The 57671-nt window shown below is 72.4% G+C and carries 49 protein-coding genes (2 of these 49 only partly in view); 29 read left to right on the top strand and 20 right to left on the bottom strand.

Translation table 11 applies throughout. The annotated features are described in order from the left end of the window. The 3 genes from AB0I32_RS02370 to AB0I32_RS02360 all read right to left on the bottom strand — a co-directional run. Positions 1–1000, bottom strand: the 5' portion of a protein-coding gene (locus AB0I32_RS02370; protein ID WP_357502438.1) for a DUF6596 domain-containing protein. 341 nt of this gene lie to the left of the window's left edge; the window shows 1000 of its 1341 coding nt (coding positions 1–1000); it begins with the start codon at positions 998–1000; its stop codon lies off the left edge, out of view. 11 nt (positions 1001–1011) lie between these two features. Then, positions 1012–1392 (bottom strand): YciI family protein, encoded by a 381-nt coding sequence (locus AB0I32_RS02365; RefSeq protein WP_357502436.1) that lies wholly within the window; start codon positions 1390–1392, stop codon positions 1012–1014. Between the two features lie 104 nt (positions 1393–1496). Then, positions 1497–3974 carry a DNA topoisomerase IV subunit A gene (locus AB0I32_RS02360; RefSeq protein ID WP_357502434.1) on the bottom strand — a complete coding sequence of 826 codons (2478 nt, stop codon included), beginning with the start codon at positions 3972–3974 and terminating at the stop codon, positions 1497–1499. 177 nt (positions 3975–4151) lie between these two features. On the opposite strand from AB0I32_RS02360, the gene AB0I32_RS02355 reads away from it, so the two are divergent. Next, positions 4152–4607 carry a hypothetical protein gene (locus AB0I32_RS02355; protein WP_357502432.1) on the top strand — a complete coding sequence of 152 codons (456 nt, stop codon included), beginning with the start codon at positions 4152–4154 and terminating at the stop codon, positions 4605–4607. Positions 4608–4628: 21 nt separating this feature from the next. Here AB0I32_RS02355 and AB0I32_RS02350 read toward each other — a convergent pair whose 3' ends face one another. After that, positions 4629–7388 (bottom strand): GNAT family N-acetyltransferase, encoded by a 2760-nt coding sequence (locus AB0I32_RS02350; protein ID WP_357502697.1) that lies wholly within the window; start codon positions 7386–7388, stop codon positions 4629–4631. A gap of 99 nt (positions 7389–7487) precedes the next feature. Between AB0I32_RS02350 and AB0I32_RS02345 the strand changes: the two genes are divergently transcribed. The 3 genes from AB0I32_RS02345 to AB0I32_RS02335 are packed head-to-tail and all read left to right on the top strand — an operon-like array spanning position 7488 to position 9928. After that, complete coding sequence (locus AB0I32_RS02345; protein WP_116675824.1) at positions 7488–8072, top strand: DUF5998 family protein; 585 nt, start codon at positions 7488–7490, stop codon at positions 8070–8072. Next, a complete protein-coding gene (locus AB0I32_RS02340; protein WP_357502430.1) occupies positions 8069–9262 on the top strand; it encodes a nucleotide pyrophosphatase/phosphodiesterase family protein in 1194 nt (397 codons plus the stop codon). Before AB0I32_RS02345 ends, AB0I32_RS02340 begins: the two co-directional genes overlap by 4 nt. Positions 9263–9286: 24 nt before the next feature. Further along, the gene (locus AB0I32_RS02335; protein WP_357443055.1) at positions 9287–9928 is read left to right on the top strand and encodes a thymidine kinase; all 642 of its coding nucleotides are present in this window, start codon (positions 9287–9289) and stop codon (positions 9926–9928) included. Between the two features lie 12 nt (positions 9929–9940). On the opposite strand, the gene sepH is transcribed toward AB0I32_RS02335, so the two are convergent. Continuing rightward, the gene (gene sepH, locus AB0I32_RS02330; RefSeq protein WP_357502428.1) at positions 9941–11113 is read right to left on the bottom strand and encodes a septation protein SepH; all 1173 of its coding nucleotides are present in this window, start codon (positions 11111–11113) and stop codon (positions 9941–9943) included. 120 nt (positions 11114–11233) lie between these two features. On the opposite strand from sepH, the gene AB0I32_RS02325 reads away from it, so the two are divergent. Together AB0I32_RS02325 and AB0I32_RS02320 are read left to right on the top strand one after the other, a co-directional pair. Then, positions 11234–12097: an inositol monophosphatase family protein gene (locus AB0I32_RS02325; RefSeq protein ID WP_357502426.1), complete on the top strand. Its 864-nt coding sequence runs from the start codon at positions 11234–11236 to the stop codon at positions 12095–12097. 309 nt (positions 12098–12406) lie between these two features. Next, positions 12407–12706, top strand: a complete 300-nt coding sequence (locus AB0I32_RS02320) for a DUF4193 domain-containing protein (protein ID WP_116675819.1) — start codon at positions 12407–12409, stop codon at positions 12704–12706. Between the two features lie 94 nt (positions 12707–12800). Here the strand turns inward: AB0I32_RS02320 and AB0I32_RS02315 are convergent, their stop codons facing one another. After that, positions 12801–13247 (bottom strand): DUF3093 domain-containing protein, encoded by a 447-nt coding sequence (locus AB0I32_RS02315; RefSeq protein ID WP_357502424.1) that lies wholly within the window; start codon positions 13245–13247, stop codon positions 12801–12803. 121 nt (positions 13248–13368) lie between these two features. Between AB0I32_RS02315 and dut the strand changes: the two genes are divergently transcribed. From dut to AB0I32_RS02295, 4 genes are all read left to right on the top strand, one after another. After that, the gene (gene dut, locus AB0I32_RS02310; RefSeq protein ID WP_357502422.1) at positions 13369–13845 is read left to right on the top strand and encodes a dUTP diphosphatase; all 477 of its coding nucleotides are present in this window, start codon (positions 13369–13371) and stop codon (positions 13843–13845) included. A gap of 140 nt (positions 13846–13985) precedes the next feature. After that, positions 13986–14711: a DUF3710 domain-containing protein gene (locus AB0I32_RS02305; protein WP_357502420.1), complete on the top strand. Its 726-nt coding sequence runs from the start codon at positions 13986–13988 to the stop codon at positions 14709–14711. Between the two features lie 15 nt (positions 14712–14726). After that, positions 14727–15107 (top strand): OB-fold nucleic acid binding domain-containing protein, encoded by a 381-nt coding sequence (locus AB0I32_RS02300; protein ID WP_357443035.1) that lies wholly within the window; start codon positions 14727–14729, stop codon positions 15105–15107. 55 nt (positions 15108–15162) lie between these two features. Next, on the top strand, positions 15163–15927 hold the full coding sequence (locus AB0I32_RS02295; protein WP_357502418.1) for a DUF3159 domain-containing protein: 765 nt from the start codon (positions 15163–15165) through the stop codon (positions 15925–15927). Here the strand turns inward: AB0I32_RS02295 and AB0I32_RS02290 are convergent. Both AB0I32_RS02290 and AB0I32_RS02285 read right to left on the bottom strand, forming a co-directional pair. After that, a complete protein-coding gene (locus AB0I32_RS02290) occupies positions 15924–16589 on the bottom strand; it encodes a TrkA family potassium uptake protein (RefSeq protein WP_357502416.1) in 666 nt (221 codons plus the stop codon). The genes AB0I32_RS02295 and AB0I32_RS02290 overlap by 4 nt on opposite strands. Then, a complete protein-coding gene (locus tag AB0I32_RS02285; RefSeq protein ID WP_357502695.1) occupies positions 16589–17242 on the bottom strand; it encodes a TrkA family potassium uptake protein in 654 nt (217 codons plus the stop codon). Before AB0I32_RS02285 ends, AB0I32_RS02290 begins: the two co-directional genes overlap by 1 nt. 86 nt (positions 17243–17328) lie before the next feature. Here AB0I32_RS02285 and AB0I32_RS02280 point away from each other — a divergent pair, with 86 nt between their 5' ends. The 5 genes from AB0I32_RS02280 to AB0I32_RS02260 all read left to right on the top strand — a co-directional run bounded on the left by AB0I32_RS02280 (position 17329) and on the right by AB0I32_RS02260 (position 25487). Then, positions 17329–19326, top strand: a complete 1998-nt coding sequence (locus tag AB0I32_RS02280; protein WP_357502414.1) for an APC family permease — start codon at positions 17329–17331, stop codon at positions 19324–19326. Positions 19327–19344: 18 nt separating this feature from the next. Beyond that, complete coding sequence (locus AB0I32_RS02275) at positions 19345–20730, top strand: TRAM domain-containing protein (RefSeq protein WP_357502412.1); 1386 nt, start codon at positions 19345–19347, stop codon at positions 20728–20730. A 23-nt stretch (positions 20731–20753) separates the two neighbouring features. Continuing rightward, on the top strand, positions 20754–21521 hold the full coding sequence (locus tag AB0I32_RS02270) for an SGNH/GDSL hydrolase family protein (protein WP_357502410.1): 768 nt from the start codon (positions 20754–20756) through the stop codon (positions 21519–21521). A 142-nt stretch (positions 21522–21663) separates the two neighbouring features. Beyond that, on the top strand, positions 21664–24426 hold the full coding sequence (acnA, locus tag AB0I32_RS02265) for an aconitate hydratase AcnA (RefSeq protein ID WP_357502408.1): 2763 nt from the start codon (positions 21664–21666) through the stop codon (positions 24424–24426). Between the two features lie 170 nt (positions 24427–24596). Next, the gene (locus AB0I32_RS02260) at positions 24597–25487 is read left to right on the top strand and encodes an arginase family protein (protein WP_357502406.1); all 891 of its coding nucleotides are present in this window, start codon (positions 24597–24599) and stop codon (positions 25485–25487) included. 107 nt (positions 25488–25594) lie between these two features. Here AB0I32_RS02260 and AB0I32_RS02255 read toward each other — a convergent pair whose 3' ends face one another. The 5 genes from AB0I32_RS02255 to AB0I32_RS02235 all read right to left on the bottom strand — a co-directional run bounded on the left by AB0I32_RS02255 (position 25595) and on the right by AB0I32_RS02235 (position 34607). After that, positions 25595–27496 carry a copper-binding protein gene (locus AB0I32_RS02255; RefSeq protein ID WP_357502404.1) on the bottom strand — a complete coding sequence of 634 codons (1902 nt, stop codon included), beginning with the start codon at positions 27494–27496 and terminating at the stop codon, positions 25595–25597. A 29-nt stretch (positions 27497–27525) separates the two neighbouring features. Then, a complete protein-coding gene (locus AB0I32_RS02250) occupies positions 27526–31515 on the bottom strand; it encodes a ThuA domain-containing protein (RefSeq protein WP_357502402.1) in 3990 nt (1329 codons plus the stop codon). A 33-nt stretch (positions 31516–31548) separates the two neighbouring features. After that, positions 31549–32658, bottom strand: a complete 1110-nt coding sequence (locus AB0I32_RS02245) for a multicopper oxidase domain-containing protein (protein ID WP_357502400.1) — start codon at positions 32656–32658, stop codon at positions 31549–31551. A 339-nt stretch (positions 32659–32997) separates the two neighbouring features. Further along, a complete protein-coding gene (locus AB0I32_RS02240) occupies positions 32998–33615 on the bottom strand; it encodes a hypothetical protein (protein WP_357502398.1) in 618 nt (205 codons plus the stop codon). A 59-nt stretch (positions 33616–33674) separates the two neighbouring features. Further along, on the bottom strand, positions 33675–34607 hold the full coding sequence (locus AB0I32_RS02235) for an alpha/beta hydrolase (protein WP_357502396.1): 933 nt from the start codon (positions 34605–34607) through the stop codon (positions 33675–33677). Between the two features lie 102 nt (positions 34608–34709). Here AB0I32_RS02235 and AB0I32_RS02230 point away from each other — a divergent pair, with 102 nt between their 5' ends. The 5 genes from AB0I32_RS02230 (at position 34710) to AB0I32_RS02210 (ending at position 38660) form a co-directional block, all read left to right on the top strand. Then, positions 34710–35342, top strand: a complete 633-nt coding sequence (locus AB0I32_RS02230; protein WP_357502394.1) for a TetR/AcrR family transcriptional regulator — start codon at positions 34710–34712, stop codon at positions 35340–35342. A gap of 79 nt (positions 35343–35421) precedes the next feature. Further along, a complete protein-coding gene (locus AB0I32_RS02225; protein WP_357502391.1) occupies positions 35422–36210 on the top strand; it encodes an alpha/beta hydrolase in 789 nt (262 codons plus the stop codon). A gap of 88 nt (positions 36211–36298) precedes the next feature. Continuing rightward, entirely contained in the window at positions 36299–36985 is a 687-nt protein-coding gene (locus tag AB0I32_RS02220) for a CoA pyrophosphatase (protein WP_357502389.1), read from the top strand. Then, entirely contained in the window at positions 36982–37731 is a 750-nt protein-coding gene (locus AB0I32_RS02215) for a nucleotidyltransferase domain-containing protein (RefSeq protein WP_357502387.1), read from the top strand. Before AB0I32_RS02220 ends, AB0I32_RS02215 begins: the two co-directional genes overlap by 4 nt. Continuing rightward, entirely contained in the window at positions 37728–38660 is a 933-nt protein-coding gene (locus AB0I32_RS02210; RefSeq protein ID WP_357502385.1) for a threonine/serine dehydratase, read from the top strand. The genes AB0I32_RS02215 and AB0I32_RS02210 overlap by 4 nt, the downstream gene beginning before the upstream one ends. 16 nt (positions 38661–38676) lie before the next feature. Here the strand turns inward: AB0I32_RS02210 and AB0I32_RS02205 are convergent, their stop codons facing one another. Both AB0I32_RS02205 and AB0I32_RS02200 read right to left on the bottom strand, forming a co-directional pair. Continuing rightward, entirely contained in the window at positions 38677–39384 is a 708-nt protein-coding gene (locus AB0I32_RS02205; RefSeq protein ID WP_357502383.1) for a DUF4241 domain-containing protein, read from the bottom strand. 40 nt (positions 39385–39424) lie between these two features. Continuing rightward, positions 39425–40315: an aminoglycoside phosphotransferase family protein gene (locus AB0I32_RS02200; protein ID WP_357502381.1), complete on the bottom strand. Its 891-nt coding sequence runs from the start codon at positions 40313–40315 to the stop codon at positions 39425–39427. Between the two features lie 107 nt (positions 40316–40422). Between AB0I32_RS02200 and AB0I32_RS02195 the strand changes: the two genes are divergently transcribed. Together AB0I32_RS02195 and AB0I32_RS02190 are read left to right on the top strand one after the other, a co-directional pair. Beyond that, a complete protein-coding gene (locus tag AB0I32_RS02195; RefSeq protein ID WP_357502379.1) occupies positions 40423–40851 on the top strand; it encodes a DUF1801 domain-containing protein in 429 nt (142 codons plus the stop codon). A gap of 89 nt (positions 40852–40940) precedes the next feature. After that, positions 40941–42989, top strand: a complete 2049-nt coding sequence (locus AB0I32_RS02190) for an AAA family ATPase (RefSeq protein WP_357502377.1) — start codon at positions 40941–40943, stop codon at positions 42987–42989. 13 nt (positions 42990–43002) lie between these two features. Here the strand turns inward: AB0I32_RS02190 and AB0I32_RS02185 are convergent, their stop codons facing one another. After that, a complete protein-coding gene (locus AB0I32_RS02185; RefSeq protein WP_357502375.1) occupies positions 43003–44454 on the bottom strand; it encodes a GuaB1 family IMP dehydrogenase-related protein in 1452 nt (483 codons plus the stop codon). 184 nt (positions 44455–44638) lie between these two features. Between AB0I32_RS02185 and dxs the strand changes: the two genes are divergently transcribed. Beyond that, positions 44639–46519, top strand: coding sequence for a 1-deoxy-D-xylulose-5-phosphate synthase (gene dxs / locus AB0I32_RS02180; RefSeq protein WP_357502372.1), 1881 nt, complete (start codon positions 44639–44641; stop codon positions 46517–46519). A gap of 37 nt (positions 46520–46556) precedes the next feature. Continuing rightward, on the top strand, positions 46557–47654 hold the full coding sequence (locus AB0I32_RS02175) for a glutamate--cysteine ligase (RefSeq protein WP_357502370.1): 1098 nt from the start codon (positions 46557–46559) through the stop codon (positions 47652–47654). 56 nt (positions 47655–47710) lie between these two features. On the opposite strand, the gene AB0I32_RS02170 is transcribed toward AB0I32_RS02175, so the two are convergent. Next, entirely contained in the window at positions 47711–48079 is a 369-nt protein-coding gene (locus tag AB0I32_RS02170; RefSeq protein ID WP_357502368.1) for a helix-turn-helix transcriptional regulator, read from the bottom strand. Between the two features lie 364 nt (positions 48080–48443). On the opposite strand from AB0I32_RS02170, the gene AB0I32_RS02165 reads away from it, so the two are divergent. After that, the gene (locus AB0I32_RS02165; RefSeq protein WP_357502366.1) at positions 48444–49109 is read left to right on the top strand and encodes a GNAT family protein; all 666 of its coding nucleotides are present in this window, start codon (positions 48444–48446) and stop codon (positions 49107–49109) included. Between the two features lie 36 nt (positions 49110–49145). Here AB0I32_RS02165 and AB0I32_RS02160 read toward each other — a convergent pair whose 3' ends face one another. Next, complete coding sequence (locus AB0I32_RS02160; RefSeq protein WP_357502364.1) at positions 49146–49802, bottom strand: MSMEG_1061 family FMN-dependent PPOX-type flavoprotein; 657 nt, start codon at positions 49800–49802, stop codon at positions 49146–49148. Between the two features lie 97 nt (positions 49803–49899). On the opposite strand from AB0I32_RS02160, the gene AB0I32_RS02155 reads away from it, so the two are divergent. From AB0I32_RS02155 to AB0I32_RS02140, 4 genes are all read left to right on the top strand, one after another. Then, positions 49900–52101, top strand: coding sequence for a DEAD/DEAH box helicase (locus tag AB0I32_RS02155; RefSeq protein ID WP_357502362.1), 2202 nt, complete (start codon positions 49900–49902; stop codon positions 52099–52101). Between the two features lie 71 nt (positions 52102–52172). Next, entirely contained in the window at positions 52173–54695 is a 2523-nt protein-coding gene (locus AB0I32_RS02150) for a tetratricopeptide repeat protein (protein WP_357502693.1), read from the top strand. A 34-nt stretch (positions 54696–54729) separates the two neighbouring features. Continuing rightward, positions 54730–55473, top strand: a complete 744-nt coding sequence (locus AB0I32_RS02145; RefSeq protein ID WP_357502360.1) for a metallophosphoesterase family protein — start codon at positions 54730–54732, stop codon at positions 55471–55473. Between the two features lie 312 nt (positions 55474–55785). Next, positions 55786–56016 carry an excisionase family DNA-binding protein gene (locus AB0I32_RS02140; protein ID WP_357502358.1) on the top strand — a complete coding sequence of 77 codons (231 nt, stop codon included), beginning with the start codon at positions 55786–55788 and terminating at the stop codon, positions 56014–56016. 136 nt (positions 56017–56152) lie between these two features. Here the strand turns inward: AB0I32_RS02140 and AB0I32_RS02135 are convergent, their stop codons facing one another. Both AB0I32_RS02135 and AB0I32_RS02130 read right to left on the bottom strand, forming a co-directional pair. Next, positions 56153–56785, bottom strand: a complete 633-nt coding sequence (locus AB0I32_RS02135) for a metallophosphoesterase (protein WP_357502356.1) — start codon at positions 56783–56785, stop codon at positions 56153–56155. A gap of 86 nt (positions 56786–56871) precedes the next feature. Next, positions 56872–57671: the 3' portion of a hypothetical protein gene (locus AB0I32_RS02130; protein WP_357502354.1), read on the bottom strand. It continues 751 nt past the right edge of the window; only the last 800 of its 1551 coding nucleotides appear in the window; its start codon lies off the right edge, out of view; it ends in the stop codon at positions 56872–56874.

The raw sequence follows: 57671 nt of genomic DNA, 5'->3' as shown, positions 1-57671 counted from the left end.
GCGCGACCCGGGTCGCCGGCGACGGCCAGACCCGGAGCAACGCGTCGTAGAGCTGAGCCAGCCGGACCCAGTCGGTGTCCGCCGCAGTACGAGCCGCGGCGTGCACCCCCGAGATCGCGGCCTCCAGCGCGAAGCGGCCCGGATGCCGAGGACCCGCTCCGCCGGTGGCGATCGCCGCCGTGGCGTCGTCCAGGCCCGCCGAAAGGAGCCGCTGGTCCCACGCCGAGCGGTCCACCTCGTCGAGGGGGAGTGCGACGCCGTCGCGCACGCGGCCCGGGCGCCGGGCCAGGCCGAGGCGGCACACGGCGCGCAGACCGAGCACCTCTGGATCGTCCGGGTACTCCGCGACGAGCGCCTCGACGAGCGTCAGCGCGTCGCGGGCCGGGTCCTGCGTGGCGTCGGCGGGCTCGATCCCGTCCCGTTGCCCGACGGTGAACAGGCCTGCCACGCACGCGAGCACGACGGGCAGCCGCGCGGTTCGTGCGGCGCCGTCGGGCACTGCGAACTCGCCGCGGGCCCTGGCCAGCGCCGACTTGGCGCGGGTGAGCCGTGCGGCCGCTGTCGCCTCCGCGATGCCGAGGTGGGCAGCGATCTGCCGGACGGTGAGGCCGCAGACCACCCGCATCGCCAGGACGAGCTGGGCGCCGGAGGGGAGCGCGTCGTCGCACGCGACGAAGAGCAGCGCGAGCCGGTCGTCGAGGTCGCCGCCGGGCGCGCCCGGGCCGGTCGGCACGTCCACTGCGGCCACCTCCGGGCGAGCGATCTGGGGCTGGAGCCGCGTGAACACCGCCTGGTGCCGGACCGCGTCGAGCCACGTCCGGCGCCCGACCTGGACGCACCAGGCGACCAGGTCGTCGATGGCGCCGTCGGGCTGGGCCGCGGCCCGCGCGAACGCCTCAGCGGCGTACTCCTCACCGGAGTCCAGGCTGCGCGTCGTCACGGCGAGCGACCGCACCACCTGAGGCCAGGCGGTGCGGAACGCCGCGGGGTCGATCGGCACTGAGCGGTGCCCTAGGAACCGAAGTTCATGACCTTGCGCCACTCGATCACGTTGCCGGTGGGCACGAGGGCCGCGATCTTGCGCGCCGTGGCCTCGTCGCACTCGAACTGGTAGAAGCCGGTGATGACCTCGTTGGTGTCGGTGAACGGTGCGTCGGTGTAGACGGGCTCGGCCCCGTCCTTGCCGGGCGCGACCCACCCGCCGTACCTGGCGTTCTGCAGTGCGGCGGCGCTGACCATCTTGACGCCGAGCTCTTCGACGGCCTGCATGAAGCGCCCGTGCGCCGCCATGTCCGGGTCCTCGGAGGGGTCTCGCCCCTTCAGGTTCTCCGGAAGGTAGGCGTCCGAGTCCCAGTCGTTCTCGCGGATCAGGAAAACCCAGCTGTCAGTCATGTCGAGCTCCTCGTTACTGGAATGTTGACACGCCTTGGACGGGCGAGCGACGCCAGAATCGACAACCTCGACAGAACTGGTCCGACGGAACCAGTACCGCCGGGTCAGCCGATCACCGAGATCGGCACCGCGATCGGGGTCCCGGACCCGTCTCGCCGCTCGTCCACCTCGGGCAGCTCGACCGGCTGCCCGCCGGCCCCGAGCGCCCGCGGGGGAGTGGCGCCCACCCAGGCAAGGATGAGTCCGTCCTCGCCCTTGAGCAGGCGCTGCGACCGCACACCGCCCGTGGCGCGCCCCTTGCCCGGGTACACCGAGAACGGCGTCACCTTGCCGGCGCCGGCCTCGATCCCCGGCAGTGCGTCGCCCGCTCCGGCGATGGTCACCACCGTGGCGTCGACCCCGGCCGGGACCGCGCCGAAGAACACCACCTTCCGGTCCGCGGCCAGCTTGATCCCCGCCATGCCGCCCGCTGCTCGACCCTGCGGCCGTACCGACGAGGCGGGGAAGTGCAGCAGCGACGAGTCGTCGGCCACGAAGACCAGCTCGTCGTCGTCGGACACGACAGCGGCGCCCACCACGGTGTCGCCGTCCTTGAGCGCGATCACCGGCCACTCGTCGCCCTTCGCCGGGGCGTCCGACGGCGCTATCCGCTTGACGATGCCCTGCGCCGTGCCGACGGCGATGGTCGGCGCGTCCGGGCCGAGCGCGGTCACGGCCCGCACGGTCTCGCCGGGCTGCAGCTCCACGAGCTCGCTGACCGGGATACCGCCGGACAGCGACGGCGCGCCGTCGGTCGGCGGCAGCGAGGGCAGGTCGAGCACGGAGATGCGCAGCATGCGGCCGGCCGAGGTCACCAGACCGACCTGACCGCGGGTCGTCGCGGCGGTGTCACCCCGCAGGGCGTCGTGCGCCGCACGGTTGCCCTCGCGCGACACCGGGACGTCGTCCGGGAGGCGGGCCAGCAGGCCCGTCGCGGACAGCACCACGCGGGTCGGGAGGTCCTTGATCTGCAGGTCGATGGGTTCGACGCTCTTCTTGCGCCCGTTCGCCGGGGCCTCGGCCACCGAGCCGACGGACCCGCCGGCGGAGTCGAGCAGCACGGTGCGGCGCGGCGTGCCGTACGTCTTGGCCACCTCGCTCATCTCGGTGCTGACGACGCGGCGCAGGAGCTTCTCGTCGCCGAGGATCTGCTCCAGCTCGGCGATCTCGCGGCGCAGCTCCTCGGCCTCCTTCTCCAGCTCGATGCGGGAGAACTTGGTGAGGCGGCGCAGCTGCAGGTCCAGGATGTACGACGCCTGGGGCTCGGACAGGTCGAAGACCTCGCGCAGGCGGTCGCGGGCGATGCCGGCGTCGTCGGACGACCGGATCACCTGGATGACCTCGTCGATGTCGACGATCGCGACGAGCAGGCCGTCCACCAGGTGCAGCCGCTCGAGGCGCTTGTCCAGGCGGTACTGCGACCGGCGCCGGACCACCGAGATGCGGTGGTCCACCCAGACCCGCAGCATCTCGACCAGGCCGAGCGTGCGCGGCTGGCCGTCGACGAGGGCCACGTTGTTGATGCCGAACGAGTCCTCGAGCGGCGTGACGCGGTACAGCTGCTCCAGCACGGCGTCGGGGTCGAAACCGGTCTTGACCTCGATGACCAGGCGCAGCCCGTGCGTGCGGTCCGTGAGGTCCTGCACGTTGGTGACGCCCTGGATGCGCTTGGCCTTGACGCCGTCGGCGATCTTCTCGACGACCTTCTCCGGACCCACCAGGTAGGGCAGCTCCGTGATGACGATGCCCTTGCGGCGCGGGGTCACGCTCTCGATCCGCGCGGTGGCCCGGGTGCGGAAGCTGCCGCGGCCGGTGCGGTACGCGTCGCGCACACCCTCCAGGCCGACGATCTTGCCGCCGGTGGGCAGGTCCGGACCCGGGACGAACCGCTGCAGGTCCTCGAGCGTGGCCTCTGGGTTCTTGATCAGGTGCTGCGCCGCGGCGACGACCTCGACGAGGTTGTGCGGAGCCATGTTCGTCGCCATGCCGACCGCGATGCCGGACGCGCCGTTGACCAGCAGGTTCGGGATCGCGGAGGGCAGCACCTCCGGCTGGGTGAGCTTGTTGTCGTAGTTCGGCACGAAGTCCACGACGTTCTCGTCGAGCCCCGTGGTCATCGCCATCGACGACGCCGCCAGGCGCGCCTCCGTGTACCGGGGCGCCGCGGGACCGTCGTCGAGCGAGCCGAAGTTGCCGTGCCCGTCCACGAGCGGGAGCCGCAGCGAGAAGCTCTGCGCGAGCCGCACGAGGGCGTCGTAGATCGGGGCGTCACCGTGCGGGTGGAGCTTTCCCATCACCTCGCCCACCACGCGCGACGACTTCACGTGCGCGCGGTCGGGGCGCAGCCCCATGTCCGACATCATGTAGAGGATGCGGCGCTGGACCGGCTTGAGGCCGTCGCGCGCGTCAGGGAGGGCCCGCGAGTAGATGACGGAGTACGCGTACTCGAGGAACGAGGCCTCCATCTCCGAGGCGACGTCGATGTCCACGACCTTCTCGTGGATCTCGCTCTCGTCGAGCGGCTGCGACGGCTTGCGCGCCATGGTTCGTGGGGCTCCTGGAATCTGGGGGTGGATCGAACGAGCAAACGGTACCCCGCGCCGCCGACACTCCGGCCGCTCACACACCGGCGAGCGCTCCGACGAACACGGTGCCGACGTCCAGCCAGGTCATGCGCTGAGCATGTGCACATTCCTCACTTCACCTGGCACTATTCAGCCATGCCCGAAATGCCGCTGCTCAGCAGGTCGACCACCCTGCCGGGCTGGCTGGTCCGCGTCGGGCTCGCCTACGGCGTCGCCGGGCTCAGTGTGGTGCCCGTCATGGTGCTGGGCGCCCTGGTGACCTGGTGGATGCAGTCCTGGACGTGCGCGGAGCAGGAGTGGGGCTGCCTCGAGGAGGGCATCACCATGTGGGCGGGCCTCGCGGTGGTCGCCGCGGTGCTGCACGTGGTCATCTCGATGCGGGTGGGGCTCGGCGTGGTGCACGGCCTGGTGGTCGTCGCGGTGGCCGCGGTGTCGGCGAACATCGCCCCCGCGCCCGGCGCATGGCTGATGCTCGCGACGGGACCGGCGGTCGCCGCGATCCTTACCGCCTCCGGCCCGAACCGCAGGCAGCGCCTGGTGCTCGTCGGCTTCGCCGTGATGCTGCTCGTGGGTATGGTCCTGATCCGCTGACCCCTGATCCGCCGGCCCCGGCTAGCCCGGCAGCGCTCGCCGCGGCGCGTCCGTCCGGCGCTCCGCCGGCCGCAGCCGGATCGTCGCGTGCAGCACCGCCGCCCCGCGCTCAGCCACCGCGACGGGGTAGAGCTCCAGGGAGGCGAGCTCCGGCAGGTCCTCCGCCATGACGGAGACCCGCGCCAGCACGTCCTCGAGCGCCGCGACGTCGGCGGCGGGCGCACCCTGGTAGCCGAAGAGCCGGGGGGCCGCGCGGACGCCGCGCACCATGCGCGCCACGTCGACGTCGGTCAGGGGCGGCACGCCGTGCGTGACGTCGTCCAGCAGGTCGACGGCGTCGCCCGCCAGCCCGAAGGACACCACCGGGCCGAACAGCTCGTCCTCGACCGAGCGCACCACGCACGCCACGCCGGTGGGCGCCATCGCCTGCACCTCCAGCACCGGGTCGGGCGCCGGGAGCAGGGACGCCGCCGCCGCGAGCATCCGCTCGGCGTCCTCCCGCAGGTCCTCGGCGTCGGCGATGTCGAGGCGCACGCCGCCCAGGTCCGCGCGGTGCCGCAGCGCGGGCGCCGCGATCTTGAGCGCCACCGGCCAGCCCAGCTCCTCGGCGGCGGCCACCGCTTCGTCCGCCGTGCGCACGCTCCGGGAGCCCCACAGGGTCAGGCCGTAGCAGGCCAGCAGCTCGGTGGCGGTCGCCTGGTCCAGCTCGGCGCCGTCGGGCTCCTGGACCAGCAGGGACTCGACGAGCGTGCGGGCCTGGGCCCGCGCGGCGCCGTCGGACATACCCTCCCGCAGCGCGGGCCGCACCGGCGTCCCGTGGTCCTGGGTGCGCCACTGCGCGTAGCGCACCACCGCGCCGAGGGCCCAGACGGCGTCCTCGGGCGTCGAGAACGCGGGGATGCGGACGTCGCCGGACGCGAGCTCGTCGGGCATGCCGTGCAGGCCCAGCGCGCTGACGACGGTGGTGCGGCCCGTGCGGGCCGCTGCCTCCGCCACCGCACGCGCTATCGCGTCGGTACGCGGCAGCACCACGGGTACGGACACGACGACGACGGCGTCGCACGCACCGGGGGCGTACAGGGCGTCGACGGCGGCGGCGATCTCGTCGTCGGGCGCCCCGGCCGACAGCGGGTCCGGCGGCCCGACGACGGTGAGGCCCGCCGCGGCGACGGCATCGGTCACGAGCGCCGCCAGCGACGGCGAGCTCGCGAGGACCCCTACCCGGCCGCCGGTCGGGAGGGGCTGGTGCGCCAGCACCTGGGCGACGTCCATGAGCTGGTGCGTGTTCTCCGCACGGATCACGCCGGACTGCCGCAGCACCTCGTCGAGCATCCGCCGCGGCGCGCGCGTGGCGCGCACGGTGTGCCCGGGCGGCACGACACTCCCGTGGCGGCCCGCCACGACCACGATCACGGGCTTGACCTGCGCGAGGCGCCTGGCGATCCGCGAGAACTTGCGGGGGTTGCCGAGCGTCTCGAGGTACAGGCAGGCGACGTCGGTGTGCGGGTCGTCCTGCCAGTACTGCATGACGTCGTTGCCCGAGACGTCGGCCCGGTGCCCCGCCGAGACGAGCGTGGAGAGCCCGAGGCCGCGGCGTTTGACCGTCTCGGCGGCCGTGACGGCGACGGGCGAGCTCTGGCTGAACAGGCCCACGCGGCCGGGCTTGGGGGCCGTGAGCGCGAGGCTCGCGCGCAGGCTCGCGCCTGGCACGTTCGTGAGCAGGCCGTAGCTCGCCGGGCCGACCACCCGCATGCCCTCGGTGTGCGCGGTGCGCAGCAGCTCGCGGCGGCGGGCCACGCCCTCGGGCCCCACCTCGGCCCACCCCGCCGACAGGACGACGACGCCGCGCGCCCCCGTGCCGCGCAGGCGCCGGACCGTGTCGATCACCTCGTCCGGGGGTGCGGCGACGACCGCGAGGTCGATCTGGCCGTTCTCGTCGGATCCGTTCCCGCCCAGCCCGCCCCTGCCGAGGTCCGCCCAGGTCACGTCGTCGCCCAGCACCAGGAGCTCGGTGTCGCCGGGGCCGGCGGCGTGCGCCTCGCGGACGCGCGCGGCGAGCAGCTCGTCCACCGTGCCGCCCTCCGCCGGGCCGACCAGGAGCACGCGCCGGGCCGAGAGCAGGCCCTGCATGGAGCGCGCCTCGGTGCGGTGCTCGCGGTCCGCCATGACCTCGCGGGACCGGTCGGTCGGGTCGAGGTCCACCGAGACGGTGACGACGCCGTCGTCCAGGTGCTGCTCGACGGCGTAGCCCGCCTCCCGGAACACGCCGAGCATCGCCCGGTTCTGGGGCAGCACCTCGGCGATGAACCGGTGCACGCCCCGCTCGCGCGCGGCGGCGGCGATGTGCTCCAGCAGCACGGACCCGAGCCCCTGGCCCTGGAGCGCGTCGGCGATGTTGAACGCGACCTCGGCGGTGCGGCGGCCGGGCCGGTCGTCAATCACGTCGTAGCGCGCGACGCCGACGATGTCCTCGGCCTGTCCTTCGCCGTCCGCGCCGTCGGTCTCCTGCGCCGAACCCGGGCGGACGGCGACCAACGCCGTCCTGCTCACGTGGTCCACGGTGACGAGCTGGGTGAGCATGCGGTCGGGGATGCGCTGCAGCGCGGCGAAGAACCGGAGGTAGGTCGAACGCTCCGACTGCGCCATCTGGAAGCGCTGGAGCGCGTCGGAGTCCTCGGGACGGATGGGCCGCACGTGCGTGGTGGAGCCGTCGCGCAGCACCACGTCGGCCTCCCACTCGACCGGGTACTCCGTCGAGTAGGGCAGGCGCACCGTGCCCACTCGTCGGTCGGCCCGTTCTGGCTGGTCCACGGGACCAAGGCTAACGACCGGCGCAGCGCGTGTGGACCTGACCGCGACCCGGATGGGATGATGCCAACCGTGCCCCATGCCCCTACCGATGCCCGTGACGACCTGACCGCCCATCTGCACCGGGCCGGCTACTACCCGGAGCTCGTCGCGGACGTGCTCGACGTGGCGCTGGCCGACGAGGAGGTCGTGGCCCACCTCGTGCAGGCGGAGACCACCTTCGACTCGGAGGTGCGCAGGCACCTCACCGTCCTGGTGCTGACGCCGACCCGCCTGGTCACCGCGCACGTGGACGACCACGCGGGGGAGGACCCGGAGCGGCCCGGCTCGGCGTCGGCCACCACGGAGGTCGTGCCGGTGCGCGAGATCCGCTCGGTGGCGCTCACGCACGTGATCGCGGACCCGGAGCGGTACCCGAAGCGTGCTTCGACGCGTGAGGTCACCCTCGCGATCGGCTGGGGCGCCGTGTCCCGTGTCGACCTCGAGCCCGCCACGTGCGTTGACCCGAACTGCACCGCCGACCACGGCCTGACCGGCCAGGTCACGCCCGACGACGTCGTGGTCCGCGTGTCCAGCGAGGCCGAGGGTGACGCCGCGGTCCGTGCCGCCGTCGGCTTCGCGCGCGCCCTGTCCCGGGCGACGTCCGCGCCGAAGTGACCGTACTGAACCTCCCCGACGGCCTGGTCGCGCCGTCCTACGACACCACGAGCCTCGCAGCGGTCATGCCTGCCGTCGCGGGCGCCCTGGGCCACGACCTCACGACCGCCACCGGCCTCACCTCGGCCGGCTGCCGCACTGCCCTCGGCCTGCCCGACGCCGACCGCGTGGTCGTCGTCCTGGTCGACGGGCTCGGCATCCGCAATCTCGCCGAACGTGGCGGGCACGCGCCGTTCCTGCGCGGCCTCCTGCGCGAGCGGGACGAGCCCGCGGCGACGCTCACGTCGAGCTTCCCGTCCACGACGGCGGCGGGCCTGAGCACCTTCGGCACGGGCACCGCCCCTGGCCGCACCGGCATGCTCGGCTACACGCAGCGCAACCCGGCGACGGGCCGGCTGGCGTCCCTGGTGCAGTGGAGGGAGCTGGGCGACCCCGCTGACCTGCAGCGCGAGCCCACCGTCTTCGAGACGCTCGCCGCTGCCGGCACGCGGGTCACGGCGCCCGGCCCGGGCAGGTTCGCCGGGTCCGGCATGACGCAGGCCGCGCTGCGTGGCCCGGCGTACGTCGCCGCCGAGACCTTCGAGCAGCGGGTCGACGCAACGGTCACCGCGCTCCGGCAGCCCGGCGAGGCGCAGCGCCTCGTCTACCTGTACCAGGGCGACGTCGACAAGACGGGACACGGCCACGGCTGGGACTCGTGGCAATGGGGCGACGCACTGGAGTCCACGGACCGCGAGCTGAGCCGGCTGATGCGCAGCGTCCCGCGTGGCACCCTCGTGGTGGTCACCGCCGACCACGGCCAGATCAAGGCCGACTTGAGCACCCAGTGGGACGTCGCCTCCGACCCGGCGCTGAAGCCAGGCGTCGCGCTGGTCGGGGGAGAGCCGCGTGCCCTGCACGTCTACGCCGACCAGGGCACCGACCCGGCCGACGTCGCGCGGCGGTGGGCCGAGCGGCTGGGCGAGCACGCGGTCGTCCTGCTGCGGGACGACGCGGTAGCGGGCGGCTGGTTCGGTCCGGTCGCCGAGCACGTGCACCCGGCGATCGGGGACGTGGTGGTCGCCATGACCGGCGCAGCCACCGTCGTCGACTCGCGTGTGCACTCCGCGAACGCGCGCGCCCTGCCCGGCGTGCACGGCTCGCTGACGCCGCACGAGATGCTCGTCCCCCTGCTCACCGCCGTCGCGTGAGCCGAGACCTGAGGTAAGAACACAGTGGCAGAGCTCGTCTTCTTCTCCGGGACCATGGACTCCGGGAAGTCCACCCTCGCCCTCCAGACGGACCACAACTATCGAGCCCGCGGGCGCGAGGGGCTGATCTTCAGCCGTGGCGACCGGGCGGGGGAGGCCAGGGTCTCCAGCCGCCTGGGCCTGGAGGTCGCTGCCCACGAGGTGACCGACGACACCGACTTCTGGGTGGAGATCAGCGGCCGGCGCGCCGGCGGTGAGGCGGTCGACTACCTCGTGTGCGACGAGGCGCAGTTCTACTCGCCCGAGCAGGTGGAGCAGCTCGCCCGCCTCGTCGACGAGATGGAGATCGACATCTTCGCGTTCGGCATCACCACCGACTTCCGCACCCGGCTGTTCCCCGGCTCCGCCCGCCTCATCGAGCTCGCCGACCGGATCGACGTGCTCCAGGTGCAGTCGCTGTGCTGGTGCGGCGCCCGCGCCACGCACAACGCGCGCACGGTCGACGGCGCGATGGTCACGGAGGGCGAACAGGTGGTGATCGGCGACGTCGGCCCGTTCGAGTCCGCCGACGTCGCCTACGAGGTGCTGTGCCGCCGCCACCACATGCGCCGCATGACGGCGCTCACCGCGCGACGGCGGTCGGCCGACGAGTCGCTCTGGGGCTGAGCGCCCGGACCGTCAGACCTCCGGACGCGACCCGAACACGATCTCGTCCCAGCTCGGCACCTGCGCACGCGACTTGCGCCCGCGCTTCGCCGCCGGGCGTTTGGACTGCGCGGCCTCTGCCGGCGGTTTCTCCGGGACCTGCTCCGGCTCGGCCTGTGGCGCGGGTTCCTCGGCGGGCGCGGGGCCGGACGCCGGACCGGCGTCCGCCTCTTGCACCGGGCCGGGCCTCGGCGCCTCGATCTCCCACTGGCTGGGCCCCTCCCACTCCAGGTCCGCGGGGGAGTCGGGCACCTTGACCGCTGGCATGCGTGCGCGGGTCCCGCTGCGCCGCGCACCGATGTCCACGACGGCGGCCGAGGGCTCCGGGTCCGGCTCGGGCTCCTCGGCCGGCGGCCCGTCGGGGCCGGCAGGGCCGGCAGGGCCGTCGATGTCGAGCTCCATCATGTCCGGCAGGTCGTTGTCCGGGGTCTGCCTGCGGGCAGGCCGCTGCCCCCGCCGCTCCGACAGGTTGTCGAGCAGCAGGTCGGTGTCGTCCTGCTCGGGTGGCGCCGACCGGGACGACGGGCCGTGGTTGCTCCGGTGCAGGGCCGACACCCCGGCGATGGCCGGTCCGCCGTCGTCCTCCGGGAGACCGAGCCAGCGCGCCTCGTCGTCGAGCGCCGTGACGAAGCCGCCGCGCGGCTCCAGCGACCAGCGGGCCAGGCGGGGGCGGTCGCCGGCCTCGAACTCGACCTGCACGATCCACGGGTGGGTGCCCTCGCGGGTAGCGGTCCACCGGGCGTCGGCGGGCCGTACGCCGCGCGAGCGGAGCCGGTCGTCGGCGATCTCGCCCAGGGTGGTGGTGCCGTCGTCGTCCGTCCGGACGGACTTGGCCCGGACGCGCGCGATCGAGTGCTCCCGCTCGGAGAGGACGGCGTACTCGAAACGCCGCACGTGCTCGATCGGTAGACCCGAGGCCTCGGCGAGCTTCTCGCACGTCTCGCCCGCGCGCAGGCGCTCCTGGATCTCCCGGGGACGGAGCGCCGACGCCTCCTGGGCGCGGATCGACTCGGTACGCGGGCGGTCCCCGCGGATCGCGGCACGCAGGGCATCGGTGATGGGCAGGGTGCTCTGGGCGCCGTCGCGCGCAGCAAGGACGAGTCGTTCACCGTCCTCGTGCAGCCGTACCAGCTCCAGCTCGTCCATGCCAGTCCTCCCGGGGTAGTCCTGTGGGCCGAGCCTGCCACCGCGGGGCCGCCCAGCGGCGCAGGCGCGTCGGTGCGCCGCCGGATAGTCGGCCGCTGGTGCGTGCGGCAGGATGGGTGCGTGATCTCACCCGCACTGCCCGAGCTGCCCGACGGCGTCACCGTCACCGCCCTCCGCGACCTCGCCGTCCGCCTCGCGACAGCCGCCGGTGCCCTGGTCCGTGAGGGTAGACCTGAACGCGTGGTGGTCGCGGCCACCAAGTCGAGCGACGTCGACCCGGTGACCGTCATGGACCGCGCCTCGGAGGACCTGCTGCGCGAGATGATCGCCGCCGAGCGGCCCGACGACGCGATCCTGGGCGAGGAGGGCGACGACGTGGCGGGCACGAGCGGCCTCACGTGGGTGCTCGACCCGATCGACGGCACGGTGAACTACCTCTACGGGGTGGCGTCCTGGGCCGTGTCGGTGGCCGTGGTGGCCGGCCCGCCGGAACCCGCCTCGTGGACGGTCCTGGCCGGCTGCGTGCACAGCGTGGCCGACGGCCGCACCTGGTCGGCGGGGCTCGGCGAGGGCGCGACCCGCGACGGCGAGCCGATCCGCGTGGGCACGCCGACGGAGCTCGGCACCTCCCTGGTCGGCACGGGTTTCGGGTACGACGCCGCCCGCCGCGCCCAGCAGGCGCAGGTGCTGGCTCAGGTGCTGCCGAAGATCCGGGACATCCGACGGCTCGGCTCGGCCGCCATCGACCTCTGCCTCCTGGCGGACGGCTCGCTCGACCTGTACTACGAGCGCGGGCTCAACCCGTGGGACATGGCGGCAGGGGCAGTGGTGGCCACCGAGGCGGGCGCTGTCGTGACGGGACTGCGCGGCGGTCCGGCCACCACCGCCATGACGGTGGCGGGGCCGGCAGAGCTCGTCGCACAGCTGGCCGAGATCCTCGAGGCGGCGGACGCGGACGAGGCGAGCCTGCCCGAGATCGGGTGATCCTTTTTCTGACACGCCATTGCGGGAGATGTCACCGCTGAACCGGCTCCAAAGGCAAATATCGGTACATCGACGCAGGTCAGAGCATACGTGACCTGGGTTACACCGGCAGATGTAGCGCGCCTGACAGAAATGGTGCACAATCCGTGGGCCGACTCGGGAACAAAACCGGGGCCGTGTGCATTATCAGCGCGTACACCCGCAACGGACGCCGTTCGACGGCGCTTGCGGTGACCCGGCCGGGGCGGCGTCGAACCCCCGGATGACCCGAAACCTTCCGGCGCGACCACTACCGACGGAGAACACCACATGGCAACTGACTACGACGCCCCACGTAAGACCGATGAGGATGTCGAGCAGGATTCGATCCAGGAGCTGCAGGCTCGTCGCTCCGACAAGTCCTCGGGCGTTGTGGACGAGGACGAGACCGAGGCTGCCGAGGGCTTTGAGCTCCCGGGGGCCGACCTGTCCGGCGAAGAGCTCGCCGTTCGCGTGCTGCCGCGACAGGCGGACGAGTTCACGTGCTCCAGCTGCTTCCTCGTGCACCACCGCAGTCAGCTGGCCTACGAGAAGGCCGGCCAGATGATCTGCACGGAGTGCGCCGCCTGATTCCACCAGGCGTTCGGCACTGACGACACGACCGGGCTGTCATGCAAGTGCGTGGCAGCCTTCGTCGTGTCCGGGGTCAGGCGGTTCCCCGGGCTCAGAAGGCTCGCAGCGCCTCGACCAGCAGCTGCGGCCGACGCGTGGAGATGAGCCAGTAGGGGGTGGGGTCCGCGGGGTCGTCCAGTGCGACCCGCACGCCGGTCCGGGCCCACGCGCGCAGGCAGACGTACGCACGAGCGTCGAGGCCGGGGCCCAGCTCGTGCCGCATCGCGGCGACGTCGAGGGCCTCGGCGGGGCCGAGCAGAGCGACGGGGATCCGGGCGCTGCCGGCCCGCAGGACGCCGTCGGACACCTCGACGACGGGCGCCGTGGCCGCCAGGGCGGTCGCGGATCCCAGGCACACCAGCAGCCCGACGACGATCGCCGCCGTCGCGTTCACCGGCCACAGCGCTATCGCCGCGATGGCGCCCAGACCGACCGTGCCGAGCCAGCCGCCGGGACCGGGCAGAAGACGCTCGTGGAAGGTGAGGGTGGTCGCCGTCATGAGGACATCATCCCAGCCCCGAGCACTGCCCGAGCACTGCCGCAGCGCTGCCCGAGCGCTGCCGGTGCACCAGTTGGCCCCTCTTGCGGCGGTGCGCGCCGAGGTGGCGTACTCTTCCGGCGTGCCCACCCCTGTGCCCAGCGACGACGGCAGCACCGTAGACGTGCTCATCCGCCTGCTCGACGACGTTCCCGTCCCCTCCTACGCGCACCCCGGCGACGCCGGCGCCGACCTGGTGACCACCATCGACGTCGAGATCCCGCCGCAGGGCCGGGTGCTGGTGCCCACGGGCGTCTCGATCGCCTTGCCGGACGGCTACGCGGCGTTCGTGCACCCCCGGTCGGGACTGGCCACGAAGCACGGTGTCACCATCGTGAACGCCCCCGGGACCGTCGACGCGGGCTACCGCGGCGAGATCAAGGTGACGCTGCTCAACACCGACGTCACCGAGGCCGTGAAGCTGGTGCGGGGCGACCGCGTCGCGCAGCTCGTGATCCAGAAGGTCGAGCGGGCGCGTTTCCTGCCCGCCGAGACACTGCCCGGCTCGCACCGGGGCGAGGGTGGCTTCGGCTCCAGCGGCGGTTTCGCGGGGCGCTGAACGCCGGCTCCCGAGCCGCCCCGACTTCCGTACCGGTACCGCCCCGGACGGGTCTAGTCTGTAAGTAACGAGCGGATAACGCTGGTGTGCGCCGCAACTGTGTGCGCACGCAGGACGACGAACTACGAAGGAGCGTGGCTGTGGGTCTGTTCAGCCGACGAGGCACGGCGAATGAGCCCGCACCGGTCGAGTGGGCGTCGGTGGAGGCCGAGCAGCAGAAGCGGCCGCACGGACCCTTCGACCGGTCGCAGGTGGGGGAGATGGGTCCCCGCGTCGACCTCGGCGCCATCTGGCTGCCGGTGATGCCGGGTCTCGAGCTTCGCATGGAGATCGACAAGAAGACGCAGAAGGTCACGGGGGTGACGGCCGCGCTGGAGGGGTCGAACCTTCAGATCCAGGCTTTCGCCGCGCCGCGCACCGAGGGCATCTGGGACGAGATCCGGCACGAGATCGCGCAGTCCGTGAGCGGGCAGGGCGGGATCGTCGACGACGTGCCCGGCGTGTTCGGCCGCGAGCTGCTGGTCCGGATGCCCGTGAAGGGTCCGGACGGTCAGGCCGGGCAGCGGCCCGCACGGTTCATCGGGGTGGACGGCCCGCGCTGGTTCATCCGCGGTGTGCTCGCTGGCAAGGCGGCCCTGGACGCCGAGGCGGCCAAGGCCCTCGAGTCGGTGTTCGCGAACATCGTCGTGGTGCGCGACCAGAGCCCGCGACCGCCTCGTGACCTGCTGCCCCTGGCGCTGCCGAAGTCGGCGCGCAAGGATGGTGCGGAGCAGGCAGCGCCCGCTGCCGGGCCCGAGGGTGCGGTACCGCAGATGTCTGACTTCGACCCCCTGCGCCGCGGCCCCGAGATCACGCAGATCGGTTGACGAGGTGAACCACTGATGTCGCTGCGCTCGAGCCTCGCGTCCCGCATAGCGGAGTCGCTGGCCTCCAACGAGCAGGTCCGCGACACCGAGGAGCGTGCGGACGCCTCCCGGAACGTGGGCTGCGCGGCGGTCGCCTCCGTGCCGGTCAGGTCCCGCGGCAAGGTGGCCGGTGTCCTGCGCTCGGTCGTCCTGCGCCCGCGGGAGGGTGTGCCCACCGTGGAGGCCGAGCTGTTCGACGGTTCCGGCGCGCTGGACCTCGTCTGGCTCGGCCGGCGGACCATCGACGGCATCGAGCCGGGCCGGCGGATCCGCGTCGAGGGCATGGTGTGCGACGTCGACGGGCGGCGCACCATGTTCAACCCGCGCTACGAGCTGCGGCCCCGGCCCGGCGAATGAGGCGACGCGTGGCCGGGTGGATCCGCACCCGTCAGAGCACGGCAGAATGAGCCCCATGAGCGAACCCGCACGTCCCGACGTGCCCCAGCAGTCCGAGCAGCAGCACGAGCAGCAGCCCGACCAGGCACCCGCGCGCGGCATGCGCGCCCTCACCGGCGAGGAGTTCTCCGCCGCCCAGGCGATCGGCGGTGTGCGCGGCCTGGTCGAGGCGGTGCTGCCCGGCCTGGTGTTCGTGGTCGCGTTCGTGATCTTCACGCCCAACCTGGTGATCCCGCTCGTCGCGTCGGTCGTGGCCGCCCTCGTGCTCGTGGTGGCGCGGCTGGTGCAGCGCACACCCGTCACGCAGGCACTGGGTGGACTGCTCGGTATCGCCGTCGGTGTGGTGTGGGCCTGGACGTCCGGCGAGGCGGAGAACTACTACGCCGGTGGCCTGCTGGTCAACGCCGCGTACCTCGTGGTGCTGCTCGGCAGCATCCTGATCCGCCGCCCCGCCGTCGGCTACGTGGTGGAGGCGCTGCGCGCAGGCCTGACGCCGGAGCGGGTCAAGGCCGGGGCGGAGGCAGGCACCTCGCCGTTCGCCGCCCTGACGGCGTGGCGCGCCGACCCGGCCAAGATGCGCACCTACGCGATCGCCACCTGGCTGTGGGTAGGCCTGTTCGGTCTGCGCCTGGCCGTCAAGACGCCGCTGTACTTCGCGGGCGACATCGCATGGCTCGGCACGTTCCACCTGCTGCTCGGCGTGCCCCTGTGGGCGCTGGTGCTGTACCTGACCTGGTACGTCGTGCGTGGCACCCCGCGTACGCCGGTCGTGCAGGACTAGCCCTTCGGTACCAGCAGCTCCTGGAGGGCGTCCGTGTCGGCCTCCGCGCCGGCGACCAGCAGCAGCTCGTCGCCGGCCTCCAGGGTGTCGTCCTGGCTCGGCACCAGCGGCCGGCCGTCACGCACGATGGTCGCGAGCGTGACGTCGGCCGGCCACACCACGCGGCCCAGCCGGGTCCCCGCGACGCGGGAGTCGGCGGGCAGCGTCAGCTCGAGCAGGTCGGCGCGCGACTGGCGGAAGCTGAAGATGCGCACCAGGTCGCCCACGGCGACCGCCTCCTCGACCATGGCGGTCATGATGCGCGGGGTCGACACCGCGACGTCCACGCCCCACGACTGGTCGAACATCCACTCGTTCTTCGGGTTGTTCACGCGTGCGACGGTGCGCGGCACGCCGAACTCCGTCTTGCCCAGCAACGAGAAGACGAGGTTGACCTTGTCGTCGCCGGTGGCACCCACGACGACGTCGGCCTGCTCCATCTCCGAGGCCTCGAGCGCCGGGAGCTCGCACGCGTCCGCGAGCACCCACTCCGCCTCCGGCACCTGGGAGACCCGCATGGCCGAGGCGTTCTTGTCGATGAGGGTCACCTCGTGGTCGTGGCTCAGCAGCTCACGGGCGATCGACCGGCCCACGGACCCGGCCCCTGCGATGACTACGCGCATCAGTCCTCCTCGGCGGGCGGGGCGGCGGTCAGGATCCGCTCGACGTTGGCCGAGCTGTCCGCCGTCATGAGCAGGTGCAGCACGTCGTTCTCCTGGAGCACGACGTCGGGGGTGGGCAGCACCGCCGACGTGTACCGGGTCACGAACGCGACGCGCGCGCCCGTCGCTGCCTCGACGTGGAGCACGGGCTTGCCGACCCAGCGCCGGTGGTAGTCGATCTGCGCCAGCCGGACGGTGCCCGACGGGTCGAGGTACTCGTCGGTCGAGCCCATCGGGAGCATCCGGCGCAGCACCTGCTCCGCGGTCCAGCGCACGGTGGCGACGGTCGGGATGCCCAGGCGCTGGTAGATCTCCGCGCGGTGCGGGTCGTAGATACGGGCCACCACGTTGTCGACGCCGTAGGTCTCGCGCACCACCCGGGCGGACAGGATGTTCGAGTTGTCGCCGTCGGACACGGCGGCGAACGCGTACGTGTCCTCGATCCCCGCCTGGACGAGCGTGTCCCGGTCGAAGCCCACGCCGGTCACCTTCTTGCCCGAGAAGTCCGCGGGCAGACGCCGGAACGCGTCGGGGTTCTGATCGATGACGGCCACGGAGTGCCCGCGGCCCTCGATCTCCTGGGCGAGGCTGGAACCCACACGGCCGCAGCCCATGATCACGAAGTGCACGAACGGAACGCTACCGCGCCGCCCGGCCTTTGGTGCGCCACCGGCTACCGGCAGGCATAGAGTCTTCCAACGTGTCGGACATCGTCGATGCGGCCAAACGACTACTGGTCGGCCGCCCCATGCGCAGCGAGAGCCTCGGGCACACGCTGCTGCCCAAGAGGATCGCCCTCCCGGTGTTCGCCTCGGACGCCCTCTCGTCGGTCGCGTACGCGCCCGACGAGATCCTCCTGACCCTCTCCCTGGCCGGTATCGCCGCAGTCGCGTTCTCGCCATGGGTGGGTCTCGTGGTGGTCTTCGTGCTGCTCATCGTCGTCGCGTCCTACCGGCAGAACGTCCGCGCGTACCCGTCCGGCGGCGGCGACTACGAGGTCGCCACCGTCAACCTGGGCCCGACGGCGGGCGTCGGCGTGGCGTCGGCGCTGCTCGTCGACTACGTGCTCACCGTCGCGGTGTCCATCTCGTCGGCGGCCCAGTACGCGTCCGCGGCGATCCCCGGCCTGCGCGGCCACGAGGCGATCGCGGCGGTGATCGCCGTCGTGCTGCTCACGCTGATCAACCTGCGCGGGGTCAAGGAGTCGGGCACCGCGTTCGCGATCCCCGTCTACTGCTACATGGCGATCATCGGGGCGCTGGTCGTCACCGGCGCGTTCCGCTTCTTCGCCGGGGACCTGCCGAAGGCCCAGAGCGCCGAGTTCGAGCTCACCGGCGAGGCCGCGTTCGACCAGGGCCTCGTCGGCGTCGCCGGCGCGTTCCTCCTGGCCCGCGCGTTCGCGTCCGGCTGCGCCGCCCTGACCGGCGTCGAGGCCATCAGCAACGGCGTGCCGTCGTTCCGCAAGCCGAAGTCGCGCAACGCAGCGACCACGCTGCTGCTGCTCGGCAGCATCTCCTCGACGATGATCATCTCGATCCTGCTGCTCGCCCAGGCGACCGGGGTCAAGTTCGCGGAGGACCCGCACGAGCAGCTCACGCTGAACGGCGAGGCGGTCTCGTCCCACTACGTGCAGATCCCCGTGATCGGGCAGCTCGCCGAGGCAGTGTTCTCCGGCTTCTCGCCGGCCTTCTACGCGGTCTCCGCCGTCACGGGCCTGATCCTCGTGCTCGCGGCGAACACCGCCTTCAACGGGTTCCCGGTGCTCGGCTCGATCCTGGCGCGCGACGGCTACCTGCCGCGCCAGCTGCACACCCGCGGCGACCGCCTCGCCTTCTCCAACGGCATCGTGGCGCTCGCGGTCGCGGCGATCATCCTGATCGTCGTCTTCGACGCCGAGTCGACGCGCCTCATCCAGCTCTACATCGTCGGCGTGTTCGTGTCGTTCACGCTGTCCCAGCTCGGCATGCTGCGGCACTGGACGCGGGAGCTGCGCACCGAGCCCAACCCCGTGGTGCGCAGCCGGATGAAGCGCTCACGGCTGGTCAACGGCGTGGGTTTCGGGCTCACCGGAACGGTGCTGGTCATCGTGCTGGTGACCAAGTTCACCCATGGTGCCTGGATCACGCTCCTGGCGATGGGCATCCTGTTCGTCCTCATGCGCGGGATCCGCAAGCACTACGACCGCGTGCGCGACGAGCTCGCGCTCGACGACGTCTCGGCCGCCCGCGCGCTGCCCAGCCGGGTGCACGCGGTGGTGCTGGTCTCCAAGGTGCACAAGCCGACCATGCGGGCGCTGGCGTACGCGCGTGCCGCGCGGCCCAACGTGATCGAGGCGGTCACCGTCGGCGTCGACCGGGAGGACATCGACGGGCTCGTCGCCGAGTGGGAGGCCCTCGACCTGCCGGTTCCGCTGCGGATCCTCGACTCGCCGTACCGCGAGATCACCAGGCCCGTGCTCAAGTACGTGCGGTCCGTGCGCCGCGAGTCGCCGCGCGACCTCGTGATCGTCTACATCCCCGAGTACGTGGTGGGCCACTGGTGGGAGCAGCTGCTGCACAACCAGTCGGCGCTGCGGCTCAAGGGCAGCCTGCTGTTCACGCCGGGCGTGGTCGTGGCGTCGGTGCCGTGGCAGCTCGCCTCGTCGCGCGGCCACACCGGCCTCGAGGACGACACCTTCCTGAACGGCAGGCGGATGTAACCAGGGGATACTGGGGGCATGCCCCGCAACCCCGACCGTCGTTCCGCGCCCGCCAACCCCGATTCGGGCGGACGCCCGCGTCGTCGTCCGCAGCGCTCCCCGCGGCCGGACCGCGGCCGCCGCGTGAGCGACGTCCCCGCACCCGAGGTGGGGACAGAGGTCGAGCTGGAGGTCGGACCCGTCGCGCACGGCGGCCACTGCGTGGCCCGCCTGGACGGTCGCGTCGTCTTCGTGCGGCACACCCTGCCCGGCGAGCGGGTCCGCGCCCGCGTCACCGAGGGCGGCCCGAGCTTCTGGCGCGCCGACGCCGTCGAGGTGCTGCAGGCGTCCCCCGACCGGGTCGAGCCCGCCTGGCCCGCCGCGGGTCCCGACGGCGTGGGCGGTGGCGAGCTCTCGCACGTCTCGCTCCCCGCGCAGCGTCGCTGGAAGACCGACGTGCTCGTCGAGCAGCTGCAGCGCCTGGCCCGCATCGACCCGGAGTGGCTGGCCCGCGAGGTCACCGTCGAGGGCGCGCCCGGCGACGACGAGCGCCGCGGCCTGCACTACCGCACCCGGATCGACCTGGTCGCCGACGCCGACGGGCACGCTGGCATGCGCAAGCACCGCTCGCACGACGTCGTGGCACTCAAGAAGATGCCGCTCGGCACCGCGGAGATCGCCGCGTTCGCGATCGCCGAGGACGTGTTCACGCGCACCTGGCCACGAGGTGCGCAGCTGACCCTGGTAGCGCCGTCCGAGGGTGAGCCGGCGCTGCTGGTCGACGGCGAGCCGTGGCGCCGGGGCAAGCCCGACACCCGGCCCAACGCCCGCCGCTCCGTGAGCGAGTTCGTGGCCGGGCCGTGGGGCACGCACCGCTTCCGCGTGGCGGCCGGCGGGTTCTGGCAGGTGCACCGCGAGGCGCCGTCCGTGCTGACGCGGGCCGTGCTGGACGCGTCCGGCGCGACGGCGGGCGAGCTCGCCGGGGCCACCGTCCTCGACCTGTACTCCGGTGCCGGGCTGTTCACGCTGCCGCTCGCGGAAGCCGTCGGGCCGAAGGGCCGGGTCGTTGCCGTCGAGGGCGACGAGCAGGCGTCGAAGGACGCCCGCCGCAACGCGCACGCGTACGAGCAGGTCTCGCTCGAGGTGGGCGCCGTCGAGCAGGTGCTCGGGTCGGACACCGTTCCCACGGCCGACGTCGTGGTGCTGGACCCGCCGCGGTCGGGCGCCGGACGAGCGGTGGTCGACGCGATCGCCGCCCGCGCCCCGCGCCGCATCGTGTACGTGGCGTGCGACCCGGCGGCGCTCGCGCGTGACGTCGGCTATCTCGCCGCGCACGGCTACACGCTCTCGGGGGTGCGCGGGTTCGACCTCTTCCCGCACACGCATCACGTGGAGGCTGTGGCGGTGCTGGACCGGCAGGCCTGACCGACGCGCATAGGATGCGCCTCGTGAAGAGGTGGCTGGTGGGTGGCGGGATCGTCGCGGTCGTGGTGGTGGCGTGCGTGGTGGCCGTCGCCGTGAGCACGGGCGCAGGAGGCCGGGCGGGGGAGCCCGTGGCCGGCGGCGCGGCGGTGACGCTGTCCCCGACGCCGTCGCCCACGCCGTCCGCGGACGGGGCCGGCCGCCCGGCCGGGCGGACCGCCGACCGGAAGGACGAGGAGACGCCGCCCGTCGCGCTGTTCGTGGGCGACTCGTACACGGTGGGCCAGCGGTCGTCGGCGCCGGAGAAGCGGTGGAGCACCATCGTCGCCGACGACATGGGCTGGACGGAGCGCAACGTCGCCGACGGCGGGACCGGGTTCGTGAGCCGCCATCCGGACCAGGGCCGGCTGTCCTACGTGGAGCAGCTGCGGTCGGTGCACCCCCGGGGCGTGGACATCGTGGTGATCGCAGGAGGGCAGAACGACTTCCCCGAGCTGAGCGAGACGCCCGCCGAGGTCTTCAGCGCCGTCGCGAGCACCTACGAGGTGGCCGCGCGCCGGTTCCCGGACGCGGAGATCATCGCCGTCGGGCCCTCCACACCGTGGGACATCGGGCTGGAGGCGCGTGCGCTCGACAGCGCGGTCCGCGCGGCCGCGGACCGGCACGGTGCGACCTACGTCTCGCTGCTCGACCCCGACGTGGTGCGGGACCAGTACGTCGACGCCGACGGGACGCACGTCAACGACGAGGGCTACGCCGCGATCGCGCGCCGGGTGGTCTCGCAGATATCTTGACGTCAAGATATATGCGTTATGCTGGCCTGAGCAGCCCGGCCTAGGCTGGGTGAAGCCCCCTGGAACCCATGCGAAGGCTCCTTCGCGCGATGACCGCGCCTGTGAGAGCCGACGCACCGTCAGCCCCGCAGAAGGAGCCACAGTGAGCACCGTGGACACGTTCGGATCGAAGGGAACGCTGGAGGTCTCCGGCAAGTCCTACGAGATCTTCCGGCTCAACGCGGTCGAGGGGGTCGAGCGCCTCCCGTACTCCCTGAAGATCCTCGCCGAGAACCTCCTGCGCACCGAGGACGGCGCGAACATCACCGCCGACCACGTGCGCGCCCTCGCGTCCTGGGACCCCGACGCACAGCCCGACACCGAGATCCAGTTCACGCCGGCGCGCGTGATCATGCAGGACTTCACCGGTGTGCCCTGCGTCGTCGACCTCGCCACCATGCGCGAGGCCGTCGCCTCGCTCGGTGGCGACGCCACCAAGGTCAACCCGCTGGCCCCCGCCGAGATGGTCATCGACCACTCCGTGCAGATCGACGTCGCCGGCCGCGCGGACGCATTCGCGCGCAACGTCGAGTTCGAGTACCAGCGCAACCACGAGCGCTACCAGTTCCTGCGCTGGGGCCAGACGGCGTTCGACGACTTCAAGGTCGTCCCGCCGGGCACCGGCATCGTGCACCAGGTCAACATCGAGTACCTGGCCCGCACGGTCATGACGCGTGAGGTCGACGGCGCGCTGCGCGCCTACCCCGACACCTGCGTCGGCACCGACTCGCACACCACGATGGTCAACGGCCTCGGCGTGCTGGGCTGGGGCGTCGGCGGCATCGAGGCCGAGGCTGCGATGCTCGGCCAGCCCGTCTCGATGCTCATCCCGCGCGTCGTCGGCTTCAAGCTGAGCGGCTCGATCCCGGCGGCCGTGACGGCCACCGACGTCGTGCTCACGATCACGCAGATGCTGCGCCAGCACGGCGTCGTCGGCAAGTTCGTCGAGTTCTACGGCGAGGGCGTGGCCCAGGTGCCGCTCGCGAACCGCGCCACCATCGGCAACATGTCGCCGGAGTTCGGCTCGACGGCCGCGATCTTCCCGATCGACTCCGTCACGGTCGACTACCTGCGCCTGACCGGCCGCACCGAGGAGTCGCTCGCGCTCGTCGAGGCGTACGCCAAGGAGCAGGGCCTGTGGCTCGACGCCGACACCCCGGAGCCGGTGTTCTCCGAGTACCTGGAGCTCGACCTGTCGACGGTCGTTCCGTCGATCGCCGGGCCCAAGCGCCCGCAGGACCGCATCGAGCTGACGAACGCGAAGCAGCAGTTCCTCCGCGACCTCCCGACGTACGCGCCGGAGCTCGGTGCGAGCGTCGACGAGGCGGTCGAGGAGTCCTTCCCGGCCTCTGACTCGCCTGCGTACCCGGCGAACGGCCGCAAGCACGTGCACGTCACGAACACCGAGGGCAAGGAGTTCGAGCTGTTCCACGGCGCCGTCGCGATCGCGTCGATCACGTCGTGCACCAACACCTCGAACCCGTCGGTCATGATCGCCGCCGCGCTGCTCGCCAAGAACGCCGTCGAGAAGGGCCTCGTGTCCAAGCCGTGGGTCAAGACGTCCATGGCGCCCGGCTCGCAGGTCGTGACCAACTACTACGAGAAGGCCGGCCTGTGGCCGTACCTCGAGAAGCTGGGCTTCCACCTGGTCGGCTACGGCTGCGCCACCTGCATCGGCAACTCGGGCCCGCTCGACGAGAAGGTCTCCGAGGCCGTCAACGAGCACGACCTGTCGGTCGTCTCGGTGCTCTCGGGCAACCGTAACTTCGAGGGCCGCATCAACCCGGACGTCAAGATGAACTACCTGGCGTCCCCGCCGCTGGTCATCGCCTACGCCCTGGCCGGCACCATGGAGTTCGACTTCGAGCACGACCCGCTGGGTCGCGACGAGGACGGCAAGCCGGTGTTCCTCCGGGACCTGTGGCCCTCGCCGGACGAGGTCGAGAAGACCATCGCGTCGTCCATCGACCGCAAGATGTTCGAGTCCGACTACGCCGACGTGTTCAAGGGCGACGAGCGCTGGGCCGCCCTGGAGACCCCCGAGGGCGACACGTTCGCCTGGGACCCCGAGTCGACGTACGTGCGCAAGCCCCCGTACTTCGAGGGCATGGGCATGACGCCGGAACCCGTCACCGACTTCCGCGGAGCCCGCGTGCTCGCCAAGCTCGGCGACTCGGTCACGACCGACCACATCAGCCCGGCCGGCTCCATCAAGCCGGACAGCCCGGCGGGCAAGTACCTCGCCGAGCACGGTGTGGGCCGTCGCGACTTCAACTCCTACGGCTCGCGCCGCGGTAACCACGAGGTCATGATCCGCGGCACGTTCGCGAACATCCGCCTGCGCAACCAGCTCCTGGCCTCGGAGAACAACGGCGCAGGCGTGGAGGGTGGCTTCACCTTCAACTTCGTGAAGAACGCGCAGGACACGATCTACGACGCCGCGCAGGACTACGCCGCTGCCGGCACCCCGCTCGTGGTGCTCGGCGGCAAGGAGTACGGCTCGGGCTCGTCGCGTGACTGGGCCGCCAAGGGCACCGCGCTCCTGGGCGTCAAGGCGGTCATCACCGAGAGCTTCGAGCGGATCCACCGCTCGAACCTCATCGGCATGGGCGTGCTGCCGCTGCAGTTCCCGGCCGGCCAGAACGCCGAGTGGCTGGGCCTGGACGGCACGGAGACCTTCGACGTCACCGGCGTCACGGCGCTGAACGAGGGCGTCACGCCCGAGACGGTCAAGGTCACCGCGACCAAGGCCGACGGTGCCACGGTCGAGTTCGACGCCGTCGTCCGCATCGACACCCCGGGCGAGGCGGACTACTACCGCAACGGCGGCATCCTGCAGTACGTGCTGCGCCAGCTCGTCGCCTGAGCCGGAGCGGAACCGCAGGCTCCGTCGATACCTGCGGAGCGTGATCTGACAGGGCGGTCTCGACGGGCTCGATCACCGATCGGTGATCGAGCCCGTCGTTCTCGGTGGTCGAGCCTGTCGAGATCTCTTGTTACCTGGAACCACGCGCCAGCCACGGGCAGACTGGACGGATGGACTCCGCAGGGACCTGGGCAGTTGTCGGCGTGCCGTCCAGTGCCGCAGCGCACTCCCGCGGCCTCGAGAAGGCGCCCACCGCGCTGCGCGCGGCGGGCCTGCTCGACGCGTTGCGTGGTGCAGGCGTCGGCGTCCGGGACGACGGCGACCTGCCCACCGCCACGTGGCGCGCGCACCGCGGTCCGGGCGAGCCGAACGACGCCGAGCGGGTCACCGCCGGACTGCGTGACGTCCGCGAACGGGTAGGGGCCGTGCTGGACCGTGGAGAACGCCCGCTCGTGCTGGGCGGAGAGTGCACGGTGACCATCGGCGTCGTCGCCGCCGTCGCGGAACGCCACCCCGAGGTGGCGCTCGTGTACGTGGACGGGGGACAAGATCTCCAGCTTCCTCCCGACCATCCTGACGAACCCATCCTCGACTCGATGGGTGTCGCGCACCTGCTGGACCTGCCCGGCACCTGGGAACCGCTCGCCGCGCTCGGGCACCGGCGCCCGCTGCTGGACGGGGAGCGGCTCATCTTCTTCGGGTACTCCGACGGCGAGGAGGACACCCACGGCCACGTCCCCGCGGCGGTGCGTATCCCGGTCGACGAGGTGCTCGCGGATCCGGAGGGGGCCGCGCGCCGCGCCCTGGCGGCCGTCGGAGACTCTCCGTTCGTGCTGCACTTCGACGCCGACGTCCTCGACTACCTGACGCTTCCAGCGGCGGACATCCCGACGTATGGACGCGGGCTCGACCCGGCGACACTTGGCCGCGCGCTACGGGCGCTCGGCGCGGGTCCGGGTCTCCGGGCGCTGGTCTGCGCCGAGGTGAACCCGGATCACGCGGACGAGCCGGCCCTGCGCGGTGTGGTGACCCTGTTGACGGGTGCGCTCGCATCGGTGTGAGGTCTTGACAAGCTGGACCAGCGGTACCAAGACGAGAGGCTCGACCACCGATCGGTGGTCGAGCCTCTCGTCTTGCTGGTCGAGCTTGTCGTCTCGCTGGTCGAGACCTACCGGCCGACGTCGGACTGCCTGGCGGCGGTCACCAGCCTGGCGCCCTGCTTCGTGGTGATGACGCCGTCGTTGCTGAGCCGTCCCGTGATCTGACGGACGTGGCTCACGAAGGCGCTGTGGCTCACCCACGCGCCGTCGGCGTCGATGAGGTCGGCGATCGTGCACCCGTTACCGGTGTCGACGTTGGCCACCTTGCTGTCGACGTCCCCCATGATCACCGTGGGGCGCTCGTCGGAGACCGGGCACGCGTCGATCCCCTCACGGGCGATCGAGAACCTGAGCGTCCCCGTCCGGGTGACGTTCCCGGCGTTGTCGGTCGCCCGGTACCCGAGCTCGTGCGCTCCGCCCGCCGTGACCACTATCGGCCCTGTGTACTCCCGGAAGATGAAGTCGTCGAGCGCGTACTCGATGAACGCCACCCCGGACTCGCCGTCCCGGGCGTTGATGGTGATGGTCGCCGAGTTGATGTAGGCACCATCGTCGTCCTGCTCCCCGTCGACCTGCGCCGACGCGATCGGCTGGGTCGTGTCCGGCGGGTCCGCGCCGCCGACGACCACCAGGTCGACCTTGCCGGGCTGCGAGACGTTCCCGGAGTTGTCGGTCGCCCGGTAGGACAGCGTGTGCGGGCCCGTCACGTCGACGACCACGGGGGCCGTGTAGGCCTTGTAGCCGGCGCCGTCCAGGTTGTACTCCACGCTCTTGACGCCCGTTCCGGCGTCCTCGGCCAGGAGACTCACCGTCGCGGAACCGACGTAGGCGCCGTCGGCGTCCTGCTCGCCCGTGACCTCCGCGGTGACGGACGGCGGGGTGGTGTCCTCCTGGGAGGGTTCCACGACGGTGAACGTCGCAGAACCGGGCGCGGAGACGTTGCCGGCGTTGTCCGTGGCCCGGTAGGTCACGGTGTGCTCACCGACCGTGTCGACGACCACGGGGTCGGTGTAGGGCGCGTACCCGGCGCCGTCGAGCGCGTACTCGACGCTCGCCACGCCGGAACCGGCGTCCACCGCCGTGAGGTTCACGGTGGCGGTGCCGACATAGGCGCCGTTGTCGTCGAGCTCGCCCGTCACCTCGGGGGTGACCGTGGGCGCCGTCGTGTCCTCGCCGTCGGAGGGCACCACCGTCACGTGCTGCATCTCGGGTTCCGAGACGTTGCCGGCGTTGTCGGTGGCGCGGTACTCGAGCATGTACATGCCCGGCTCGTCGAGCACGACGGGCTCGCCGTACGGGACGTACGCGCCGCCGTCGAGCGAGTACTCGACGGAGGCGACGCCGGAGCCCGCGTCCTCGGCCGTGAGGCTCACGGTGGCCGAGCCGATGTAGGCGCCGTCGGCGTCCTGCTGGCCGGCGACGTCGGCGGTCACCACCGGTGCGGTGGTGTCCTCGCCCGGGTCCTTGGTGACCACGAGCTCGCCCACCATCGTGCTGTGCCCGGGGATGGCGCAGAAGTACCGGTACTTGCCCGGGGTCAGGACGACCTCGGCCTCGTAGCGGCCGCCGTTGGCGTCGAACGGGTTGGCCAGGATGTCCAGCGTGACGTCGTGGTTGTACCCGGGGGTGCTGGTGTCGAACGTCAGCGTGTGCGACATGCCGATGTTGTTGCCGGTCGCCGCGCTGTTCTCGAAGACGATGGTCGCCGCCCCGGCGGTCGCCGTGGCGGGCGCCGAGGCGTACTTCGAGACGCTGGCGTCAGCGGTCCAGGTCAGCACCTGGTCCGCTGCTTGGTCCACCGCCTGGTCTGCTGCCTGGTTGGTCGCCTCCGCGGCCGCCGGGGTGGCGGACCGTGCGGGCGAGAGCTCGCCGCGGTACTCCGCGGCGGTGGCCGCCGGGGCCAGCGGCAGCACCACGAGGGCGCTGACCGCGGCCCCGGCGAGGAGCCGGGACAGTCTGTGTCGGAACATGGGGACGCCTCTCTCTTCGACGGGGGCGGTCACAGGTCGCGCACCCGGATGTTGCGGAACTCCATCGCGTCGGCGTCGCTGTGGTTCTGCAGGCCGATGAAGCCGCTGAGGAACTGCCGCAGGTCGGTCGGCGGGTCGCCGGCACGCGAGGACTTCTTGCCCGGCGAGTTCTCGAACTCGTTGATGACCTGGCCGTTACGGATGATCGTGTACTGCTGGCCGACCACCTGGATCTCGTACTCGTTCCACTCGCCCTTCGGGGTGACCCCCGCCTGGGGCAGGCCGTTCGAGTCGAAGTTGTACACCGACCCCGTCTTCTGGGGCTCGCCCGTCGGCCCGTCGTAGAGCTGGATCTCGTGGCCGCAGTAGATGGCCACCCAGGCCTCGGCGTCGGTCAGCTGACCGCACTCGGGACGCTCGTCCCGCGGCACGCGCGGGTCGGGGAACCGGGTGAAGACACCGCTGTTGGCGTAGCCGGTGCCCGGCGCGACGTCCTTGAACTCCAGCTTGAGGGAGAAGTCCTCGAGCTCCTCGCCCGGGTGCCAGAGCATGCCCAGCCCGCCCTGGGCCCGGATGGACCCGTCGTCGCGGAGGTCGAAGTTGCCGCCCGGTGCCTGGCGCCAGTCGGCGAGCGTCTCCGCCGTACCGTCGAAGAGCCACCGGTACCCGGAGTGGGCGTCCGTCCCGATGCCTGACGCCTTCGCGGCCTGGACCAGCTTCGTCTGCGCCGCCTTCGTGATGACCTTGTCCGCCACGAGCTGGTTGGTCACCGCGGTCACATGGTTCACGAACCGGCCGTTGGTGTCCCACTCGCGCTCGTCGTTGATCAGGTCGTTGATGGTGCAGCCGCCCAGGTCGACGCTCGGGACGCTGGTCTTGGTGGCGCCGATCCAGACGTTCTTGCGGTCGTCCGGGATGGTGCACGTCGTCTCGACAGGGACGTCGAGGGTCGTCTTGTCACCGTCGGCGTAGGTCACCGTGAGCGTCGCGTCGTAGCTGCCGACCCTCTTGTAGGTGTGCCGCGGGTTCGCCTCGGTCGAGGTGCTCCCGTCCCCGAAGTCCCAGGCGTAGGAGACGCCGCCCGAGTCACCGCCCGTGAACGCGACGGTGAGCGGGCTGCTCTGCACGCTGGCCCCGGAACCGGCCGGTACCGGCGTCGGCGCACCGCCCGTGTAGGAGATCCGGGTCAGCTTCTGCCGGTCGGTGAGCGAGAAGAAGCCGCCGCCGTAGTCGAGCAGGTACAGCGCCCCGTCCGGGCCGAACTTGGCGTCCATCCACTGGTCGACGTCGTCGTTGCCGTTGCCGCCCTGGATGATCTGGCGCAGGTCCTCGGCGAAGACAGGGGGAGCCGCCTCGTCCACCGTGTCCGGGTTCACCGTGACGGCGATCCGGTTGTTCGAGTTGGACTGGTCACCGATGAACCACTTGTTGTCCCAGTACGCGGGCCAGGCGACGCCGCTGGTGGTGTCCACCTCGGACCGGTGGTAGGTCGGGCCGTTCATGATGGCCTGACCGCCGCCCCGCAGGTACGGCTGGGTGTAGGTCGCCTCGGCGTCCACGTACGACGGGATGCCGTTCTCGCCCTCGGGGAAGACCGGGCCGCCGCCGCTCGGCGAGTACCAGATCATGTTGTCGCGCACCGGCGGCAGGTCCACCAGGCCGGTGTTGCGCGGCGAGGTGTTCTTCGGGTTGTCGCAGTCGTACCAGCCGGTCAGGACCGTCGCGTCCTCGTTGCTGCGGTCCCGGTAGGGCTGCCCGTTACCCATGCAGTAGGGCCAGCCCTGGTTGCCCGCCGAGGTGATGATCGTGGCCGTCTCGTACTTCGCCGGCCCGAGCTCCGGGTCCGGCAGTCCCGCGTCCGGCCCCACCCACGCCGCCGTCAGCCAGTCGTTCTCCTTGTCGTAGGCCAGGCGCGAGATGTTGCGGACACCCATCACGTAGATCTCCGGGCGCGTCTTGTCGCCCGGGTCGTCCGCCTCGGGGAACAGGTTCCCCTCGGGAATCGTGAACGTGCCGTCGGGCTCCGGGTGGATCCGCAGGATCTTGCCGTTCAGGTCATTCGTGTTGCCGGCCGTGCGCCGCGCGTCCTGGAACGAGATGCCCGCGTACTCCTGGGTCCAGTTGTTGCCCGAGTAGCCACCGGAACCGCCCGAGGAGTTGGCGTCGCCGGAACCGATGTACAGGTTGCCGTCGTTGTCGAAGTCCATGCCGCCGCCCGCGTGGCAGCAGCTGTGGATCTGCGTCTCCCACTCCAGCAGGTCCTTGCGCGTGGACTGGTCGATGGTGTTCGCCTCGGCGTCGTACGTGAAGCGCGAGACCGTGCGCAGGCCGACGCGGCGCTCGCGGTCGATCGACTCGTGCGGCATCCAGTAGAGGTAGATCCACTGGTTCTCGGCGAAGTTCGGGTCGAGGGTCAGCCCCAGCAGACCCTCCTCGTTCTTGACGAGCTCGCTGCCGCTGCCGCGGTTACCCATGACGTCGAGGGTGGTCAGGAGCTTGGTGGTCCCCGAGTCCGGGTCCCAGCGGTGGACCGTGCCACAGCCGAGCCCCACCTTCGGGTCGTCCCACGACGCCACCGGACCGGACGGGCAGGCGGCCTTGCCGATGTAGAAGACGCCGCCGTCGGGCGCCACGGTCAGGCCGTGGGGCTCGCCGATCTGGTCGAGCTTGCCCGCCGCGTTCTTCACCGTCAGGCGCTCGGCCTCGTAGTTCGCTGCGATGGTCGCCTGGCAGTCGCCGCGCACCATGCCCGTCGACCAGAGCAGGCCGCCCAGCAGGTGGTCGCGGAACTCGGCCTCCGCGTAGGTCTCGGCGGTACCGCCCATGCCGGTGTAGAACGACCGGCCGCCGTCGTAGTCACGGCACCACGAGATCGGGTGGAACGGGCCGTTCGCGCTCTCGCCCGGCTCGTAGTCCCACTCCTGCACCTGGGCGATCGTGTGCACCTCGCCGATCGGGTTCGGTGCCCAGTTCAGCCAGCGGTCCGAACGGGTCCAGTTCAGCGGCAGCCCGTCGTTGGCCGGGTGCGCCCGGTCGACGACGTTGACCGTCGCCTCCTGCACCGGGACCTCGGGGGTGGGCTCCTCCTCGCCCGTGCCGTCGAAGAGCTGGATCTCGGCGAGCTGGGTCAGGTCGTCGCCCGCGTTCGCCGTGATGTCGAGCCGGTAGTGCTGGTAGGCCGTCTCGTTCTCGAACCGGTAGTCCATCGGGGTGAACCGGTCGGGGAACTCCTGGTCCGACTGCGTGTCCAGGTCGGTCCACGTCTCACCGTCCGTGGAGCCCTGAAGCGTCCAGTTCTTCGGGTCGCGGCCGGCGAAGTCGTTCGCCGAGGTCAGCGCGTACCGCGTGGCGACGACGGCCTCCTCCATCTCGAGGTCGATGGTCGCCGTCGGCTCGAAGGCGAGCCACTTGGTGTTCGAGTCGCCGTCGATCAGGTTCTCGGCGTCCTCGTTCGGCGGGTTCTCGGCGTTCGCGCTGACGCTCGCGACGGCCAGCGGGTCCGGCAGGTTGCCGGCCGGCCGGGTGCCGATCAGGCCCGTGAACCACTGCGAGCGGTCCTGCGCGCGTGCGGCGTCGCGGATGCCGAGGAAGCCTCCGCCGTCCTGCACGTAGGCCTTGAGCGCGTCCTCCTGCGCGGTGCTGAGCTCGACGCCCTCGGCAGACAGGAAGACGACGCCGCGGAACGCCGCGAGGTTCTGCGCGGTGAAGGCCCTCGGGTCGCTCGCCGTGCGCACGGTGAACCCGTGCTCGGCGCCCAGCTCCTTGATGGTCCTGGTCGCGGCCGCGACGGGGTCGGCCTGCTTGTCCGGTGCGCCGTGGAACACGAGCACGTTGATGTCTGCCGCGTCCTCGGCGAGCGCCACCGGGGCGGCGTCGGCCGTCGTGGTCCGCTGGGCCTGGGCGGGGACCGTCGCCAGCCCCATGACGAGGGCGGCGCCGGCTGCGGCGGCGAGTGCGCCGCGTACCGACCTGCGCGGGGCTGCCGCCCCGAGGATCCTGCGTCTTCCTGTCCGTTCCATCACTGCTCCTTCGCGCGTGATCGATGTGTGCGGTCAGTGGCCGGAGTGGGCCGTGCCTGTCTCTGCGCCTGACTGGGTGGTGCCGGCTGTTGTGCTCGACTGGGTGGCACCGCTGGTCAGGTGGCCGCCGTGCTCGTGGAACCGGTCGATGGCGTCCTGCGCGCCGGCAGGCATGGAGCCGTCCGCGTTGCGGACCAGGAAGATCCCGGCCATGCCGCCGTCCGAGTGGAACTGGACGTGGCAGTGGTACATCCATGCGCCCGCGCCGACCTTCTGACCGGCCTTGACCTGGAACCCGAACGAGTCGCCGGGATTGAGGTCGCGGGTGTCGATCACTTGGCTGGGGTCGTCGGGCCCGGTCAGGTAGCCGGTCCGGTTGTTCGCCCAGCGGTGGGCGTGCAGGTGGAAGGTGTGGAGCTGGTCCCCGTGCCCGATCGCGACGAACTCGACGGTCTCGCCGAGGTTCGCCTCGAACATCGGGGTGTTCGGGGCCGACTTGTTGTTGATGGTCATGTCGTTGAACACGACCGTGTAGGTGCGGTCGGGCACGATGTCGCCCCTGCGCCGCACGATGAGCCCGCCGTACAGGCCTGCGCGCAGGCCCGCGGTGCCGTGCTCACCGCCCAGCGCATGGTCGTGGTAGTGCCAGTAGCCGGCGCTGCCGGGCAGCCAGTGGCCGTCGTCCAGCTGGGTCTGCACGTGGCTGCCCCAGGTGTACGTGCGGGTCTCGCCGGGCTCGTTGAAGGAGTCGTTGAACGGGCTGCCGTCCGACGCGGTCTTGTAGTCGACGCCGTGCGGGTGGATGGACAGGCGCTTGTCGGTGTTGTTGACCAGCTCGATCTGGAGGGTGTCGCCCTCCCACATCTCCAGCAGGGGGCCGGGGATGGTGGCCTTGCCGGGTGTGAGCCCGTAGCCGTAGAGGCCGCCGGGCAGGGGCTCCGCGTAGACGGTGATGTGCCGGGTGGTGCCCAGCGGACGGATGATCCCGGACCCCGCCGCTGCGGCGGTGTCCGCACCGAGCGCCAGCGCAGCGGTCGGCGCCATCAGCCCGGCGAGCGTGCCGGTCAGGACCGAGCGCCGGGATACGGCGCTCTGCGTTGATCGGCTCTGCGGGGATCGGGTTTCAGCGTTGTTCTCAGGCATGCGTCTCCGTTCGACACCGCCGGGCATGCGGATGCGGACCCGGCGAGACAGGGATCAGGAGGTATAGGGGCTCAGGCGTGCGAGGCCGTCGGCGGCGACGCCGTGGGTGACAGCGTTGTCACGAAGGTGGACCACATCGTCGTTCCCTCCAAGGACGTTGGCTCGTGACCGTCAGCGGCGGCGGTCACGCCCTCATGACCCATGCGGCCACCTGCCCGGAAGGCATGGGATGGCTCGCATGCGTGTTGTGCGCCACAAGGTGGCTTTGTGAACCTATGGCGACTTATGCCGAGTGTCAAGCAAAAGTTGAAAGAACAGCGTCAGACTTATGTGCGGAGGCTACGGGGGTGGCAGCAGCACCCACACGGCGGTCACCACCAGGATCGTCCCGGTGAGCAGGCCGGTCAGGGGATGGGCGAGCGCTGCCGTCGAACGGTGGCCCCGTGGCCTGGTGACGGTGCGCAGGACCCAGCCGAGCGGCCAGGCCGCCAGGGCGGCGAGGATCCCGGCTGCGGCCCCCAGGTACAGGAAGGGCACGTCGAGGGTGTTGGCGACGATCGCCACCTGGATCGCCGTGGACAGCGCGACGACCGTCGGGATCAGGTGGAGCCGCGGCTTGCCCGCGGTGACGCCGGCCTTGTCCTTGTCCTTGGCGGCCGCCACCGCCCGCCGGTACCTGCTCGCGATGAGCCCGGTGCACAGCCGGGTCAGGACGCCGTGGGCCAGGAGCGCCGCGACGTAGATGGCCACGACCCGCCCCGTCACCACCGTGCCGTCGGGCCAGGCGCGCACGGCGGCGACGACGGCGATCACCACGACGCCGCAGGCGACCGCGACACCTGCGATGGGGAGGAGCCGTGTCCAGGGTCCGGAGTGCCGGACGGTCCAGGCGAACCACAGCGCCGCCAGGGCGCCGGCCGCGGACGCCGCCAGGGCATGGTCGCTCGCGTACTGCATGGTGATCCCCTTCGCAGAACCGGTGCGGACCGGGCATCAGCGTAGGGTGTTTTCCCAGGTCAGGGAAGTATTTGTGCATTCGGATGAGGTTGTGCTCCCCGGTGGGCGGACACCGGGGCCGCCAGGTGGTCGAGGATCCTGGACCGGACCACCGGGTCGCCGAGGATCTTGTTGTGGCCCAGCCCCGTGGTCGTGAACAGCTCGCTCGACGAGGCGTGGGCCTCGTGGAGCTGCTCGGACAGGACGTGGGGATTCATGCGGTCCCCGGCGTCGTGTATCCAGAGCGCGGGGACCGACGCCGGCACGGTGCGCGCCAGCAGGTCGAAGCGTTCGTAGACGTCGGGGTGGCCGGGCAGCCCGTAGCGCTGGACGGCGGTCGCGAAGCGGTCCCGCAGGGCCCAGGGGAGTCCCGACACCCGCACGAACCAGTCGGTGGCGGAGCGGACCGACGTGAGGGCGGAGATGCCGGTGAACCGCTCGGCCCGGACGCCCTCGTGCAGGGCGATCCCGGCCGCGAGCACGCCGAGCGAGTGCCCGACCACTGCCGCCCAGGGTGCGTTCTCGGCGTCCGACAGCCGGCGGATGATGTCGAGGTCGTCGAGCCCGGTGCGCCCGCGCCCGCCGGAGTCGCCGTGGGCGGGGGCGTCGTAGGTGACGACGCGGAGCCCGGCGGCGGTGAGGTCCTCGACGATCCGGCCGAACGCGGAGGCGCGGGAGCGCCAGCCGTGGACGAGCAGGACGCCGGGCGCATCCGGCTCACCCCAGGTGTAGGTGGCGACCTGGGCGGTCCGTCGCGCGCCGCCGCGGAACGTGGGGCGGTGTGCGAGCGCGCCGCGGCGGGCGGAGTCGTGGACCGGCCGGTCGGCGAGCCGGACCGGTACCGGCGGGCCGGGCCGCCAGTAGGTGACCGAGCCGAGCGCCAGAGCGAGCGGCGGCGCGGTGCGGCCGAGGACGCGGAACGTGGCGCGGGTGACGCGCTGGGTCTGGGGCACGGAAGACCTCCGGTGGCTGTCTGGGACTGTCCAGGCCTGGCTGAACAATCTGTACGATCGTTCGCACACTATCGGATGTGCGAACGGTCGTACACTCTCTTTATGGATGTCTCGACCGACCTGCGCCGTGCCCGGGGCGACCGCACACGCCGCGCCGTGCTGGACCACGCGGTGCAGGAGGCGTCCGTGAGCGGGCTCGACGCGCTGTCCTTCGGTACGCTCGCCACCTCCGCGCCCGTGAACAAGAGCGCCATCGCCGGGCTGTTCGGGTCCAAGGAGAAGCTCCAGCTGGCCGCCGTGGAGCGGGCCATGGAGATCTACCGCGACCACGTGGTCGTCCCGGCGCGCTCTGCTCCGCGGGGCCTGCCGCGGCTGTGGGCGCTGGTGCTGGCCTGGACCGAGTACTCCCGCACGCGGGTGTTCCGCGGAGGATGCTTCTTCCGCACGGTCGAGGTGGAGTTCGACATGCGCGAGGGCGCCGTGCGGGACGCGGTGGCTGCGGCGCAGCGGTCCTGGGAGTCGTACGTCGGGCACCAGGTGCGGACGGCGGCCGACGCCGGTGAGCTGTCCCCGGGGACCGACCCCGACCAGGTCGAGTTCGAGATCAACGCGCTGCTGAACGCCGCCAACGACCGCTCGCTCCTGTACGGCGACGACGCCGTGTACGGGCGCGCCGAAGCGGCGGTCCGGGCGCTCCTGGTGGCGCACGGGGCGGACCCGGCGGCACTGCGCTGACCTTGCGCGCTGACCTGCGGTCATCGAGCGACAGCCCAATGTTTCAAGCCGGTATACATGTGCTCGTTACCCTCTGTTCATGGTGATGCGGAACGAGGGTCCTGACGACGCGTCCGTACCACCTGCGGCCGTCCCGCTCGCCATCACCCGCTGGGGCGCCGGACCCGGGAGGGCGCTCCTGCTGCACGGCACGGTGTCGGCCGGCGCCACCTGGTGGCAGCTCGCGGAGACCCTCGCGGCGGACGGCTACGAGGTGGTCGCCCCCGACCTGCGGGGCCACGGGACGAGCCCTCGCGCCGACTCGTACCTGCTCGCCGACCACGTCGCCGACGTGCTTGCCCTCGGCACCGGCTGGGACCTCGTGGTGGGACACGGCCTCGGGGGCCTGCTCGGCGCGCTGGCCGCCGACGCCGACTCCGACCGCAAGCTCACGCGCCGCCTGGTGCTGCTCGACCCCGCCCTCGACATCCCGGACGACCGGTTCGAGGCCGGCGCGGCGGCGGAGATCGCCGAGGCCGCCCACCCGCGCTCGCCCCGGGCGGTGCAGGCGGCGCACCCGGCCTGGGACCGGCGCGACGTCACGGCGGTCGCGGACGCCGCGAAGGCCGCCGACGCCACGGCGGTGGCGCGCACCCTGCGGGACAACACGCCGTGGCGGTACACCGGCGTCATCAGCCGCCTGGTGGTCCCCACGCTCGTGCTGAGCGCCGACCCCGCGCACGGCGCCCTGTTCCCGCCACCCACCGGCGTCGAGCTCATGATCCGCAACCCGAGCGTGCGGGTGCGGATGGTGGTGGGCGCCGGGCACGCGGTGCACCGCGACCGGTTCGCTGCCGTGTCGGCCGCTGTCCGGTCGTTCCTCTGGTGAACGTTCCTGTGGTGAGTGTTCCTGGTGCACTCCGCTGGGGTCCTCGCTCCGGTGCGGGAGCGTCCGGAACCGGAGTTAAGGTCGGGCAGTGAGCTCCTCCGCATCCGCACGCAAGCAGCTGGTCGCGCTCGCCGAACAGGGCTTCGACGGGCCGTGGCGGCACGCGCGCGGTGACTTCACGAGTGACGCCCGCCCCGCATCGGTCCTCGTGCTGTTCGGCGTCCTGGACGACCTGGCCACCGACCGCGACGACCACGATCTCGCGGTGCCCGCCGACCTCGACGTGCTGCTGCTCGCACGGGCCGCGACGCTGCGCAGCCACGCCGGCCAGGTCGCCTTCCCGGGCGGCCGCGCCGACGACGGGGAGGACGCCGTGGCCGCCGCCCTGCGCGAGGCCGTCGAGGAGACCGGGCTGGACCCGGCAGGCGTCGAGGTGCTCGGCACGTTCGACGAGCTGCCCATGCCGGTCAGCAACCACGTCGTCACCCCGGTGCTCGGCTGGTGGGCCCGGCCCACGCCCGTCGGCGTCGTCGACGCCGCCGAGTCCGCGCACGTCTTCCGCGCGCCCGTCGCCGACCTCCTCGACCCCGCCAACCGGTTCACGGTGGTCGCCCGCCGTGGCAACCAGACCTGGCGCGGCCCTGGCTTCCACGTGCACGACGGCGACCTCACCCACCTCGTGTGGGGGTTCACCGCAGGGATCCTGGACGCCATGTTCGACCAGCTCGGCTGGACCGAGGACTGGGACCGCACCAAGGAGCTCGGGATCTCGTGAGGTTCACCACCCGTACCCGCGAGGCCGTGCGTGACGCCCTCGTGGAGACCGCCCGGGCGGACGACGCCGTGGCGGCCGCCGCGCTCGTCGGCTCCGGTGCCACGGGGCGCGAGGACGAGTGGTCGGACATCGACCTGGTCCTGCGGGTCGCCGCCGACGGCGACCCGGCCGACGTCGCGGCCCGGTGGACCGACACCCTGTACGCGGCCCACGGGGCCGTCCACCACCTCGACGTCGTGGCCGACGGCGTGCTCTACCGCGTGTTCCTGCTCGCCGGGTCGCTGCAGGTGGACGTGTCCTTCTGGCCGTACGAGCGGTTCCGCGAGACGGTTCCGGGATTCCGCCTGCTGTTCGGCGAGACCAACCCGCCCGCGCACCTGCCGCCGCCCGACCCGGAACGCCTGATCGGCCTGGCATGGCTGCACGCGCTGCACGCCCGGTCCGCCATCGCCCGGGGCCGCCCCTGGCAGGCGGTGACCATGCTCGACGGCGTCCGCGAACAGCTCGTCTCGCTCGCCTGCCTGCGGAACGGGCTCAGCCCGCACCAGGGCCGCGGCGTGGACGGCTTGCCCGCCGCCGAGCTGGGCGTGCTCGCCGGTGTCCGTGCGGCCGGGACCGGTACCGGCGAGCTGCGGACGACCCACGAGGCGGCGGTCCGCGCGATCCACGCCGAGGCGGCGCGGCACGACCCCGCTCTGGCCGACCGGCTGGCCGGAGCGTTCGAAGACCTGAGGAGCACCCGATGACCGACGTGACCCGCGACGCGATCCGCGCCGCCGAGGCCCTGATCCGCCCGCACGTGCGGCACACCCCCGTGCTGGACGTCGACCTGGCGGACTTCGGCCGCCCCGCGCACCCCGTGTCGCTCAAGCTCGAGTGCCTGCAGCACTCCGGCTCGTTCAAGGCGCGCGGCGCGTTCACGAGCCTGCTCACCCGCGACGTGCCCGACGCCGGCGTGGTCGCCGCCTCGGGCGGCAACCACGGAGCGGCAGTCGCCTACGCGGCCGCCCGGCTCGGGATCCCCGCCACGATCTTCGTGCCGAGCGTGACCTCGCCGGCCAAGGCCGACCGCATCCGCGGCTACGGCGCGAAGCTCGTCGTGGGCGGCGACCGGTATGCCGACGCGCTCGCCGCGAGCGAGGAGTTCGTCGCCGGTACCGGCGCCATGACGGTGCACGCCTACGACCAGCCCGAGACGCTCATCGGACAGGGCACGCTCGGGCTGGAGATCGCCCAGGACCTGCCCGACGTCGACACGCTGCTCGTCGCGGTGGGCGGCGGCGGGCTCATCGGCGGCATCTCCGCCTGGTTCCGCGGCGACGTGAAGGTCGTCGCGGTCGAGCCCGAGGGCTCGCCGACGCTGCACCGCGCGCTCGCCGCCGGCGAGCCGGTCGACGCGCCCACCGAGGGCATCGCCGCCGACTCGCTGGCACCCCGGCAGGTGGGCCGGCTCATGTTCCCGCTGTCCCAGCAGTTCGTCGCCGAGTCGGTGCTGGTCACCGACGACGCCATCGCATCGGCCCAGCACTCCCTCTGGGACACCGCCCGCGTCGTGGCCGAGCCGGGCGGTGCGGCGGCGCTCGCCGCCGTGCTGTCCGGGAGCTACGTGCCGGAGCCGGGGGAGCGGGTCGCGGTGCTGGTGTGCGGGGCCAACACGACGGCCGTGCGGTTCTGACCCGCGGCCGCACGGTTCACGCGCCGACGGCGACCGTGGTCTCCTCCGCGTCCTCGTCGTCCTCGTCGTCCTCCGGCCCGGCGACCAGGAGGTCGATGTGCAGACCGAGCAGCGCCCCGTCGGCGCCGTGGGTGCTGACCACCGGGTAGAAGCCGTCGCCCCAGCCGGAGTGGCTGAGCACTATGTTCTCGCCGGCCGTGGCCAGCGGCAGGGTGATGTTGGCGCAGCCGTTCCGGTAGTGGTCCGGGTCGTCCTGGAGCGCGAACCAGGAACTTTCGGTGCCGTTGTCGAAGAGGTCCTCGTACCAGTCCTCCTCCCGGGGCGGCATGCAGGCGGTGGCCGCCCCGGCGTCCGTGAAGGCGACAGTGCCCGCGTCGACGCCGACGCCGTAGAACTCGTCACCGGTCGGCGGCTCGGCGCCCTCCGGCGAGACGAGCCGCACCTCCGCGACGGGGGCGGCGTCGGAGACCACCAGGGACAGGTAGGCCTCCCGCGGGTGGCTGCCGTCCCGGGCCTCCGAGACGTCGGCGACGGTGACCCGCACCGGGTAGGTGCCCGGCGGCACGGTGGCCACCAGGCCGTCGCCCAGGGCGACGTACGGGTCGGAAGCCTCGACCCGCCCCGACGGCACGTGCAGCACGCCGAGGTCGTGCACCGTCTGGGGGTGGGGCGTGCCGTCGGGGGTGCCGGGCAGGAGGGCGAAGAAGGGCCTGAAGTAGGACATGCGAGGAACGTAGCCGGAGCCACTGACAACCAGGCGTCGCTCAGCCGAACAGCTGCTCGATCGCGTGCTCCCCGACGCCGACCATGATCGGGTGCGTGTCCGGGTAGGAGAAGCAGATGGCCGTGTACAGCAGGGCCCAGCCCCGGGCGCGGCGCCACATCCCGGAGTCCCAGCCGCGGCCACCTCGAGCCTGGGCATCGATCACGCGGCGGAAGCGGTCCCGGCCCTCGGCGTCGAAGGTCAGCCACATCGCGCCGAGGTCCGACGCCGGGTCGCCGCTGGTCACGTCGCCGAAGTCGATCACGGCGGAGAGCCGGTCGCCGTCGGCCACCAGGTTGGCCGGGTGCGGGTCGCCGTGCAGCCACACCGGGTCGCCGTCGTAGCCGGGGGCGTCGGCGGCGTCGGCCCACAGGTCGTTCGCCCGGTCCTGGAACCGCTCGGGGAGCAGCGTCACGCGGTCCTCGAAGGTCGCCGTCCGCTCGGCCACGGGGATCCCGCGGAACCTGTTCCCCGGGGCGTCCTCGGGCGCCGGCTGGTGCAGCGCGACGAACACCCGCGCCAGGTGCTCGGCCCACGGCGTGCGTTCCGCCGCCGGGACGGTGGCCGCGGGGACGCCGTCGGCCCACCGCACGATGCCCCAGGGCCACGGGTAGCCGAGCGCTGCGCTGGGCGCGCCGGTGCGGACCGGGACGGGGACCGGCACGGGCAGCCGCGGGGCGAGCAGCGGGAGCACCCGGTGCTCGTTGCGCATGAGCTGCGCCCCGAGCTCGCGCCGGGGGAGGCGCAGCGCGAGGTCGTCACCCAGGCGGACCATCACGTTGTCCCAGCCGTTCGCCACGAGCTCCAGCGGCAGGCCGGCGAGGTCGGGGTGCTGCTCCTGGAGGAGCTCTCGGCTGAGGTCGACTGTGACGTCGAGGTCGGCGGCGACCACGGCGGCTCCTTTGTCTGGTCTCGTGCGGGGCGGGGGGCGCGGTGGGGGCCCGGCCGGCGCGGTGCCGAGCGAGCGGTCAACGGTACCGGTATGCCCATACTGGAACCATGGCGACCACCTGGACCGACGAAGACCCCGCCGCTTACGTCGACGCCGTGCCCTCCGCCGTCCGGCGGCGCGACGCGCGGACCCTGTGGGAACTCATGGAGCGCGTCACGGGTGCGCCGCCACGCATGTTCGGCACCTCGATCCTCGGGTTCGGCGAGTACCGGTACGAGTACCCGAGCGGCCGCTCCGGGCATGCGCCCGCCGCGGGGTTCGCGCCCCGCAAGGCGGCCACCACGGTGTACCTGGCGGACGGCGTCGGCGCCCACGAGGAGCTGCTGGCCGGGCTGGGCCCGCACACCACCGGCGTCGGCTGCCTCTATCTGAAGGACCTCGAACAGGTCGATCTCACGGTGCTCGAGGAGATCGTGCGCCGTTCCTGGGCGACCGTCACCGACGGCACGTTCGGGCAGCGGGCAGCGGAGTCCTGAGCCGCGGGGCGCGCCCGAGTGCGGTGCAACCCTGGGAACGTTCTGCGAACGGTCCGCGTTGACCCCCAGGCCAACACGAAGGAGACCCGGTGCAGCAACGCCAGATCGAGCAGTCCGCCGAGCAGGACCACGTCGATGCCATGTACGCCAGGCTCGACGGTGAGCTGGCCCGCGTCACCGCGGACCTCGACGACGCCGTCCGCGCGTCGTCGACGGACCCGGAGGAGGCGTTCACCCGCGAGGTGCGTGTCCGCATGCTCAACCGCCGGGCGCGCACGCTCGGCTCTGCCGAGCACCACCTCTGCTTCGGCCGGATCGACCACGCCGACGGCCGCACCCTGCACATCGGGCGGACCGGCCTGAGCGACGGCGACGACCAGCTGCTCGTCGACTGGCGCGCCGACGCCGCCCGCCCCTTCTACGCCGCCACCGCCGCGCACACCATGGGGCTGCACCGACGCAGGCACCTGCGCCTGGAGGGCCGCAAGGTCACCCGCGTGAGCGACGAGCTCCTGGACGGCACGGAGCCCGGCCCGGAGGACCTCGTCGGGGACGGGCCGCTGCTCGAGGCCATCGGCGCCCGGCGCACCGGCCGGATGCGGGACGTCGTGTCCACGCTGCAGGCAGAGCAGGACGCGATCATCCGGTCCGCGCACCGCGGCGTCACCGTCGTGGAGGGCGGTCCCGGCACGGGCAAGACCGTGGTCGCCCTGCACCGCGCCGCCTACGTCCTCGCGGGCTTCGACGAGGCGCGGGCCGACGGCGTGCTCGTGCTGGGCCCGAACTCGCGCTTCCTCGACTACATCGCCGAGGTGCTGCCGTCGCTCGGCGAGAACGACGTGGCGATGAGCACCGCCGACCGCCTCGTCGCCGACGCCCTCGGCCTCGACGTCGACACAGCCCCGGTGGGCCACGAGCTGCGCCGCGCCGCCGGCGACGTGCGGCTGGCCGACGAGCTGGCCGAGACGATCCGCGGCTACCAGGCCCCCGCGGGCACGCTGACCGTGCTGGTCGACGGCGACGCGATCACCATGGACACCCGCGCGCTGACCGAGGCGCGGGCGACCGCCGGCGGCGCCGGCCTGCCGCACAACCAGGCGCGGTCGCTGTTCAAGGACCTCGTCGTGGACTTCGTGTCCGACGAGGTGCAGGCGCGCGCCCGGATCATGCTCGCCAAGCTGGACGAGGACATCGAGGTGCTGACGGGCGGCGTGAACGTCGACAAGGCGGCGGCGAAGGACCTCGAGCGGCTCGGGTTCGCCCCGGACGAGGGCGGCGCCTTCGGGCACGCCGCCGCGGTGGCGGAGCTCGACCCCGGCGCCCTGCGGGCCGAGCTCGCCGACGACCTCGCGCTCGAGCGGGCGGTCGAGGCCGCCTGGCCGCGGCTTGAGGCGGCGGACGTCGTCCTCGACGTGCTGGACCAGCGCCCGGAGCTCACCGTCGACGGCGCCCCCGACGGCACCTGGACCGCGGCCCACCTGCCGCTGCTCGACGAGGCGGAGCATCTGCTCAACGGCCCGCCCGCCCGGACGTACGGGCACGTGGTGGTGGACGAGGCGCAGGAGCTGACACCCATGCAGTGGCGCTCGGTGCTGCGCCGCTGCCCCGGCCGGTCCATGACGGTGGTCGGCGACCTCGCCCAGGCCGGGCCGGCCACCGGCGCGGCGTCCTGGGGCGACGCGCTGGGCAGCGACCTGGCCAGGCGTGCGGACGTGCGCACGCTCACCGTCTGCTACCGCACCACCGCAGAGGTCCTGGCCGCGGCGGCGCCGCTGCTCGCGCAGATCGCCCCCCACCAGGCGCCCGTCGTGGCGGTGCGCAACGGGGACGAGCCGCGCCGGGTGGCGGCGGACGGCGACCTGGTGTCCGCCGTCGTGGCGGAGGCGCGAGCCGAGGCGGAGTCCGACCCGGAGGCGCTCGTCGCCGTCGTGGCCGCCGACGCCGCGGTCGCCCGGACAGCGGCGGCGCTCGACGGCACGGGTGTCCGGGTGGTGCCCGTCTCCCAGGTGCGCGGTCTCGAGTTCGACACCGTGGTGGTGGCCGACCCGGAGGGTATCCGGAACGCCAGGCCGGGTGGCGAGCGCGACCTCTACGTCGCGCTCACCCGCCCGACCCGCCGCCTGGTCATCGTCGAGTAACCCCGCAAGAGGGTTACCAGCTCGTCGGGACCGGGAGACCCTCCTGGTAGCCCGCGGCCGACTGGATGCCCACGACCGCGCGCTCCGAGAACTCGGCGAGCGAGCGCGCGCCCGCGTACGTGCACGAGGACCGCAGGCCCGACGTGATCTCGTCCAGCAGGTCCTCGACGCCCGGCCGGGCCGGGTCGAGGTACATCTTGCCGGTCGAGATGCCCTCCTCGTAGAGCGCCTTGCGGGCGCGCGCGAACGCGGTCCCCGCACCCGAGTTGCGGGCCGCGACCGCGCGCGCCGAGGCCATGCCGAACGAGTCCTTGTAGAGCCGGCCGGTGCCGTCGGACTTCAGGTCGCCGGGCGACTCGTACGTCCCGGCGAACCAGGAGCCCACCATCACCTGCGACGCGCCAGCGGCCAGCGCCAGGGCGACGTCGCGGGGGTGGCGCACGCCGCCGTCGGCCCAGACGTGCTTGCCGAGCTCGCGGGCCGCTGCCGCGCACTCCAGGACCGCGGAGAACTGGGGGCGCCCGACGCCGGTCTGCATGCGCGTGGTGCACATCGCGCCCGGGCCCACGCCGACCTTGAGGATGTCGGCGCCCGCGGCCACGAGGTCGCGCACACCCTCGGCGGTGACGACGTTGCCCGCCACCACCGGCACCCGCGGGTCGACGGACCGGACAGCCTCCAGGGCGGCGAGCATCTTGGTCTGGTGGCCGTGCGCCGTGTCGACGACCAGCACGTCCACGCCCGCCGCGAGCAGGTCCTTGGCCTTCGCGGCGACGTCGCCGTTGATGCCGACGGCGGCCCCGATGCGCAGGGCGCCGGACGCGTCGAGGGCGGGGGAGTAGATCGACGAGCGCAGCGCCCCCTTGCGGGTGAGGATCCCGGCCAGGCGCCCGTCGCGCACCACCGGCGCCAGGTCGAGGCGTGCGGCGTGCAGCACGTCGAACGCGGCCTCCAGCCCGCCCGGGGTGTCCAGGAGGGCGGCGTCCAGCAGGCGGGGCTCGGCGGACATGACCTCCGAGACGCGCGTGAACCGGTCGACGTCCGTGCAGTCCGACTCGGTCACGACGCCGACGGGCCGGTCGTCCTCGACGACGACGGCCGCGCCGTGCGACCGCTTGCCGAGCAGGTTCAGCACGCTGTGCACGGTGTCGTGCGGGGAGACGACCACCGGCGTCTCGATGACGGGGTCCTTGGCCTTCACGTCGGCGACCACGCTCGCCACGATGTCGGCGGGGACGTCCTGCGGGATGATCGCGATCCCGCCGCGCCGGGCGACGGTCTCCGCCATGCGGCGGCCCGCCACCGCGGTCATGTTCGCGACGACGACGGGGATCGTGGTGCCGGTGCCGTCGTCGGACGCGAGGTCGACGTCGAACCGCGACGTGACGTCCGAGCGGGACGGGACGAGGAAGACGTCGCCGTAGGTGAGGTCGGTGGCCGGGCTCTGCTCGGGGAGGAATCGCACGTTCACCAACAGTAAGGTCTTCTGCCCGCCCTGCCTATGAGTCCGGCCACATCGTTGTGGAGGTATCGGAGACAGGCAGGAGACAGGCACGGCAGGCAGCGGTCCCGTGGCACAGTGGAGTGGTCGGCGACCCTTAGAGTGGGGCCCCGATTCCCCTGCTGAGGGGCACGACGAAAGGACGAGCATGGGCCTGCTGAGCGACATACGTTCGCCCGAGGACGTCCGGGCGATGACGCCCGGTCAGATGCCGGAGCTCGCGGAGGAGATCCGTAGATTCCTCGTCGAGAGCGTCTCGCGCACGGGCGGTCACCTCGGCCCGAACCTTGGCGTCGTCGAGCTGACCATCGCCATGCACCGGGTCTTCGACTCGCCGCGTGACTCCATAGTGTTCGACACCGGCCACCAGGCCTACGTGCACAAGCTGCTGACGGGCCGCCACGACTTCTCGGAGCTGCGCAAGCGCGGCGGCATGTCGGGCTACCCGAGCCGCGCCGAGTCGCCCCACGACATCGTCGAGAACTCCCACGCCTCCACCGCGCTCTCCTGGGCGGACGGCATCGCCAAGGCGAACCAGGTGCGCGGCAAGGACGACCACGCGGTGGCGGTCATCGGCGACGGGGCCCTGACGGGCGGCATGGCCTGGGAGGCGCTGAACAACATCGCCGAGAGCCGGGACCGCAGGCTCGTGATCGTCGTCAACGACAACGGCCGGTCCTACTCGCCGACCATCGGCGGGCTCGCGAACCACCTCGACACGCTGCGCACCTCCGGCGGCTACGAGGCCGTCCTCAGCTGGGGCACCCGGGCGCTGCACCGCTCCGGCGCGCCCGGACGCTTCGCCTGGCGCTGGCTGCACGGCCTGAAGAAGGGCCTCAAGGACGTCGTCGCGCCGCAGGGCCTGTTCGAGGACCTCGGCATCAAGTACATCGGCCCTGTCGACGGCCACGACGAGGAGGCCCTGGAGCGCGCGCTCGGCCGCGCCAAGGCGTACGGCCGCCCCGTGATCGTGCACGCCATCACCGAGAAGGGGCGCGGGTACAAGCCCGCCGAGGAGGACATCGCCGACCGGTTCCACGCCGTCGGCGTCATCCACCCCGAGACCGGGCTGCCCGTGGCGCCCAGCCGGTTCGGCTGGACCAAGATCTTCGCCGACGAGATCGTCAAGATCGGCCGCCGCCGGCCCGACGTCGTCGCCATCACCGCCGCCATGCTGCACCCTGTCGGGCTCGCGCCGTTCCAGGAGCAGTTCCCGGAGCGCACCTTCGACGTCGGCATCGCCGAGCAGCACGCGGTGACCTCGGCCGCCGGTATGGCGTTCGCCGGGCTGCACCCCGTCGTCGCCGTGTACGCGACGTTCCTGAACCGGGCGTTCGACCAGGTGCTCATGGACGTCGCCCTGCACAAGGCGGGCGTCACCTTCGTCCTCGACCGCGCCGGCATCACCGGCGACGACGGCGCCAGCCACAACGGCATGTGGGACATGGCGATGCTGCGCATCGTGCCCGGCCTGCGGCTGGCCGCGCCCCGCGACGAGACGACGCTGCGCGCCGCCCTGCGCACCGCCGTCGACGTCGACGACGCGCCCACGGTGGTCCGGTACCCCAAGGGCGCCGTGGGCGACGACATCCCGGCACTCGAGGAGCTCGACGGCGTGGATGTCGTGGGGCGGTTCTCTGCGGCGGGCGGGGAGGCGCGGCGGGTGCTCGTGGTCGGGGTCGGCTCGATGGCCGGCTGTGCCATGGAGACCGGCGAGGCGCTCGCCGCGCACGGCCTGGCGGTCACCGTCGCGTCCCCGACGTGGGTGCTGCCCGTCCCGGAGAACCTGGTCAAGCTGTGCGGCGAGCACGACCTCGTGGTCACGCTCGAGGACGGCGTGGTCGACGGCGGCGTGGGCGACATGCTCGCGCAGCGCGCCGGCGAGCAGGGCATCGCGACACCGCAGGTGCACGTGGGCCTGCCGGTTGCGTTCCTCGACCACGCGAGCCGTGACCACATCGTCACGGCACAGCGTATGACCGCTGCCGACGCCACGCGCGACGCGCTCGCGGCGCTCGCTCGGGTGTGAGGGGCGAGTTGCCCGGGAGACGTGTGAGACTTCCCTGGTGAACGCCACAAATACAGTGACAAGGCGGACCGTCGGCGTCGAAGAGGAACTGATGCTCGTCGGGCACGACGGTGCTCCGATCGCGCGAGCGCAGGACGTGCTCGGCAGCGCGGAGCCGGCCGACGGTCCGCTCGAGCACGAGTTCATGGAAGAGCAGATCGAGACGGCCACGCCGCCGCGCACGACGCTGGAGGAGATCGCCGCCGCGATCCGGGAGGGCCGGGCCGGCGCCCAGACGGCGGCCGAGCGCCACGACGCGCGCGTCGCGGCGCTCGGTACCTCGCCCCTGGCGTTCGCCGGCACGACGGTCGGCAAGCTCCGGTACCAGGCGGCGCGCGCCGCCTTCGGGCTGACCGCCCGGGAGCAGCTCACGAGCGGCTGCCACGTGCACGTCGGAGTGGCCAGCGACGTCGAGGGCGTCGCGGTGCTCGACCGCATCGGGCCCTGGCTGGCCCCGCTGCTGGCGCTGTCCGCGAACTCGCCGTACTGGATGGGCGACGACTCCGGGTACGCGAGCTTCCGTTCGCAGGTCTGGTCCCGCTGGCCCACGGCCGGCCCGACGCGGCTGTTCGGCACGCCGGAGGCGTACCACTCGGCCGTGGAGGGCCTGGTCGCGACGGGCACGATCCTGGACCAGGGCATGGTCTACTTCGACGCCCGTCTGTCGGCGCGCTACCCGACCGTGGAGATCCGGGTGGCCGACGTGTGCCTGTCCGCGGACACGGCGACGCTGATGGCAGGGCTGGCCCGCGGGCTCGTGGAGACCGCGGCGCGCGCGGCGGACTCGCCCGCACCCGACGTCCCGGTCGAGATCCTGCGCACCGCGATCTGGCGGGCGGGTCGGTCGGGCCTGTCCGGCGACCTCGTGGATCCCCGGACCTGGCGGCCGGCCCCCGCGCACGACGTCATCGGGGCGCTGGTGGACCACGTCCGGGACGCTCTGGCCGACATGGGCGACCTCGACACCGTCACCGAGCTGCTGGGTACCCTCTGGTCAGGTGGTGACGGCGCCTCGCGGCAGCGCGCCTGGGCGGCGCAGGCGGACGGCGACCTCGGCGTGGTCGCCCGCCGCGCGGCGGACGCGACCCTGGAGTGAGCCGGCCCGGCCCGGGTGGTTGAGCCTTCCCGGTGGTCGAGCCTGTCGAGACCTGCTCACCAGTAGTTCCCGGCCACGTCCCGTACCGGTTTGCGGGGCTCGTTGACCAGCACGGAGACGTCGCAGCCGAAGAGCTGGGCGAGCACACCGAGCTGATCCAGGGTCCAGGCGGTCTTGCCGCGGAACCGGTCGGAGACGGCCGCGCGGGACAGCCCGACCTCGGCGGCGATCTGCATCTGGCTCAGGCCGCGCCTGGCGGCCTCGAACCGGATCGCCGCCGCGCACACGAGGGCGAGCCCGTCGCGGTACAGGGTCGGGGCGGGCCGCGGCCGGACCTCGGGAGCCACCTCGTCGTCGATGTCCGGGTCCAGGGTGCCGTCGAAGAGTGGGTCCTTCTCCAGCGGGTCGTAGTTGGTGCGTGCCATGGGACCAGCGTGCCGTGCGCACCGGCCTGGCGTCGGGGGTCATCCACAGGGCTGGAGGTCAGGCTCGTTCGGTCGTCGCCGGGCGAGATACACCCCTGTGGCAGGTGCCAGGTCTGCTGAACTGCGTTCACCTCGGCTACGGCGGATCCGGCGGCACCGAACAGTTCAGCTAGGGCGAACTTGGCAGGGCTGAGCTGAACGGAATTCAGCAGGCCTGGCACCCACCACAGAGGTGTACCCGGCCCCGCGGCTCGCCTCGACAGCGGCGGTGCCCCGCCTCGACAGCGGCGGTGCCCCGCCCAGCCAGGCTCACCGGGGCGAAATCAGGTTGCCCCGCCTGGAAAGCGCCTGGAACCGTCGGCGCATGGACCTCGCCAGTGCCTTTCCGCCCTTCGGCCTCCGGGTCGCCTGCGGCGACCTCGAGCTGCGCCTGCCCGACGACGCCGAGCTGTTCCACCTGGCCGACGTCGCGGTGGCCGGTGTCCACCCGCCCGAGCGGAGCCCGTTCGTCTTTCCGTGGAACGTCGGCGAGCCGGACGAGGTGCGGCGGAATGTCCTGCAGTACCACTGGTCGTCGCGCGGCAAGCTCTCGCCGGACGCGTGGGCGCTGGAGCTCGCGGTGTTCCGGGACGGCGAGCCGATCGGCGTCCAGAGCGTGAACGCCACGGACTTCGGCGTGACCCGGTCCGCGGGGACCGGCTCGTGGCTCGGCCTCGTGCACCACGGCCAGGGCATCGGCAAGCGGATGCGGCTGATGGTGCTGCACCTGCTGTTCGAGGGGTTCGACGCCGCCGACGCGCGGACCGAGGCCTTCGACGACAACCCCGAGTCCAACGGGGTGACCCGGTCGCTGGGCTACGCGCCGAACGGCGTCGGCGTGGTGGACAGGAAGGGCGAGGCTGTCACGGAGAACCGGTACCGCATGACCCGCGAGATGTGGGACGCGCGCCCGGAGGTGTACCGGCCCGACGTCACGCTGGAGGGCGTGGCGCCGGTGCGGGCGATGCTGAAGATGGATCCCGCGCCGTAGCGCGTCGGTCGCGGCCCGCTCGCCAGCCGTAGAGCGTCAGCCGTAGATCGTCTCCGTGTACTGGGGGCCGTAGTGCGCCTCGACCTGCGCGAGGGTCTGTTCCGGACGCTCCAGGGTGTGCGCGATGACGGCGCGGCGGGGCACCGTCTCCAGCTCCCAGGTTTCGGGGTCCCACGTCTTGGAGCGCAGGAACGCCTTGGAGCAGTGGTGGAAGACCTCGTCGATGTCGACCTCGAGCGCGAGCACCGGGAGGTTGTGGCGCACCTGGAGGCCGGCGAGGTACGGCGCGTCGCGCACGATGCGCGCCCTACCGTTGATCCGCAGCGTGTCGCCCCGGCCGGGGATCACGAAGATGAGGCCCACGTGCGGGTTGGCCAGCACGTTGAGGAACCCGTCGGTTCGCCGGTTGCCCGGACGCTCCGGGATGGCGATCGTGCGCTCGTCCAGGATGCGCACCAGCGACCCCACCGGGTCACCCTTGGGGGAGACGTCCAGGTTGCCGTCGGCGTCCGACGTCGCGACCAGGCACAGGGGCGAGGCCGCGAGCCACTGCCGGTCCAGGTCGTGCAGTGAGCTGCGCACCTTGCCGGCGGCCGGGCCGAGGGGCGGGGGGATGATCTCGCGGAGCTCCTCGACGGTCGTGACGGGGATCCCGCCGAACCTGCTCGGCCGGTCGCTCTGCTCGTTGGTCATGGCCTCAACATAGGCCGGGCGCCTCGGCCACCACCAGTAAAGACTGTGTACTACGCGAATGGGGCATGTCAGACCATCCGGGTACGCTCGCAGCGCCATGACCGAGCAGACGACCCTCCCCAGCCCACCCGCTGCCCCCGCCGGACCGCCCCGGCCGTGGAAGGCACGAGCGGCCCGCCGCATCGTGGAGCAGGCGCACGGCCTGCTCGACGACGCCCGGCTGCTCACCACCGCTGACGTCGGCCTGCGCGAACGCGTCCGCGACGCCTACACCGCCACCCGCGAGGTGCGCGTCCACGCAGTCCTGCGCACGGTCGGCGTCACGGCCCTCGAGGAGCGGCGCAAGAAGCTGCGCGTCGCCGTCCTGGAGAAGGCCGGGTTCAAGCACGTCACCCAGGTGCTCGTCGCGGGTACCGACCGTCTCGTCGACGCGGGCATCGGCGCGGGCACCGCCAAGCTCGCCACGTCCGCGGCCCGCGAGCTCGCGGACGAGGTCGACGCCGACCTGCGGTTCCGCATCGACGTCGACCCCGACGACCCGTACGCGACGGTCCTCGTCCAGACCCTGTACGCGTTCGGTCTGGCCACCGACGCCCGTCACCGGCACCTGGACGAGGCGCGCCGCGTGACCGCCGTCGTGCCGGAACAGCTGGAGCCCGCGGGCCTTGCCACGAGCCTCTGGCGGCGCCTCGTGGCGCCCGCCGACCGCAAGGCCGCCGCCTTCGCGGCGGTCTCCGCGCTCGCGGACCAGGTCGCGGTCGCGCGGCTGACGGACGACGCGCGGGCGGTGCGCGCCGCCGTCGGGCAGCCGCCGGAGGGTGCGGAGGTGTGGGCGGACTTCGAGGCCCGGTCGGCCGAGTACTACGGGCTGCTCTCGCAGGTCGTGGACCTGGGCGACGACCACGAGGCGGCCGAGGGCGGCCTGCCCGCCGACGTCGTGCGGCGGGTCGAGGCGCAGCCGCTGGACCGCACGCTGCTGCGTGCCAACCTGCGTGGCTACCAGCAGTTCGGTGCCAAGTACGCGCTGGTGCAGCGCCGCACGATCCTCGGCGACGAGATGGGCCTCGGCAAGACCATGCAGTCGATAGCCGTTGCCGCGCACCTCGTGGCCACGGGCGGCACGCACGTGCTGGTGGTCTGCCCGGCGAGCGTCGTCACCAACTGGAAGCGCGAGGTGGAGCAGCACTCCGACCTGACGGCGGTCGTGATGCACGGCAACGACCGGGAGCAGACCGCCGCCGGCTGGCTGGAGCGCGGCGGCGTCGCGATCACGACGTTCGAGGTGCTCGGCAGGCTCGACCTCCCGTACGACCTCAGGCCGGCGCTCCTGGTCGTGGACGAGGCGCACTACGTGAAGAACCCCGAGACGATCCGCGGCCGCGAGGTGCGGCGCTGGGCCGACCGCTCCGACCGCGTCCTGTTCCTGTCCGGCACGCCGATGGAGAACAAGGTCGCCGAGTTCAAGAACATGGTCGGCTACCTGCAGCCCGAGATCGCGGCGCAGCTCGACCCCAACGCGGACCTGTCCGGCGCCAGGGCCTTCCGCCGGATCGTCGCGCCCGCCTACCTGCGCCGCAACCAGGAGGACGTGCTCACCGAGCTGCCCGAGATGGTGCAGGTCGAGGAGTGGGAGCAGTTCGGTCCGGTCGACGGCGCCGCCTACCGTGACGCCGTGCTGGCCGGCAACTTCATGGCGATGCGGCAGGCCGCGTTCACGGTGTCCGACGCCGCCGAGTCCGCGAAGCTCGTCCGGCTGCGTGAGCTGGTCACCGAGGCCGTCGAAGGCGGCCGCCGTGTCATCGTCTTCTCGTACTTCCTGTCGGTCCTGGAACGAGTCATGGACCTGCTCGGCGACCTGGCGGTCGGCCCGCTGAACGGGTCGGTGCCCGTGCACGAGCGGCAGACCATGGTGGACGCGCTCTCCGAACCCGGCGGACCGTCGGTGCTGGTCAGCCAGATCACCGCCGGGGGAGTAGGGCTGAACGTACAGGCCGCGAGCGTCGTCATCTTCTGCGAGCCGCAGGTCAAGCCCACGATCGAGGCGCAGGCCGTCGCCCGCGCGCACCGCATGGGCCAGACGCGCACGGTGCAGGTGCACAGGCTCCTGGTCGAGCAGTCCGTGGACCAGCGGATGATGGAGATCCTCGGCTCCAAGGCGGCGCTGTTCGAGGAGTTCGCCCGCCAGTCCGAGATCACCGACGCCTCGCCGTCGGCCGTGGACGTCGCCGCACCGACCGAGACCTCGCTGTCGCGGACCATCCTCGCCGAGGAGCAGGAGCGCCTGAGCCGCACACCATGAGCGAGCCTCGGCCACCTGTCTGGGTGTGATATCCGGTCCCCACGGGATTGGGGTTCACTGACGTCGTGTCCATGCTGACGTCACCTCCAGGCGCGACGGTCACGTATCCCCTGTCGCCCGGGAGGCTGCTCGCGCCGGCACGACGCATCGTGCCGTTCGTGGGGCGGACCGCCGAGCTCGCGGGACTTCTCGACTGGTGCACCGGCCCGGAGGCCGTAGCGGTCCAGCTGGTCACCGGCCCGCGCGGCGTCGGAAAGACCCGCCTCGCCCGCGAGGCCGCACACCAGATGGCGCACGCCGGCTGGACCTGCCTCGACGTGCCGGACGGCGCGGAACCCGCTGCCCTGCCCGCCGTCCCCGACGGTGCCCCCGCACTCCTGGTGCTCGACGACGCCGAGACGCGCGGGCCGGCGCTCGCGGAGCTCCTGCGGACGGCCGCGCGGGGCCGCAACGGCGCGCTCCGGATCCTGCTGGTCGCGCGCGGCGTCGGCCCGTGGTTCGACCGGCTGACCGCGACGGGCCCGGCGGTCCGTGCGCTGCTCGAGCCGGCGCGCGCCGGTGGCGACCTGGGCGCCGAGGTGCATCCCGGGCAGGTGGACGCGCGACTCGTCACGGCGTTCGTCGAGCCGTACGCGCGGGCCCTCGGGATCCCCGTGCCGCGGGTGGCCGTCGGGTCGGTGCCCGGTGGTGCCCGCATGCTCGACCTGCACGCGGCGGCGCTCTGCGCCGTCCTGCGGTCGCAGGTGCGCGGGCCGCTGAACGTGCTGCCGGTCGACGTGTCCGACGCCCTCGACGAGCTGCTCGAGCACGAGCGCTGGACCTGGTTCCGCTCGGCCGAGGAAGCGGGGCTGCTGGGCGAGGCCGGATTCCTGCCCGAAGCCATCGACTCCCTGGTCGCCGCCGCGACGCTCACCGGCGTGCGCACCGCGGACGCCGCGGAGAACCTCGTGCGGCGCGTGGCGGACGTCGTGCCAGGGGTGCGGCCGGGCGCGGAGGCCGACATCGGGCGGTGGCTCGTGCGGCTGGACCCGCACCGGGCGCTGCCGGGCCGGCTGGTCGACCCGCATCTGCTGGCCGAGCTCACCGACACGCCGCAGCTGCTCGGGGCGTGCCTGACGGGAGCGGCGGCGCCGTCGGCCCGGCGGGCCGCCCTGCGCACCGCAGGCATGGTCGTGGAGCGGCTCGACAGGCGGTCCGCGGGCCTGAGCGACGCGCTCGACCAGCTCGGGGCGGCCCTCGCCGCGCTGCCGGAGGACGGTCACGTGCTGCGTACCGTCTCCGGAGCGCTCCCGCACCCGTCGCTCGCGCTGGGCGAGCTGCGCGCAGAGCTCACGCTCCGCACCCTCGCCGCCACCCCCGACGGCGACCGCGCGCGCCGGGCCGAGGCCCTGCGCGACGTCGGGGTGGCACTCGGCGAGGTGGGCAGGTCCGCCGACGCGGAGCGGTACGAGCGGCAGGCCGTGGCCCTGTTCCGTGGCCTCGTGGAGCAGGAGCCGCACCGGTTCCGGCCGCGCCTGGCCGCTGTGCTCGCGAACCTGGGCGCGACGCTGTCCGACCAGGGGCGGCCGCAGGACGCGCTGCGGTGCGAGGAGGAGGCGGTCGGCCTCCTCCGGCTCGTCGATGCCGACCACCCCGGCGTCGTCACGCTGGACCTGACGACGGCGGTGTCGAACCTCGCCGTCACGCTGGCGGAGCTGGGGAAGCCGTTGTCCGCGCTCGCGCCGAGCCGCGAGGCGGTGGAGCTCTGGCGCGGGCTCGCGGGCCGCAACCCCGACCGGTTCACGCGGGCGCTCGCCCTGTCCCTGATGAACGTGGCTCGTCGGCTGCTGGAGCTCGACAGGGGTGCGGAGGCGCTACCGGTCGCCGAGGAGTCCCTGGAGATCCGCCGGCGGCTGGCCCACGCCGATCCCGACGAGCACCTGTCGGGGCTCGGCGACTCGCTGGAGGTCATGGGCAGCGTGCTCACCGACCAGGGCCGGGGCGTGGAGTCGCTGCGCTACCTCGAGGAGGCGGTCGAGATCCGGCGCCGGACCGCCGAGGAGAACCCTGGCCGCTACCTGGCGGATCTCGCGCACTCGCTCCGGGCGCTGGGCACGCAGCTGTCGAGCCTCGGCAGGCGGGCGGAGGGCGTCGAGCTGCAGCAGGAGGCGGTAGGGGTGCAGCGGCGGCTCGCCGCCGACAACCCCTGCCGGTACGTGCCGGAGCTCGCCGAGGCGCTGTCCGCGCTCGGCGTCACCCAGTCGAGGCTGGACCGTCCGCAGGACGCACTCAACGCGGAGCGCGAGGCGACCAGGACCTGGCGCGAGCTGGTCGGCACCGACCCGCACCGCTACCGCCCCCGGCTCGCGCGGTCGCTGACCAACCTGAGCTCGATCTTCGCCGTCCTCAAGCTCGGTGACGAGGCGGTGGCACCCGCGAGCGAGGCGGTGGCGCTCCTGCGGGACCTCGTCGCGGAGAACGCACCGAAGTACCGGCCGAGCCTCGCGGCGGCGCTGCGCGTGCTGGCGCTCGCGCTGCACGACCAGGGGCGGTTCGCCGAGGCGCGGCAGGCCAGGGGCGAGGCCGAGGAGCTCGGCGGGCTCACGACGGCCTGAGGACGTGCGGGCGGCCGTGTGGCAGGATCCAGCGGTGGCCCTGGATCGAATCGCCCTGATCAGTGACGTTCACGGCAACCTGACCGCGCTCGACGCGGTGCTCGCCGACATCGGGTCCCGCGGGATCGAACGGGTCGTCAATCTCGGCGACTACGTCGGGAAGGGCCCGCGAGGCAGTGCCGTCGTCGACCGGTGCCGGACGGCCTGCGAGGTCAACGTCCGCGGCAACTGGGACGACCATCTGCCGGTATGGGACGACGAGACGTCACGCGCGATGACGTGGTGGCGTGACGAGCTCCGACAGGACCAGCGCGACTGGCTGCGGAACCTTCCGCTGAGCCACGACCTGGTCGTCAGCGGGCGGCACATCAGGTTGTTCCACGCGTCCGCGACCAGCCCGCACGTCCGGGTGCACACCAGCCACACGCCCGAGGAGTTCGACGGGATGTTCACGAACACCGCGATGACCGGCGATGGCGTGCGGCCCTCGATGGTGGGTTACGGGGATATCCATGCGGCGTACGTCGAGGTCAAGAACGGCAGAACCCTTTTTAATGTCGGCAGCGTCGGAAACCCGTTGGACGAGCCCGTTCCGAGCTACACCATTCTCGAGGGCGTGCTCGACGAGCCGGGGCCGGCGCCGTTCGGGCTGCAGATAGTCAGAGTTCCCTACGACGCCGAGAAAGAGATCGCCGCCGCGACCCGTCTGGGAATGCCGGAGACCGAGCCGTATGCGCGCGAGCTCCGGACGGCCGTGTACCGCGGCGCGCACCAGTAGCCGCACCGGGCGGTGACCAGTCGCTACGACGCCGCCGCACCGTCTTTCGTGCCCGAGGGACTCGTTCTTGACGTCGGCTGGGTGTCGGCTGAGGACCCCAGGATTGGTGGCGGTCTGCAGTAGGTCATGAAAGTGCCGGAATGGTCATTTCCCGGTGCGCAGCCAGGCATGCTCCATGTCCGTTATGCCAACCGCACCGGTCGAGAGTTTCCCTCTTTGCCAGGTGCGCGGGAGAAAAGAATCCTCGATTGATATCGAAACTCGCACCGATTCGACTGGACTCCGGCCGCCTGGGCGCGCAAGACTAGCGGTGTGAACGAAATCACATTGGAAGCAGAAGTCAACCGACCGCACCAGGATCTGACGACGCTCGAGGCCGCGCGTCTGCTGGGAGTGTCGAAGCTGCACGTCATCGACCTTCTCGAGGCAGGTGAGATCGATTACCACATGGTCGGCAGCGACCTGATGTTCAACGCAGCGGAGATCGCGTCCTACAAGTCGGACCGCGAGCACCGCGACTCGGAGTCCCTCGTATCCGCATGACCCCCGCGCGGCGGTCGGCGCCCTGGCGCTTCCGCTGACGCAGCGGGTGCGCCTCGCACACCAGCGACGCCGCGCACCCTGACGCCTGAGCGCACGTTCATCACCTTCAGAACGTGCGCTCTTGTCGTGCACGACGTCACACCCAGCTCAGCGGCTCCAGGTCGTGCGAGCTCTCGGTCAGCAGGCCGGCGACGGCCTCGGCGGATACGGGACGCCCGCCCCACGCGTCGACGCCGACGTTGATCTGCCTGCCGCGCCGGCGCCAGGTGTTGTGCACGTGGCCGTGCACCACCCAGGCGCCGCGGTCCGCCGGCCGGTACTCGACGAACCGGTCCTCGCCGTGCGAGTCGCCCTCGTAGGGGAAGTGCGACAGCACGACGTCGTGCCCGCCCACGCTGACCGGTTCGGGCCGGTCGTGGATCTCGGCGAAGCCCGCGTCCAGATACCGCTGCCTCTCCTTGGTCCGACGTCGCTCACGCGCCTCCGGGTCGCCCTTGCGCAGCGCGCGCTCACCCTCCCAGCAGCGGTCGTGGTTTCCGGGCACCAGGAGCTTGCGCCCCGCCAGCCGGCCGATGTGGGCGAGCGACTCGTCGAGCGCACCGAGGGCGACGTCGCCGAGCACCCACACGGTGTCGTCGTCAGTGACTGTCTCGTTCCAGAGCTGGACGAGCCGGGAGTTCATCGCACCGACGCCGGGAAACGGGCGGTCGCAGAACCGGATGATGTTCAGGTGCCCGAAGTGCTGGTCGGACGTGAAGTACGTAGTCATGTCGGAACGCATTCAACAGGCTCCCGTGCCGCCGAGGAAGGGAATTCGGCGGCACGGGGACGTGCTGGATGCTCAGCCTGTGGCGCTCACCGTTCGTGGCGCCACGTGCACAGCCAGCTGTCGGCGGTGTAGCTCTCCTTGCTGACCTTCTTGTCGGCCCATCCGAAGATGATGCCGTCGTGCCGGGTGGCCGTGATGTAGTCGCCCGCCGGGATGGTCATGGTCTCGCTCGGGACCGTGAGCGAGTAGCCGGTGCACTCCGGCTGGTCGCCCTTCGCGTAGTAGCTGCAGTCGTCGCACGCGGCGATGGTGATGACGCCGGTGGCCGGGCCGGTGTAGACCATCTCGAGCTTTTCCGGGCTGTAGTTGTGGACCGTCACGGTGACGGTGCCCTCGGGCTCGGTGCGCGGAGGCAGCTTCACACCCGCCTTCGGGTCCAGCCGTGCGATGCCCGTGGCGATCTGGAGGCGACCGGCGTAACCGGCCTCCTTCGCCCGGGGGTACTCGTCGAGGATGGCGGTCAGGTTGATCTGCGCGCCGAGGTGGTCCTGGGCCTTGAACTGCCGCACCGCGCACTCGAGCAGCCCGGCCGGCACCTGGGTCCGGGCCTTGTCGGCCAGAGCACTGACCTTGCCGGAGTCGAAGCCGGCCAGGAAGCTCGCCGAGTCCCTCGCCTCGGCCGTCTCCGTGCAGCCCTTCTTGCTCGCCAGCTGCTTGATCAGGCCGTCCCGCCACGCCGCCAGGTCGTCGGGCAGGGCGGCTGCCGGATCGCTGGACGTGTGGTCGGTCATCAGCTCGGTCAGCGGTTCTGCCGCGGCGGAGAGCTGGCCTCCCTCGACGGATTCCATACCGCAGCCGTGCAGCGCGCCGGCCAGCTCACCCTCTG

The sequence above is a fragment of the Promicromonospora sp. NPDC050249 genome (assembly GCF_040656015.1).
Classification (GTDB): Bacteria; Actinomycetota; Actinomycetes; order Actinomycetales; family Cellulomonadaceae; genus Promicromonospora.
The sequence above is the reverse complement of the archived record's forward strand: the minus strand, read 5'-3'. Positions and strand labels throughout refer to the sequence as shown.

What these genes read in the sequence shown, in the direction of transcription:
- AB0I32_RS02165 (WP_357502366.1), top strand. Translation starts at nt 48,444, where the DNA reads ATGGACCTCGCCAGTGCCTTTCCGCCCTTCGGCCTCCGGGTCGCCTGC.
- AB0I32_RS02225 (WP_357502391.1), top strand. Translation starts at nt 35,422, where the DNA reads ATGGTGATGCGGAACGAGGGTCCTGACGACGCGTCCGTACCACCTGCG.
- AB0I32_RS02365 (WP_357502436.1), bottom strand. Translation starts at nt 1,392, where the DNA reads ATGACTGACAGCTGGGTTTTCCTGATCCGCGAGAACGACTGGGACTCG.
- AB0I32_RS02290 (WP_357502416.1), bottom strand. Translation starts at nt 16,589, where the DNA reads ATGCGCGTAGTCATCGCAGGGGCCGGGTCCGTGGGCCGGTCGATCGCC.
- AB0I32_RS02240 (WP_357502398.1), bottom strand. Translation starts at nt 33,615, where the DNA reads ATGCAGTACGCGAGCGACCATGCCCTGGCGGCGTCCGCGGCCGGCGCC.
- AB0I32_RS02320 (WP_116675819.1), top strand. Translation starts at nt 12,407, where the DNA reads ATGGCAACTGACTACGACGCCCCACGTAAGACCGATGAGGATGTCGAG.
- sepH (WP_357502428.1), bottom strand. Translation starts at nt 11,113, where the DNA reads ATGGACGAGCTGGAGCTGGTACGGCTGCACGAGGACGGTGAACGACTC.
- AB0I32_RS02160 (WP_357502364.1), bottom strand. Translation starts at nt 49,802, where the DNA reads ATGACCAACGAGCAGAGCGACCGGCCGAGCAGGTTCGGCGGGATCCCC.
- AB0I32_RS02205 (WP_357502383.1), bottom strand. Translation starts at nt 39,384, where the DNA reads ATGTCCTACTTCAGGCCCTTCTTCGCCCTCCTGCCCGGCACCCCCGAC.
- AB0I32_RS02360 (WP_357502434.1), bottom strand. Translation starts at nt 3,974, where the DNA reads ATGGCGCGCAAGCCGTCGCAGCCGCTCGACGAGAGCGAGATCCACGAG.
- AB0I32_RS02355 (WP_357502432.1), top strand. Translation starts at nt 4,152, where the DNA reads ATGCCCGAAATGCCGCTGCTCAGCAGGTCGACCACCCTGCCGGGCTGG.
- AB0I32_RS02275 (WP_357502412.1), top strand. Translation starts at nt 19,345, where the DNA reads ATGCCCCGCAACCCCGACCGTCGTTCCGCGCCCGCCAACCCCGATTCG.
- AB0I32_RS02300 (WP_357443035.1), top strand. Translation starts at nt 14,727, where the DNA reads ATGTCGCTGCGCTCGAGCCTCGCGTCCCGCATAGCGGAGTCGCTGGCC.
- AB0I32_RS02260 (WP_357502406.1), top strand. Translation starts at nt 24,597, where the DNA reads ATGGACTCCGCAGGGACCTGGGCAGTTGTCGGCGTGCCGTCCAGTGCC.
- AB0I32_RS02155 (WP_357502362.1), top strand. Translation starts at nt 49,900, where the DNA reads ATGACCGAGCAGACGACCCTCCCCAGCCCACCCGCTGCCCCCGCCGGA.
- AB0I32_RS02135 (WP_357502356.1), bottom strand. Translation starts at nt 56,785, where the DNA reads ATGACTACGTACTTCACGTCCGACCAGCACTTCGGGCACCTGAACATC.
- AB0I32_RS02230 (WP_357502394.1), top strand. Translation starts at nt 34,710, where the DNA reads ATGGATGTCTCGACCGACCTGCGCCGTGCCCGGGGCGACCGCACACGC.
- AB0I32_RS02250 (WP_357502402.1), bottom strand. Translation starts at nt 31,515, where the DNA reads ATGGAACGGACAGGAAGACGCAGGATCCTCGGGGCGGCAGCCCCGCGC.
- AB0I32_RS02195 (WP_357502379.1), top strand. Translation starts at nt 40,423, where the DNA reads ATGGCGACCACCTGGACCGACGAAGACCCCGCCGCTTACGTCGACGCC.
- AB0I32_RS02150 (WP_357502693.1), top strand. Translation starts at nt 52,173, where the DNA reads ATGCTGACGTCACCTCCAGGCGCGACGGTCACGTATCCCCTGTCGCCC.
- AB0I32_RS02285 (WP_357502695.1), bottom strand. Translation starts at nt 17,242, where the DNA reads ATGGGCTGCGGCCGTGTGGGTTCCAGCCTCGCCCAGGAGATCGAGGGC.
- AB0I32_RS02210 (WP_357502385.1), top strand. Translation starts at nt 37,728, where the DNA reads ATGACCGACGTGACCCGCGACGCGATCCGCGCCGCCGAGGCCCTGATC.
- AB0I32_RS02315 (WP_357502424.1), bottom strand. Translation starts at nt 13,247, where the DNA reads ATGACGGCGACCACCCTCACCTTCCACGAGCGTCTTCTGCCCGGTCCC.
- AB0I32_RS02295 (WP_357502418.1), top strand. Translation starts at nt 15,163, where the DNA reads ATGAGCGAACCCGCACGTCCCGACGTGCCCCAGCAGTCCGAGCAGCAG.
- AB0I32_RS02245 (WP_357502400.1), bottom strand. Translation starts at nt 32,658, where the DNA reads ATGCCTGAGAACAACGCTGAAACCCGATCCCCGCAGAGCCGATCAACG.
- dxs (WP_357502372.1), top strand. Translation starts at nt 44,639, where the DNA reads ATGGGCCTGCTGAGCGACATACGTTCGCCCGAGGACGTCCGGGCGATG.
- AB0I32_RS02170 (WP_357502368.1), bottom strand. Translation starts at nt 48,079, where the DNA reads ATGGCACGCACCAACTACGACCCGCTGGAGAAGGACCCACTCTTCGAC.
- AB0I32_RS02255 (WP_357502404.1), bottom strand. Translation starts at nt 27,496, where the DNA reads ATGTTCCGACACAGACTGTCCCGGCTCCTCGCCGGGGCCGCGGTCAGC.